We start from the raw sequence: 56,672 nt of genomic DNA, 5'->3' as shown, positions 1-56,672 counted from the left end.
GGCGACCAGCAGCGGCGCCGCTCCCGCGGGGGCGGCGGCCATGAGCCGGTCGAGGAGCCGCACGGGCCCCGACGATCCGACCACGCCCCACACGCCGTCCCGCAGCGACTCGGCGAAGGCCGCCGCGACCACCCGCGTGCCCCAGCCCTCGGGGGACGCGCATCGTGCCCCGCCCGCGCGCCACTCGGCGAGCCAGCCGGGGTCCGCCTCGTCGGGGGCCGTGGACCACAGCCACGACGGCGGCACGTCGCGCAGGACCGCCTGCGCGTGGGCCGGGGCCTCGCGCCAGCGCGCGCCGAACGCCGCCACGATCAGCGCCGGCGCCCGCGCGATGAGCGCCTGGACCGGACGGGTGAGGGTGGGGCGGCCGATCACGACCACCTGGTGGACGCGTGCCGCGAGATCGGCGCCCTGGGCGGACTCCAGCAGCCTCACGTAGTCGGGGATGCAGTGCGAGCCGGAGCGGGCGAGCGAGGTGGGCTCGGCCAGCAGCGGCCAGCCGTGCGCCTCGGCGACCTGCCGGGCGACGTCGCCCGCGCCGTCGCCGGCGATCACCACGCCGCGCGCGACGGGCGGCAGCGGCAGCGGCTCCTCGGCGGGCACGAGGATCGGGATCCCGCCCGTCGGGGTGTGCAGGCGCGGCGGGTCGAGCCAGACGCCGCCGTCCGCGCCCAGCGGCTCGCGGAACGCGATGTTCACATGCACCGGGCCGGGAGCGGCGGTCATGTCCTCGCGCGCGCGGTCGCCCGCGGCGGACGCGACGGCACGCTCGGCCAGCGCGGTGGCGCGGTCGCGCTGCTCGCCGATCTCGGACGCGGGCACGTCCGCCTCCCACCGCACGAACGCGCCGAAGATGCCCACCTGGTCGGTGGTCTGGTTCGCGCCGACGCCGCGCAGCTCGGCGGGACGGTCCGCGGTGAGCAGCAGCAGCGGCACGCCCGAGTGGTGGGCCTCCATGACCGCCGGCAGCAGGTTGCCGACCGCGGTGCCCGAGGTGGTGACGATCGCGACGGGCCGGGGGTCGCCCGCGGCGGCGCGGCCCCGCGCGATGCCGAGCGCGAGGAAGCCCGCGCTGCGCTCGTCGATGCGCACGTGCAGCCGCACGCGCGGCGCCCCGAGCGGCGGGCTCTCGGCGCCGGCCTCCGCGAGCGCGTGCGCGAGCGGTCCGGAGCGGGAGCCGGGGCTGAGCACGTAGTCCTCGACGCCGCGCTCCGCGAGGGCCGCGACGAGCGCGCGGGCGAAGGCGCCGGACGGATGCTCGCTCACGCGGTCACGTCCAGCGCGACCGGCCCGATGACGCCGCCGCGCGGCACGATCGTCTCGCGCACGGTGTCGTCCGCGAGCAGCTCCCCGGTGCCGAGCCCGCACGCGTACGGCAGCTCGGGGACGGCGCGCGCGAGCGCGACGCCGGCCGCAAGGCCCACCGAGGACTCCATCGCGCTCGACACCACGATGGGCACCTCGTAGCGGTCGACCACGTCGAGGCAGCGGCGCACGCCGCCCATGGGGGCGACCTTGAGGATGAGGATGTCGGCGGCGCCCGCGCGCATGACCTCGTCGGCGTCGCCGGGCAGGCGCACGGACTCGTCGGCGGCGACCAGCACGTCCTGGCGGCGGCGCACCTCGGCGAGCTCGGCCACGGTGCGGCAGGGCTGCTCGACGTACTCGAGGCCCGGCCCGCCGCCCGCTCGCGCAGCGGCGTCCAACTCGCGCAGCGCCTTCACCGCGGTGTCGACGTCCCACGCGCCGTTCGCGTCGACGCGCACCCGTCCGCCCGGGCCCAAGGCGACCGCGACGGCCTCGACGCGGCGCGCATCGTCCCTCAGGGACACCGTGCCGGCGACCTTGACCTTCGCGGTGGTGCACCCGCCCGCGGTCGCGAGCTGGGCGGCGCGGCCGGCGGGGAGCTCGGGGACGATGCTGTTGACGGGCACCGTGTCGCGCACCGGCGCGGGCCACTCGCCGCGCGCGGCCTCCATCGCGGCCTCCCACCAGCGGTTGGCGCGCTCGGGGGTGTAGTCGTCGAACGGGGAGTACTCGCCCCACGCGTCCCGCCCGTCGGGCCCGGTGCCGCGGATGAGGACGCCGTGGCGCTCCGTGACGCCGCGGAAGCGCGTCGACAGCGCGACGCGGAAGGGGCGGAACTCCATGACCTCAGCCTAGGGCTCGACTCCCAATGACATTTGTGACGCATGGGACGGGTGGGGTGCGGGTGCCGCAGGCACCGCGCCGCCGCCGCCCGTCACACCAGCCACACATGTCATTGCGAATCGTCCGCACTACGCTCGGGTGCCATGAGCGACATCCCGGCGCAGGTCTCCGACCTCATGGATCCCACCCAGTGGCGCGCGATCGAGGGCTTCCCCGACGCGGACATCACGTACCACCGCTGGGTGTCGCGGGACGAGGCCGGCGAGCGCGACCTCCCCGCCGTGCGCATCGCGTTCAACCGTCCCGAGGTGCGCAACGCCTTCCGCCCCCAGACCGTGGACCAGCTCTACCGCGCGCTCGACCACGCGCGCCAGACGGTCGACGTCGCCGCGATCATCATCACGGGCAACGGCCCCGCCGCCGACGGCGTGCACGCCTTCTGCTCGGGCGGCGACCAGCGCATCCGCGGCAAGGACGGCTACCTGTACGAGGGCACCGCGCAGGACGCCCCCGCGTACGGCGGCCGCCTCCACATCCTCGAGGTGCAGCGCCTCATGCGCCACTCCCCCAAGGTCGTCATCGCGGCGGTCAACGGCTGGGCGGCCGGCGGCGGCCACAGCCTGCACGTGGTCGCGGACCTGTCGATCGCGAGCCGCGAGCACGCGCGCTTCAAGCAGACCGACGCCAACGTCGGATCCTTCGACGCGGGCTACGGCAGCGCGCTGCTCGCGCGCCAGGTGGGCGACAAGCGGGCACGGGAGATCTTCTTCCTGGCACGCGAGTACTCGGCGGACGATGCGGAGCGCTGGGGCGGCGTCAACGAGGCGGTCCCGCACGCCGAGCTCGAGGCGCGGGCGCTCGACTACGCGCGCATCGTCGCGACCAAGTCGCCGCAGGCGATCCGGATGCTCAAGTTCGCCTTCAACCTCGCGGACGACGGCCTCGCGGGCCAGCAGGTGTTCGCGGGCGAGGCGACCCGGATGGCCTACATGACGGACGAGGCGCAGGAGGGCCGCGACGCGTTCCTCGAGCGCCGCGACCCGGACTGGACGCGCTTCCCGTACGCGTACTGAGCCTCGCGTCGCAGTCGACGCCCCCGGGTCAGGCCCAGGACACGCCGCCGACGCCGTGCGTCAGCACGTACATCGCCACCGCGCACCAGGGCAGGGCGCCGAGCCCGATGCCCGCCCATGCCAGCCGGACCGCCCGCGTCGCGCGCGCCACGGCCGCCGGTGCGTGCGGGCCGACCCGCGCGCCCTCCCGCACGGCACGCGCGCGCACCAGCACGGCGATGCCCGTCAGCGCAGGCAGGGCGACGAGCACGAGGAACATGTCCGCGGGCAGCCGCAGGTCGTCCGTGGCGGACGGCATGGACCCGAGGCCGAACGCGATACCCGGAAGCGCGAGCAGGAAGAGCAGGCCCGCGACGAGCGAGAGGATGCCCAGGGCGAACGCGACGTCGACCGCCCGCGGCACGCGCGACCGCCCCGGCCGCCGCTCCGCATCCGCACCGCCTCCAGGCATCCGGACCCCCTCCCGTTGCGGCACCGTACCACCGCGCCTACGAGGTGGTTCGCTCTCCCGCGAGGCTCAGGCCAGCCACTCGTCGACGAGCCGCGGCACGGCCTCCTCGATGGGCTCGCGCACCACGAGCGACGCGTCCCGGTCGTAGCCCGTGGGGGACGCGTTGACGATCACGAGGGACGCGCCGGCCGCGACGGCGGTGCCCGCGAGCGCGGCCACGGGGTAGACCTGCAGCGTGGTGCCGACCGCCACGAACGTGTCGCACGAGCGCGCCGCCCGGTCCGCGCGCTCGAGGTCCCGCGCGCGCAGCGCCTCGCCGAAGTAGACGACGTCGGGCTTGAGGAGGCCGCCGCAGTACGGGCAGCGGGGGTCGGGGGTCTCGGGGAGCACCTCGAGCACCTCGCGCGTCGCGAGGGAGAGGCCGCATCCCAGGCACGTCGTGGTGGCGAGGCGGCCGTGCATCTCGACCACCGCATCGTCCGGGGTGCCGGCGGCCTGGTGGAGGCCGTCGATGTTCTGCGTGAGGATCGTGTCGCACGCGCCGGCCGCGACCAGGCGGGCGAGGGCACGATGCGCGGGCGAGGGCCGCGCCGACCACGCGCCGTGCGCGGCCCAGTCCCGCCAGCCCTCGATGCGCGCGTCGCGGTCGCCGACGAACACGTCGATCTCGAGCAGCCGCGCGCGCTCGGGATGACGCGTCCACACGCCGTCCGGCCCGCGGAAGTCGGGGATGCCCGCGCCGGTCGAGACGCCGGCGCCCGTGAGGACGGTGATCATCCCTCCATCATGCGCGCGCCCACGGCACGGCGTGCATCATCCCTGTTCGCCTGCCGCTAGCCTCGCGCTGTGACCCACGCCCCGCGCCGGACGGCCCACCTCCTCGTCAGCGCCACGGTCGCGCTGGCCCTCACCCTCACCACCGCGGCCGCGTCAACGGCGTCCACCGCGTCGATCGCGGCCTCCACGGGCGAAGCGGTCGACGGCCGCGTCCTCGACGTGATCGCCGAGACCCCCGGCGAGAGCACCCCGGCGCACGTCCTGGTCGAGGACGACGGCACGGTGACCCCCGTCACGGGCGACGCGCTCGACGGCATCGACACGGGCGCGACCGTGAGCACCACCGTCGAGGACGGCCAGGTGCGCGCGGCCACCGTCCTCGAGCCGACCGCCGCGACCGCGACCGTCGCGGCGCACCGCGCGTACGTGGTGACCGTCGCGGACCCCGCCGCCACCGGCGCCGTGCCGCTCGCGACCGCCAGGGCCGATGCGCTCGCCGCCGCGGACTACTGGGTCCGGGAGGCACGCGGCGCGATCGGCACGTTCACGGTCGCCGGCTCCGCGACCATGACCGTCACCGACACGTGCGCCACCGTCGACGCGTACTCGCTGTGGACCCAGGCGGCGGCGCTGTTCCCGAACGTCTCGTTCGACGCGGGCACCAACCACCTCCTCGTGTACACGCCGACGAGCTGCACGTGGGACTACGCGGGCATCGCGACGGTGGGCGCGGGCATGAGCGGCGGCTACGTGCACATCCCGGAGCCCTTGCTGTCGGCGACCGTGCACGAGCTCGGTCACAACCTCGGGCTGGGCCACGCGGACCTCATCTGGGGCGACCCGTTCGCCACGAGCAGCGGCTTCGCCGAGTACTACGCGGCGTACGGGCCCATGGCGGCGAGCATCGGCTCGCTCGCGCCGGCGACCCTGCCCGCGCAGTCGCGCCGGTTCCTCGACCTGCCCGGCTACGCCGACGGCACCCAGGCCATCACGGTGACGCGCGGCTCCGGCGCCGCGAAGGTCATCACGCTGGCGGACAGCGCGTCCGGCACGGGCGTGACGGCCGCCACCTTCGGCGAGACGCGCGACGGGGAGCGGTTCACCTACACCCTCGAGTACCGCGCCGGCACCGGCGAGGACGCCACGGCGTTCTTCGCGCTGACGGGCGACCTCGCGCCGAACGGCGTGACCGCTCGCTACGAGCCCGGCGTCACCGTGACGTGGGGCCCCGACTCGTCGGAGCTGTACCAGTTCGCGCAGAAGCGCGCGGGCGGCGTGCTGGACACGTCGTTCCAGGCCGGCGAGCAGTTCGTCGACCCGACCGGGCTGTTCACGCTCGACGTGGTGTCCATCGCGGACGGCGTCGCCACCGTCAAGGTGACCGCGGGAACCACCGCGGCGGCGTCCTCCACCGCGATGTCGGCGCCCGCCGTGTACGCGGGCTCGTGGGCCGTGGCCCACGCCACCGTGACGTCGTCCCACGCGGTCGGCGGCGGCACCGTGACGTTCTACGTCGACGGCGCGAAGCGCGGCACGTACGGGCTGAGCGGCGGCAGCGTCGACGCGCCGCTGTCGAAGAGCCTCGCGGTGGGCACCCACCAGGTGCGCGCCGTGTACTCGGGCGCCGCGGGTGTGAGCGGCTCCTCGGCGACGCGGACGCTCACCGTCAAGGCGAAGGTCGCCACCACCACCAAGGCGACGGCCACGAAGGTCGCCTACGGCACGCACGGGAAGGTCACCGTCACGGTCGTCGGCTCCCCCACGCCCACCGGCAAGGTGACGGTGACCGCGGGGACCTGGAAGGGCACCGCGACGCTCGCGTCGGGCAAGGCCACGATCGCCACGCCGGCGACGTGGGCGCCGGGCACCCGCACGCTCACGGTCGCCTACGGGGGATCCGCCAAGGCGAAGGCGTCCGCGACCACGGTCCGCGCGACCGTGATCAAGGCCACCCCGACCCTGAGCTCCTCCGCGACGACCGCGGTCCGGCGCGGCGCGAAGGCCACGCTGGTGGTCACCGTCGCGAGCCCGGTCGCCGCAGAGTCGGGCGCCGTGCGCCTGTACGTGGGCACGACGGCGGTCTCGGGCAAGGTCACGCTGACGCGCTCGGGCTCCGTCTACACGGCCAAGGTGACCACGAGCGCGCTGCCCCAGGGCCGCATCGCGATCCGGTACTACGGCAACACGTACCTCAAGGAGCGCCGCTCGGACACCCGGTACGTCGCGCGATAGGCGGCGCGCCCGGGCCGGCGCTCTCGCACCCCGCGCCGGGACGCCCGCCCACGGCAGGCGCCCGCCCGCGGGCTACTTGATGGTGATCGACGTCGTGTTCGCGATGCCGCGGTTCGGGATGAGCTCGAACCACGTCTTGCCCGGGGCCAGCGCCACCGGGTCGCCGTCGACGGTGGTGAGCTCGAAGGGCTTGAACTGGCCCTTCTTGCTCCACGTGATCTTCACCATCTTGTCGCCCGACACCACGAACCCGTTGCCGGACTTCCCGGCCACGAGCGTCTCGGGCACCGACGACGTCGCCGAGCCGCTGGTGTACTGCACGGTCACCCACAGCATCACGACGTTGGACGCCGACAGCTGCGTGCCGTCCGTCGTGACGTGCGGCGCGCCGGCCTCGTAGCGCTTCCACACGCCCGCGGACTTGTCCCACCGCCACTGCGGCTGCGAGAAGCGCGACATGTCGATGTCGATGGACGAGGCGCCCTTGCCCTCGACCTGCGCGGTCGCGAGGCTCGCCGGGTAGGCGATGTCCCACTGCTGCTCGGGCGCCTTCGCGTCGGTCTGCTCGGCGAACTGCGCGAGGTAGCCGTGGAGGTTGTGCGGCGCGACCTTGTCCGCGGTGCGGTAGAAGCCGTAGTCGCCCACGTCCTGCGTGATGATGTCCTGGCCGGACGCCACCGTCGCGTCGATGAAGCGGTTCTGCGCGCCGGAGAAGATCAGCGGGCCGCCGAACGAGCCCATGATGTTGCGGTCCATGGGGCGCATCGAGCGGATCGGGCCCACCGACGTCGGGTAGCTCGACTGGAACACGGCGATGAAGCGCGAGATGCCCGCCTCGACGTACTCCTCGAACACCACGTCGGCCTTGTCGAGGTTCTCCTGGGGGCGCGCGTCGGCCGTGTTCTCGATCTTGATCGCGAGCGCGGCGCGGGCCAGCCCCTTCTTCGTCGCGTCGGTGGCGTCGAGCCCGGTCAGCGGCCAGGTCACCGCGGGCCGCGGGTCCGCGGGCGCGGGCGGCAGCGACACGGCGGACACCGCCGGGGACGACTCGGGCGTCACGGTGGTGCGGGGACCGCTCTCGGTGCTCGGGGAGCACGCCGCGAGCAGGGTCACCGCCGCGGCGGCCACGAGGGCGCCGGCCTTGTGCATCGCTGTCATGCCGACGAGTGTAGGGGGCACCCTAGGCTGGTCCGCGTGACCTACGCGCGCCTCGCCGACCATCCGCTCGCCGCCGTGGACGATGCGCTGGCCGGGCGGGCGCGCGGCGTCGCCGCCGCGACGTCCGGGTCGACGGGCGCCCCGCGCGAGGTGCTCGTCCCCACGGCGGCGATCCGCGCGTCGGCGGACCTCACCGCGCGGCGCCTAGGCGGCGAGGCCGCATGGCTGCTCGCGATCCCGGCCACGCGCATCGGCGGCGCGATGGTCGTGGCGCGCGCGCGGATCGCAGGCGCCGCGCTGGTCGAGATGCCCGGCGGCCCGTTCACCGCCGCCGCCTTCGCCGAGGCCACCGCGCGCATGCCCGCCGGCCGCCGCCACGTCTCGCTCGTCCCCACGCAGGTGCGCCGCCTGCTCGACGACCCCGCGGGCCGCGACGCGCTCGCCTCCTACGACGCGGTGCTCGTCGGCGGCGCCCCCCTGCCGCGCGGCGAGGAGCCCGCGAACCTGGTGCGCACGTACGGCATGAGCGAGACCTCCGGCGGCTGCGTGTACGACGGCGCCCCGCTCGACGGCGTGCGCGTCCGCCTCCGCGACGACGGCCGCATCCTGCTGTCCGGCCCGACCCTCGCGGACGGCTACGCCGACGGCGACGACTCCGCCTTCCTCGTGGACGAGGACACCCGCTGGTTCGTCACGAGCGACCTCGGCGAGCTGCGCGACGGCCGCCTCGCCGTGCTCGGCCGCGCCGACCACGTCATCAACACCGGCGGCGTCAAGGTCCACCCGCAGGCCATCGAGCTCGCGCTCGAGCGCGCCGGCGCGACCGCCGCCGCGGTGGTCGGCGTGCCCGACCCCGAGTGGGGCCAGGCCGTCGTCGCGGTGGTCGAGGGCACGGTGGACGATGCGTCGCTCGCCGCCGCGCTCGAACGTCTCGCCCCGTACGAGCGGCCCAAGCGCATCGTCCACGCGCCCGTGCCCCGCACCGCGGGTGGGAAGATTGACCGGCCGGCCGCCCGGGTGCTGGCGAGCGAGGAGGACCGATGACCACGACCGCCGACTGGATCGCCGGAGCGCGACCCCGCACCCTGTGGACCGGCGCGGTGCCGGTCATCGTGGGCTCGGCGGCGGCGATCGCGGAGGACGGCTTCCGCCTGGGCCCCGCGCTGCTCGCGGCGGGCGTCGCGATCGCGCTGCAGGTCGGGTCGAACTACGCGAACGACTACTCGGACGGCATCCGCGGCACCGACATCGACCGCATCGGCCCCGAGCGCCTGGTCGCGTCGGGCAAGGCGCTGCCGCGCTCCGTCAAGCTCGCCGCGTACCTGTCGTTCGCCGTGGGCGCCGTGCTCGGCCTCGCGCTGGTCGCGTGGGTCGGCATGTGGTGGCTGCTCGCGGTGGGCGCCGTCGCGATCGTCGCGGCGTGGACGTACACCGGGACCTCGCGCCCCTACGGGTACGCCGGCTGGGGCGAGGTGAGCGTGTTCGCGTTCTTCGGCCCGATCGCGCTGCTGGGCACGATGGTCACGCAGGCCGGGCACGTGACGTGGTGGGCGGCGGTGGCGTCGGTGGGCGTGGGGCTCTACGCGGTCGCGCTGCTGCTGGTCAACAACATCCGCGACCTCGAGACGGACGCGCTCGCGGGCAAGCGCACCCTCGCGGTCAAGGTGGGCGAGCTGCGCGCGCGCCAGCTGTTCGCGGGCGCGGTGACGCTGCCGATCGTGTGCTCGGTGCTGATCTCGTTCGCGCACCCGTGGGTGCTGATCTCGACCGTGGTCGCGCTGCCGTCCGTCATCATCGCGTTCGGGATGCGCATGGGCGCGTCCGGCCGGAACTTCGGGGTGATGTTCCAGGGGATCAGCGGCGTGGGCCTCGCGTACGGCCTGCTGCTCGCCGTGGGGCTCGCGCTGTAGCTAGCGCGACCCGTGCGGGCGGCGCTCGTCGTCCGCCGCCTCCGCCGCATCGTCCACGGCGCCGATCTCGGCGTCCTCCTCGGCGTCGGCCTCGCGCAGGCCCTTCTCGGACCGCGAGATCCACCCGTCCATCTGCTCGCCCGCACGCAGCCGCATGCCGGGCAGGAGCAGGTACGACACGAGCCACGCGACCACGAATGCCGCGAAGAACACCATGATGTCCTGCCAGCCCACCGCCCACAGGATCCCGAGGACGGCGAGGAAGATGCCCGTGCGGGCACCCCAGTAGGACAGAACGCTCATGCGTCAACGGTACCCGGCGTACGCTTGGACGATGGGCCGCGTCCTTCCCTTCCTGCTGTACCTGGGGCTCGTCACGTACGCGCTGTCGGACGCGATGCAGCGCCCCGAGAGGGACCCGTACGGGCTGCCGAAGTGGCTGTGGGCGGCGATCATCGTGCTGCTGCCGTACGTGGGTGCGCTCGCGTGGATCGTGCTGAGCCGCACCCGGCCGGACCCCGCCCCCGAGCAGCGTGGGCGACCCGTGGCGCCGGACGACGATCCCGAGTACCTCGCGTGGCTGCGCGAGCAGGCGCGGCGTCGGAAGGGCACCGGCGAGGGTCGGTAGCCGGGCCCCGGGTCAGCGGCGCGGCGGCGCCGTGGTCGCGCGCGCGATGAGCTGCGTCGGCAGGACCACGTGGCGGTCCGTGACCTCCTCGCCGCTCATGAGGCGCGTGAGCATCTCCGTGGCGGCGATGCCGAGCCGGCGCATCGGCTGGCGCACGGTGGTCAGCGGCGGGTCCATGCGCGAGGCCTCGAGCACGTCGTCGAAGCCCACCACCGACAGGTCGCGCGGCACATCGAGCCCGAGCTCGCGGGCGACGTCGACGATCGCGATCGCCGAGACGTCGTTCGCCGCGAACACGGCGGTCGGACGCTGCGGCTGGCTCAGCAGCGAGCGCGCCCGGTCGCGCGCCGTCTCCTGGTCGTAGAAGCCCACGCGGATGAGGTTCGGGTCGACCGCGATACCGGCCTCCGACAGCGCCTTGCGGTAGCCGGCGTCGCGGGCGCGCGACGAGCGCAGGTCGGGGCGGCCCGCCACGAAGCCGATGCGGGTGTGCCCGAGCTCGATGAGGTAGCGCACCGCGGTGACGGCCCCGCCGAGGCTGTCGCTCTCGACGGTGGGGATGTCGACCGGACCCAGGTGGGGGTCGATCGCGACGATGGGCACGTCGGCGACAGGGACGAGCACGGACGGCGTCACGAGGATCGCGCCGTCGATGAGGCTGCCGCTGAGCCGCCGCAGCGACTTCACCTCCCAGCCGACGCGCTCGGCGCCGTACGCGCCCGAGTAGGCCAGGAGGTCGTAGTGCGCCTCCGCCACGGCGGCGCCGACGCCCTTGAGGATCTCGGCGCTGAACGGCTCGAACTCGGCGACGAGCACCCCGACGACGCCCGTGCGCATGCCGCGCATGCGGCTCGCCACGAGGCTCGACTCGTAGCCCATCTCCTCGACGACGGCCATCACCCGGTCGACCGTCTCCTGGGCGATGCCGTAGCGGCCGTTCACCGCCTTCGAGACGGTCGAGATCGAGACACCGGCAGCCTCGGCGATGTCACGGATGGTCGGACGTTGGCCCATGCTCCGTAGATTACGGGATGAAAAAGGTTTTCGAAAACATTTGACACCCCTTCCGGGGCGTACTGATACTCGACCTCGCCAACCCGTCCGCGGGGCGGCGTGACACAGGCCGGGGCCGACGGAGGCCCCGACGGCCGCACCGCTACGGCGACCCAACGGAGGGCCGCCGCTCAATGAAGAGAGACAGGTGTCATCAGATGAAGTCCACCCGAATGCGCGCAGGCGCACTTCTGGCGGCCGTGGGCGCGCTCGCGCTGACGGCGTGCAGCTCGGACGGCAGCTCCGACGGCTCGAGCTCGGGCGCCGACGGCGGCCCGGTCACCCTCACCCTGTGGCAGAACTCCACCACGGGTGACGGCATGCAGTACTGGCAGGACATGGCGACGGCGTTCCACGAGAAGTACCCGAACGTCACCGTCGAGGTGCAGTCCATCCAGAACGAGGACATGGACGGCAAGCTCCAGACCGCCCTCAACTCGGGCGACGCCCCCGACATCTTCATGGCCCGCGGCGGCGGCAAGCTCGCCGACGTCGTCAAGGCCAACCAGGTCATGGACCTCACCGACAAGATCAGCGACGCCACCAAGTCCGCGCTCGGCGGCGGCATGAGCGCCTTCACGATCGACGGCAAGGTCTACGGCGTCCCCACCGCGATCCTGCCCGAGGGCTTCTTCTACAGCCAGGACATGTTCGACGCGGCGGGCATCTCCGACACCCCGACCACGCTCGACGAGCTCAACACCGACGTCACCAAGCTCAAGGACTCCGGCGTCGACGCGATCGCCGTGGGCGCCAAGGACGCGTGGCCGGCGGCGCACTGGTACTACAACTTCGCGCTCCGCGAGTGCTCGCAGGACGCGATCAACCAGGCCGCGAGCACGCGCTCGTTCGATGACGACTGCTGGCTGCGGGCCGGCGACGACCTCCAGACCTTCGCCAAGACGGACCCGTTCAACAAGGGCTTCCTCACCACCTCGGCCCAGCAGGGCGCGGGCTCCTCGGCGGGCCTCGTCGCCAACCACCAGGCCGCGATGGAGCTCATGGGCGCGTGGGACCCGGGCGTCATCGCCTCGCTCACGCCCGACGAGAAGGCGCTGCCCGACCTCGCGTGGTTCCCGTTCCCGGCGATCGACGGCGGTGACGGCGAGGCCGGCGCCATGATGTCCGGCGCCGACGGCTACTCCTGCTACGTGGACGCCCCCGCGGAGTGCGTGGACTTCCTCGACTTCATCTCGGAGAAGGCCAACCAGGAGGCCTACGCCAAGGCCTTCCAGACCATCCCCGCGAGCAGCGAGGCGCAGGGCGCGGTCACCGACCCGGCCCTCACCAAGCTCCTCGAGGCCTACAACGAGGCGCCGTACGTGGTGCTCTGGCTCGACACGATGTACGGCCAGAACGTCGGCAACGCCCTCAACGTCGCGGTCGTCGACATGCTCGCCGGCAACGGCACCCCGCAGGACATCGTCGACGCCGTCAACGAAGCGGCCCTCAAGGGCTGATCGGCGGACACGTCATGGCTCCTCTGAACGGCAGCGCCACCCAGGCGCCCGCCACCACCACGGAGCCCGCGACGGGCGGGGACGGTGCGCACGCATCGTCCCCGCTCCCGCGCGGGACCTCCCGCCGCCGCTGGGGCATGCGCGCCGAGATCGCGCTGCTCGCGGGACCGGCCCTCCTCATCTTCCTCGCGTTCGTCATCTTCCCGGTGATCATCGCGGCCTACTACGGCTTCTTCAGCTGGAGCGGCTACGGCCCCGCCACCGACTTCGTGGGCCTGCGCAACTACCAGGTGATCCTCCAGGACGACGCGTTCCAGGCCGCGCTCAAGCACAACGTCATCATCGTGGTGCTGTCGCTGGTCATCCAGGGCCCCATCGCCATGGGCCTCGCGCTGCTGCTCAACCGCAAGATGCGGTTCCAGTCGGGGCTGCGCATCCTCATCTTCGCGCCGTACGTGATCTCCGAGGTCGTCGTCGGCACCGGGTGGGCGCTCATCCTGTCCTCCAACGGCGCGCTCAACGGCCTGCTCGACAAGGTCGGGCTCGGCAGCCTCGCGCAGGACTGGCTGTCCGACCCGTCGATCGCCATCTGGACCCTGATGGCGGTCATCACCTGGAAGTACATCGGCTTCGCGGTGATCCTGTTCCTCGCCGGCCTCCAGGGCATCCCCGAGGAGATCACCGAGGCCGCGGCCATCGACGGCGCCTCCTACTGGCAGATCCAGCGCCGCATCACGCTGCCGCTCATGGGCCCGACGCTGCGCATCTGGGCGTTCCTGTCGATCATCGGCTCGCTCCAGCTGTTCGACCTCGTCTACATCATCTGGGGCCAATACGTCGCGGAGACCGCGGGCACCTCGACGATGGCGACCTACATGGTCTCGTCGGGCCGCAACGCCGGCAGCTACGGCTACGGCAACGCCGTCGCCGTCGTGATCTTCCTCATCTCGCTCGCAGTCGCCCTGCTCTACCAGCGGTTCGTGCTCCGGCGCGACACCGAGGGCGCCGTCACCGGAGGGACCCGCTGATGTCCGCCACGACCCTCGCCCCGCGCACCTCCTCGGCCAAGGCCCCGCGCGGCGGCGGCCACGAGAAGCGCGCCAACCTCGGCATCTACTTCGTCGCGCTGCTGCTCGTCACCGTGATCGTCGCGCCCATCGCGTACATCATCATCGGCGGCTTCCGCTCGAACGCCGAGATCACCCAGGATCCGGCGGGTCTGCCCACCGACTGGCGCATCGAGAACTACTCCAACGTGCTCGGCTCGACCACGTTCTGGCGCGAGGTGGCCAACTCCACCATCGCGGCGGCGGTGACCACCATCCTCGTGGTCGTGCTGGGCGTGATGGCGGCCTACGTGCTCGCGCGCTACTCGTTCAAGGGCAAGGGAGTCCTGTACTCGGTGTTCGCCGCGGGCCTCATGTTCCCCATGACGGTCGCGATCACGCCGCTGTACATCCTGGTGCGCAGCCTCGGCCTGATGAACTCGCTCGCCGGCGTGATCGTGCCGCAGGTCGCGTTCCAGCTGTCGATCACGATCATCATCCTGGTGCCGTTCCTCCGCTCGCTGCCCCGCGAGCTCGAGGAGGCGGCGTCGATGGACGGCTGCAGCAGGCTCGGCTTCTTCTGGCGCATGGTGATCCCGCTGTCCAAGCCCGGCGTCATCACGGTCGGCATCCTCGCCTTCATCGCGAGCTGGAACAGCTACATGCTGCCCCTGTTCATCCTCAACAAGGAGGAGTCCTACACGCTGCCGCTCGGCGTGCAGGCCTTCGCCTCGCAGTACTCGGTCGACACCGCGAAGGTCCTTGCCTTCACGTCCCTGTCGATGATCCCCGCCCTCGTGTTCTTCAGCCTCTTCGAGCGTCGCATCGTCGGCGGTCTCACCGGTGCGGTGAAGGGCTGACGCACGCCGTCCCGGCCCCGGCGGCCATCGACCACGCACGACCCAAGGAATCGAGACCATGCACAGCAGCACCACCGACCGTCCCGCGGTGTCCGACCGCGTGAGGCGGCTCCACGAGCGGATGACGCTCGAGGAGAAGATCGCCCAGATCGTCGGCTTCTGGGTGGACCAGGGAGACGAGATCGTCGCGCCGATGGCCGGCGAGATGAAGGCCTCCGGCCGCTACGACGAGGCCGTCGCGCTCGGCATCGGCCACCTCACCCGCGTGTACGGCACGCGCCCGGTCGACCCGGTCGCGCGCGCCGAGTGGCTGTGGGCCGAGCAGCGCCGGCTCCAGACGGAGACGCGGCTGGGCATCCCCGCGCTGGTCCACGAGGAGTGCCTGACGGGCCTCGCGGCCTGGAAGGCGGCGACGTATCCGACGCCGCTCGCGTGGGGCGCGTCGTTCGACCCGGAGCTCGTCGAGGAGATGGCGGCCGCGATCGGCGGGTCGATGCGCGAGCTCGGCATCCACCAGGGCCTCGCGCCCGTGCTCGACGTCATCCGCGACCCCCGCTGGGGGCGCGTCGACGAGTGCATCGCGGAGGACCCGTACGTGGTCGGCGTGATCGGCACGTCGTACGTGCGCGGCCTCCAGTCCGCGGGCGTGCACGCGACGCTCAAGCACTTCGTGGGCTACTCGGGCTCGCAGGCGGGACGCAACCACGCCCCGGTCCACGCCGGCCGGCGCGAGCTGCAGGACGTGTTCCTGCCGCCGTTCGAGATGGCGGTCATCGACGGCGCCGTGCGCTCCGTCATGAACTCCTACGCCGAGATCGACGGCGTGCCCGTCGCGTCCGACCCCGAGCTCCTCACCGGGGTGCTCCGGGAGCGCTGGGGCTTCGACGGCGTCGTGGTCGCCGACTACTTCGCGGTCGCGTTCCTCGAGACGATGCACCGGGTCGCCGTGGACAAGGCGGCCGCCGCGCGCCTCGCGCTGTCTGCGGGCGTCGACGTCGAGCTGCCCTCCGGCGACGCCTATCTGGCGCTCGCCGGGGACACGGATGCCGAGGCGCTCGTCGACCGCGCCGTGCTGCGCCTGCTCGCGCAGAAGGAGGAGCTGGGCCTGCTCGACGCGGACTTCTCCGCGCCGCCCACGAGCATCGACCTCGACTCCCCCGCGCATCGTGCCCTCGCCCGCACCCTCGCCGAGCGCTCGGTGGTCCTCCTGTCGAACGACGGCACGCTGCCGTTCGCGGGCCCCGCGCGGCCCCGCCGCATCGCGGTGATCGGCCCCAACGCGGACTCGCGCTCGGCGATGATGGGCTGCTACTCGTTCGCCAACCACGTCCTCGCGCACCACCCGGGGACGCCGATGGGCTTCGAGGTGCCCACGCTGCTCGACTCGCTGCGCGACGCGCTGCCCGACGCGGAGATCTCGTACGTCCAGGGCTGCGACGTCGAGGGCACGGACGCGTCGGGCCTCGACGCGGCCGTCGCGGCGGCGCGGGAGGCCGATGCGGTGGTCGTCGCGGTCGGCGACCGCGCGGGGCTCTTCGGGCGCGGCACCGTCGGCGAGGGCAACGACGCGGAGAGCCTCGACCTGCCCGGCGTGCAGCGCCGGCTGGTCGAGCAGGTCGTCGCGACCGGCACGCCGGCCGTGATGGTCGCCCTCACGGGGCGCCCGTACGCGCTCGACTGGGCGCTCGACGGCGCGGCGACCCCGCGCGCGGTGCTCCAGGCCTTCTTCCCCGGCGAGGAGGGCGGCCGCGCGATCGCCGCGATCATCGCCGGCGAGACGGGTCCGTCGGGCCGCCTGCCGGTGTCGATGCCGCGCTCCGCCGGGGCGCAGCCGTTCTCGTATCTGCACCCCCCGCTGGGCGGGCCCTCCGAGGTGACGTCCACGGACAGCACCCCGGTGCGCCCGTTCGGGTTCGGCCTCGCGTACACCGCGTTCGAGCACACGGGCCTCACGGTCGCACCCGAGGCCTCCACCGCGGGCGCGTTCGAGGTCACGGTGACGGTCCGCAACGTCGGCGGCCGTGCAGGCGCGGACGTGGTCCAGCTCTACGCGCACACGCCGTCCCGCTCGGTCACCCGCCCCGTCGCGCAGCTCGTCGGCTTCGCGCGGGTCGCGCTCGAGCCCGGCGAGTCCGCCACCGTGACGTTCGACGTGCCGGCCGGCCGTCTCGCGTTCTCGGACCGCACGTACACGCGCGTCGTGGAGCCCGGCCCGGTCGAGCTGTGGGTCGGCGGCTCGTGCGCCGACCGCGCGACCGAGGCCCACCTGCGCCTCATCGGCGACACGCACGCGGTGACCACGGCCGACCCGCGCGTGGTCGCCACGACCGTGACCCGGGGAGCCGCCGCGACGCTCTGACCCCTGGGATGCGCCGCGCGAGCGACGCGCACGCAAGAATGCACGCATGACCGAGACGCCCGCCGGCCCCGCCACGATGTCAGATGTGGCGCGGCTGGCGGGCGTCTCCGTGATGACGGTGTCCAACGTGGTCAACGGCCGGGCGGGCCGCGTGAGCGACGACACCCGGGCCCGCGTGCTCGCCGCCATCGAGTCGCTGGCCTACCGGGTCAACGTGCCCGCACGCCAGCTCCGGCAGGGGCGCAGCGGCACCATCGCCCTCGCGGTGCCGGACTTCACGTCGCCCTACTACGGCGAGCTCGCGGCGCGGCTCGCGGACCGGCTCGCGGGCCACGGCCTGCGGCTCGTGGTCGAGCGCACCCTCGGCGCCGTCACCGAGGAGCTCGCCGTGCTCGAGCGCTCGCGCCTCGACGCGTACGACGGCCTGCTCCTCGCGCTCGCCGGCGGCAGCGCGCGCGACCTCGAGGCGCTCGACCCCGCGCGCCCCATGGTGCTGCTGGGCGAGCGTGCCTCGTCCCCGCGGCTCGACCACGTCGCGATGGACAACGTCGGCGGCGCGCGCCTGGCGACGGGCCTGCTGCTCGACCGCGGCGCCACCCGGGTGGCGGTGATCGGCGGCTCGCTCGCCGACGAGCCCTCCATGTCCTCCCTGCGCACGCGCGGCTGGCTCGAGGCGCACCGCGAGCGCGGGCTCGAGCCCGACCCGGCGCTCGTCGTGGGCGGCGGCGTCGGCCTGGAGGCGGGGCACGATGCGGTGGCCCGGCTGAGCGCCGCGGGCGTCGCCTTCGACGCGGTGCTGGGGCTGACGGACTCAGCCGCGATCGGCGCCCTGGCGGCGCTGGCCGAGGGTGGCCGGCGCGTCCCGGCGGACGTGCAGGTGGTCGGCTGGGACGCCACCGAGGCCGCGCGCTTCGCCGTGCCGGCCCTCACCACCGTCGATCCGCGCAACGACGCGATGGCGGACGAGGCGGTGCGGCTGCTCCTGCGCCGCCTGTCCGGCGAGACGGGGCCGGCGGAGCACGTCGCGCCTCCCGCCGTGCTCCTCGAGCGCGCGACCACGCGCTGAGTCAGCCCTCGCGCAGCTCGAGCTCGATCGTCGCGAACGCGTGCGGTCGCAGGGTGAGCCGCAGGAGGCCCCCCTCGAGGGCGACGTCGAGCGGGCGCGGCGCCACCCGGTCGGGCGCCTGAGCGTCGTTGAACGCCGCGGCCGAGTCCGCGGTGAGCACGCGCGCCCGCCGCACCGTCACCGCGCGCCCGCGCAGGTCGATCGCGAGGTCGAGCGGCGCATCGGCCGCCGTGTGCGTCACCGACACGAGCGCCGTGCCGCCGCGCACCGAGGCCGACATCGACACCGCGGGCACGCTGCTGTCGTCGACCGCGAGCGCGGGCGCATCGACCAGGTGGGTCGGGACGGCGGTCGCGTCCTGGTGTCCCTTGTTCATCTCGAACACGTGGTAGGTCGGGGTGAGGACCAGGCCGCCGTCGTCGTCGGTGAGGACCATCGCCTGGAGGACGTTCACCGTCTGCGCGATGTTCGCCATGGTGAGGCGGCGCGCGTGGCGGTGGAACACGTCGAGGTGGACGCCCGCGACGAGCGCGTCGCGCACCGTGTTCTGCTGGTACAGGAAGCCGGGGTTGGTGCCGGGCTCGACGCTCCACCACGTGCCCCACTCGTCGCACACGAGCCCGAGGCGGCCGTCCGGGTCGTAGGCGTCCATCACGGCGACGTGGCCGGCGATCACGCGCTCGACCGCGAACGCGTGCGCGAGCGTGCGGAGGTACTGCTCGTCGGTGAAGTCGGTCGCGGACACCGTGTTGATGCCCTCGCCGGAGTGCGTGTAGTAGTGGAACGAGACCGCCTGGAACACCGGCCGGTCGCTGCCGCCGCAGCCGAGGCACGCGACGGCCTCCATGAGGGCGCGGGTCCAGCGCAGGTCGTCGTCGGCGGCGCCCGCGGCGATCCGGTAGAGGCGGTTGTCGCCGTGGTCCTTGCAGTAGGTCGCGTAGCGGCGCGCCTCGTCCGCGTAGTGGCGCGCGGACATCGTCCCGCCGCAGCCCCACGCCTCGTTGCCCAGGCCCCAGAACGGCACGCGCCACGGCTCGGCGCGGCCGTTCTCGCGGCGCAGGCGGGCCATCGGGCTGTCGCCGTCGCGCGTGAGGTACTCGACCCACTCGCTCATCTCCCGCACGGTGCCGCTGCCGAGGTTGCCCGCGATGTACGGGTCGGCCTCGAGCAGCTCGCACAGCCGCATGAACTCGTGGGTGCCGAAGCTGTTGTCCTCGACCACGTCGCCCCAGTGGGTGTTCACCATGGTGGGGCGGTCCTCGCGCGGGCCGATGCCGTCGCGCCAGTGGTACTCGTCCGCGAAGCAGCCGCCGGGCCAGCGCAGGTTGGGCACCTCGAGCGCGCGCAGCGCGTCGACCACGTCCTGGCGGATGCCGTCGGTGTGGGGCAGCTCCGAGTCCTCGCCCACCCAGAAGCCCCCGTAGATGCACCGTCCGAGGTGCTCGGCGAAGTGCCCGTAGAGGTGGCGGCTGATGACGTCGCCGGTGACGTCGAGGTCGATGACGGCGCGGGCGGTGCGGCTCATGCTTCCCTGCTTCCTTGCGAGGTGGCGTTAGTTTAACGTTACACCTGTGGGCGGAGGGACGTCGCGCGAGCCCCGATCGGGAACTTTGATCCTCCCCGAGGAAAGCACCCCGCTTTCGTGGGCGGGATCTCAATCTTGCGCGGGAGCGCGGGCGCGGCCCGCTCAGCCCCGGTAGGCCTCCACCACCTGGGCGCCGACGGTCTCCACGTCGAACCGGAGCACGCCGGCGGCCTGCGCGGCATGGAGCTCGGCCCGCAGGTCCGCGTCGAGCACCAGCCGCTCGAGCGCGTCCGCGAACGCCTCGGTGTCGCGCGCGTCCACGCTGACCTCGGGCCGGGACCCGATCACCGACAGGTAGCCCGGGTTGGCCCCCGCGAGCACCACGCCCGCGCCCGAGGCCATCGCCTCGACCAGCACGATGCCGAAGCTCTCGCCGCCCGTCGCGGGGAACACCGCGATGTCGGCGGAGGCGTAGAACGCCGCCTTGTCCTCCTCGGCGACGAAGCCGGGCAGGGCGACCCGCTCGAGCCCGTTCGCCTCGACGGCGGCCTCGACCTCGCCCAGCAGCGGCCCGCGGCCCCCGAGGCGCACCTCGATGAGGTCCTGGACCTCGTCGGGCAGCTCCGCGAGCGCGCGCACCAGCTCCAGCACGCCCTTGCGCTCCACCAGCCGACCCAGGAACGCGACCACGAGCGGGCGGTCCACCCCGGGCACGGCCGCCTCGGAGCGCGCCTCCGCGGCCCCGGATCCCGCCGCCGCGAAGCCGGCCACGTCGACCGGGCACGGCACCACGCGCGCTGAGATCCCGAACGCGGACGCGGCGAACGACGCCGCGGGCGCCGACACCGCGAGGAACGCGTCGAACCGGCGGAGGTTGCGCCGCAGCACGCGCCCGAGGACATGCGTGCCCCACGACGACACGCGCCCGTCGGGCAGGATGTGGAACGTACCGACGATGCGCACGGCGTCGCCGAAGAGGGCCCGCGCCTCGTCGACCACGCGCGCCGCGAACAGCGGGGAGTGCGGGGTCTGGACGTGGATCACGTCGTAGCGCTCGCGCGCGAGCACCGCGCGGATCGCGCGGCGCGACGTCGGCAGCGGGATCCGCAGGCCGTTGCCGTTGAACGTCACGCCGACGTTCCGGGCGAGCGAGTGCACCGTGACGTCGGGTCGCGGGGACGCGGTGGAGCACAGCACGTGCACGTCGTGCCCGGCGCGCGTGAGGTAGCCCGCGAGGGTGAGGACGTACTGCTGGACCCCGTCGGGCCGGTCGATCGAGTCGTCGAGGACCAGCGCGATCTTCATCCGGTCAGGACCCCGCGTAGGTGTGCAGCCCCTGGAAGAACAGGTTGACCACGGTGAAGTTCATGATCAGCGCGACGTAGCCGGCGATCGCGAGCCACGCGGAGCGGCGCCCGGCCCAGCCCTGCGTGGTGCGGGCGTGGAGGTAGGCGGCGTAGAGGACCCAGATCACGAAGGACCAGACCTCCTTGGGGTCCCAACCCCAGTAGCGGCCCCACGCGTGCTCGGCCCAGATCGCGCCGGCCATCACGGTGAAGGTCCACAGCACGAAGCCGACCGCGTTCATGCGGAACGACAGCGCCTCGAGCTTCGCGGCGGTCGGGACCGCCTCGAGGAAGCGCGCGCGGTCGCCGGTCCAGCGCGTGCCCCGCGCCCGCGAGTCGCGCATGAGCTGCAGGACGGTCGCGATGAAGGACACGGTGAGGATGCCCGTCACGATGGTCGCGATCGAGACGTGGATGAGCAGCCAGTAGCTCTGCAGCGCCGGCGGCAGGGTGTCGACGTCCTTGTACAGGACCGTCAGCGCGAGCCCCAGCGCGATGGTCGCCATGCCGGTGACGCCCGCGCCCAGGAACGCGATGTCCTTGCGGCGCTGGATGACGAGGAACGCGACGACCGCGAAGAACGAGCCCGAGATCGTGTACTCGTACATGTTCGACCACGGCACGTGGCCGGCGTCGATGCCGCGCGCGAGCAGCCCCACGCCGTGCAGCAGCGCGCCCATGAGCGTGGTCGAGCGGGCGATGCCCGCCGCCTTCGCGGAGCGCTTGGGGGTGGACGATGCGACGGTCACCTCGGCGGCGAGGGGCGCGGCAGGCGCGGCGACGGGGGCGCCCGCGCCGACCGCCACGGCGTCGCGGTCGACGACGCGCGCGGCCTTGGCGGCCACCTTCTCGTCGGCGACGCGCGCGAGCCGGATCGCGTACGCGAACATCGCGATCGCGTACAGGACGGTCGCGCCGCCCAGGGCCATCACGCTCAGGTCGGTGACGTTCATTCCTCTTCCCTCTCCCCTGCGTCCTCGACGACGTCGCGGCCCACGGCCGCCGCCATCGCGCGCTCGAGAACGCCGCCGACCCCCGCATCGTGCGCGGGAGCGTGGGCGGCTCCGGTGACCACTGTAGTTCCGCCCTCGGCGCGGGCGACGATCCAGACCTTGCGGCGCGACGCGAACAGCGACGTCGCGAGGCCGGCGAGCGTGAGGATCGCCGCGGTGAGCAGCCACGGCAGCGACGGGTCGGAGCGGAGGTCGAACGCGCCGTAGCGCGGCAGCGCGTCGAAGCTCACGGAGCCGAGCCCGTCGGGCAGCTCGACGGCCTCGCCCAGCGCGAGGCGCAGCGTGACGGGCTGGCCGTCCGCGTCCTGCACGGGGCTGAGGTGCGTCTCGTCGAGCGTGTAGACGTTCTGGGGGACGCCCGCGTCGAGCCCGAGGTCGCCGGTGTAGGCGAGCATCTCGATCACCGGGTTGTCGGGGTTCGGGCTGACCGACCCGACCGCGAAGGGCCCCTCCGCGAAGCTCGGGTACAGGGTTGCCTTGAAGCCCATCTGCTCGCCCGTGCTCACGTCGGGCACCTTGATGACGCCGGTCGACGTGTACACGGCGTCCTTCGCGAGGAACACCACGGGTCCGGAGAACGCGACCTCGCCGGCCGCGTCCTTGACGGTGATGACCGGCGCGTAGCCGTTGCCCTGGAGGTAGACGTTGGCGCCGTCGGCGTCGAGCGGGTGGTTGACGGAGATGTCGGTCTGCACGGGCTCGGCGCCGGGATCCGTGAAGGTGACGTTGGCCTGGAAGTGCAGCGGGCGGCCCGTGTCGGAGAACTCCGCGTCGAGCGAGTCGAGGCGCAGCGTGAACGGGTCGAGGTTCGCGGGGTTGAAGAGCTTGCCCGACGAGTAGGTGTCGTAGGCGAGCACCGCGTTGGTGAAGGAGCGTCCCTCGACCACGATCGCCTGACCGCGGTAGGTGAAGAGAGTGCCGTACGCGACCGCGAGGAGCAGCAGCACGAGCGACGCGTGGAAGACCAGGTTGCCCAGCTCGCGGACGTGGCCCGTCTCGGCCGCGAGCGCGACCGAGCCGTCGTCGCGGCGGTCGACGCGCACGCGGTAGCCGGTGATCGCGCCGAGGATCCCCGCGCGGGGGCGGAGGGCCGTGCGCGCGGCCTCGACCGCATCGTCCACCGGGACGTCGGTGGCCTCGGGCCCGGCGCCGTCGTAGCGCTTGAGCGAGCGCGGGGTCGCGGCGACGGGGCGGCGCAGCTCGCGCCAGTGGTGGACCGCGCGCGGCGCGATGCAGCCGACCAGCGACGCGAACAGCAGGACGTAGATCGCGGTGAACCACGCGGAGCCGAACACGTCGAGGAAGCCCAGGCGGTCGAGCAGGGGGCCCCAGAACTCGTGCCGGGACATGAACTCGCGGGTGTTGGCGGCGTTCTGCGGCCACTGCGGCAGGACCGAGCCGGGGATGGACGCGAGCGCGAGCAGCAGCAGCAGGATGAGCGCGACACGCATCGACGTGACCTGGCGCCAGATCCACCGCAGCCAGCCGCGGAATCCCAGGCGAGGAGCCGCCGGGACCACGTAGTTGTCGAGCTTCATGCGCGCCATCAGACGGCCACCCAGAACGCGTCGATCCAGCCCTGCAGCTCCGCGGTGAGGCGGTCCCACATGCCCGTCACGAGCAGCACGCCGAGCACGATGAGCAGCGCGCCGCCGACGCGCATGAGCGCGAGACGGTGGCGGCGCAGCCAGCCGAGCACCCGACCGGAGCGCTCGAACAGCGCCGCGAGCAGGACGAACGGCAGGCCCAGGCCCACGCAGTAGGCGACGGCGAGCGCGATGCCGCGCCCCTGGGTCGCCTCCGACAGGCTGAGCGTGAACACCGCGGCGAGCGTCGGGCCGATGCACGGGGTCCACCCCAGGCCGAACGCGACGCCGAGCACGGGCGCGCCCGCGAGGCCCGCGGTCGGGCTCACGTGCATGCGCTTCTCCGCCTGGAGGAACGGCACCGCGCCCATGAACGCGAAGCCGAGCAGGATGATCACCACGCCCAGGAGGCGCGTGATGAGGGTGAGGTACGGCGCGAGCGTGGCGCCCAGCGACGAGGCGAGGAAGCCGAAGGTGACGAACACCGCGGAGAAGCCGAGCACGAACAGCAGCGCGCCGGCGACCAGCTTGGGCTTCGACGCCTTGCCGGTGCCGCCGGTGCCGGCCATGCCCGACACGTAGCCGAGGTAGCCGGGCACGAGCGGTACCACGCACGGGGAGGCGAAGCTCACGAGGCCCGCGACGACCGCGACGGGGATCGCCAGGAGCATGGAGCCCGACAGCGCGATCCCGGCGAAGGACGCGTCGGAGGCGAGGGGCGTCACCCGGCGGTCCCGGCGGACGGCTCGACGGACTCGGGCGCGCCGCCGGCCTCGGCGATGAGCGAGCGCAGCGTCGACGGGTCGGCGGTGCCGATGATGCGCGCGTGGAGGCGGCCCTCGGTGTCGACGACGAGGGTCGTGGGGACCGCGTTCATCGCGACGATGCCCTGCAGGGTCGCCGTCGCGGCGCCCTGCGAGTCGTCGATGCTCGGGTACTCCACGCCGAAGGTGCGGTCGAACGCGTCGACGGTCGGCGCATCGTCCCTGCCGTTGACGCCGATCACCTGGACGTCGTCGCGGGCGTCGAGCTCGACGATGCTGGGCGCCTCCGCGCGGCACGGCGGGCAGGACGCGTACCAGGTGTTGATGAGCACCACCTTGCCGCGGTAGTCGGCGATGTCGACCGTGTCGCCCGCGAAGTCGGTGCCCGCGAGCGCGACCTCGGCGCCGTCCTTGAAGATGGTGACGGTGCCGTCGCCGGAGACGTATCCGGGCGAGTCGGGGGCGTCGCCGGGCGCGCAGCCGGCGAGGGTGATGACGATCGCGACGATGACCGCGACCAGGATCGCGATCCGCGCGGCGGGCCTCACTTGGGGGCCTCGATGTGCGCCGCGGGCGCGCAGTAGCCGGCGAAGGTGAGGGCGTCGCCGTCGACGTCGAAGCTGGTGAGGGATGCGAGGGCGCACTCGCGCGAGCGCGGGTCGTGCACGTAGGAGCGTCCCTCGGCGGAGCAACGCGCGACCCAGATGGGCAGCTGGTGGCTGACGATCACGGTGGGCACGTCGGGGCTCGCCGCGGCGGCGTCCGCGATGGCGGCGCGCATGCGGGCCGCCTGCTCGACGTACGGCTCGCCCCACGAGGGGGTGCGGGGGTTGCGCACGCGCCAGAGGTTGCGCGGGCGCAGGAAGTCGACGGGCCGCGGGATCCTCTCGCCCTCGAAGATGTTGCCCGCCTCGATCACGCGGTCGTCGGTGGCGACGTCGAGGCCGTACGCGGCGGCGATGGGCGCGGCGGTCTGCTGCGCCCGCAGGAGCGGGGACGCGACCACGCGGCCGATCTGCTCGCCGGAGGCGACGAGGTGGTCGGCGACGGCCTGGGCCATGCGCTCGCCCGCGTCGGACAGGCGGAACTCCGGCAGCCGTCCGTAGAGCACCCCGTCGGGGTTGTGGACATGGCCGTGGCGAAGGACGTGCACGCGGGACATGGGTCCTATTGTCACCCGCCTACGAAAGTGCTTCGCGCAGCCTCTGGGGGTCGATGTGCCAGAAGCCCACGGTCTCGCCGTCGACGGTCGCGACGGGGATGTCGTCGCCGTAGCGCGCGCGGAGGTCGGCATCGCCGTCGATGTCGACGTCCGCCCAGGTCTCTCCCGCCTCGTCGCACACGCGCGCGACCACCGCGCGGGCATCGACGCACAGGTGGCAGCCGGCACGGGTGTAGAGGGTCACGCGGGGGGGCATGCGGTCAGGATAGGCGCGCCGTGATGCGCCGGGAGCCGCCGGGGGCGCACCGGGCCTCGGTAGAGTTGCACGGTGACCACCGATGCCGAGCGACCCGAGAAGCGCGTCGCAGCGTTCTTCGACGTCGACAACACGGTGATCCGCGGCGCCAGCTCCTTCCACTTCGCGCGCGCCCTGTGGCAGCGTGACTACTTCAACTGGCGCGACCTGGTGAAGCTGGTCTACGAGCAGGCCACCTACGTGATGTTCGGCGAGTCCAAGGACCAGATGGACCGCGTGCGCGAGCACGGGCTCGGGATCATCAAGGGCTGGTCGGTGGCCGAGATGGTCGCCGTGGCCGAGGAGGTCTACGACGAGGTCCTCGCGAGCCGCGTCTTCCCCGGCACCAAGGCGATCGTCGACGAGCACCTGGCCGCCGGCCACGAGGTGTGGCTGGTCACCGCGTCCCCCGCCGAGATCGGCCGCCTCATCGCGCGCCGCATCGGAGCGACCGGGGCGCTCGGGTCGATCGGCGAGCACCGCGACGGCCACTACACGGGCCGCCTCGTGGGCGAGTTCCTGCACGGCCCCCACAAGGCGTCCGCGGTGAACGCGCTCGCCGAGGAGCGCGGCATCGACCTCGCCGCGAGCTTCGCGTTCGGAGACTCGGTCAACGACGCGTGGATGCTCGAGGCGGTCGGGCACCCGTGCGCGATCAACCCTGACCCGAAGATGCGCCGGCTCGCCTCCCAGCACGGCTGGCCGGTGCGCGAGTTCCGCAAGCGACGCAAGAGCGGCCGCCGCGGGATCGTCAAGGCGTCCGTCACCGGCGCGGCATGGATGACCATCCAGGTGTCGCGCGGCGTCAAGGCCGGCTGCCGCCGGCTCGTCGGACGCAGGCCGCGCGGCCACGCCGAGGCCGCGCGCGAGCTGTAGCGCCGCATCGTCCGGCGCCCGCGCGCCGCGCCCCGCCCCGCCCCGCCCCGCCCCGACCGTGCTCCACACCGGATCTGCACTCGGGCGCCCTCTGCTCGGGCTTCACTGCCGGAGTTGCAGAGGGAGAACGTTCACATCACGGACGGCGTGTGGAACGCGGTCACGGACACAGACCGAGAACGCAGAACGCCCGCCCCACCTTGCGGTGGAACGGGCGTGCGAAGCGCGAGGCGCTTACTTCTTGTTGCGACGCTGGTGGCGCGTCTTGCGAAGCAGCTTGCGGTGCTTCTTCTTCGACATACGCTTGCGGCGCTTCTTGATGATGGAACCCACGGAACCTACCTCGTTCTTTGACACTAAGTGCGAGGCGTGCCGTAGCACGCCGGCGTCCAGGCCGCGCTGGACGCGACAGACAAGGACCTAGCCTACCGTGCCAGTGCCCTTGTCGTCATCTTCGGTGAGGTACCCTCCCGCGAGCGCGGCCTGCTCCATGAACTGCTCGACCGCCTGCTGGGGCACCCGGAAGGACCTTCCGAAGCGCACCGCGGGGAGCTCACCCGAGTGAACCCACCGGTAGACCGTCATTCGCGAGACGCGCACCATGTCGGCCACCTCCGCGACGGTGAGAAAGGTGGTGCGCGGTGATTCGGCCATGTCGTCTCGTCCCTCTCGAAGCGTCTGGCGCTTGTATCGGCCGGATGCACCTTCAACTGTAGGGGCAGATGTGACTGTTGTGAAGTGTGGGGAACCCCCGTTCCGTGGTGCGGGGGATAGGCTCGCGCGCAGGGCCTGAAGCAGGGCGAGAAGCAGGGCGGACCCGCCCCGAGGTGAGGAGACGGATGGCCAGCGTGCGCACGCTGCGCGACGCGTTCGACGAGTGGTTCGACCGGGTCGCCCTCGAGTCGCCGGCACGGCTCACCCTCGCGGCGTTCGCGGTCACCATCCTCGTCTTCACGGGCCTCCTGTCCCTGCCCGTTGCGACCAGCTCGGGCGTGCGCGTGCCGTTCGTCGACGCCCTGTTCACCGCGACCTCCGCGGTGTGCGTCACGGGCCTCGCAACGGTCGACACGGGCACGTACTGGTCGCCGTGGGGCCTCACGATCATCGGCGTCGCGATCAAGGTCGGCGGTCTCGGGATCATGACCCTCGCGTCGCTCGCGGGCCTGGCGGTGTCCCGCCGGCTGGGTCTCACCACGCGCATCCTGGCCGCGGGCGAGTCCCGCGCGAGCGGCCTGGGCGACCTGCGCTCGCTGCTCACCACCGTGGTCATCGTCTCGACCACGGTCGAGCTCACGATCGCCGCGATCCTGGTGCCGCGGTTCCTCACCCTCGACTACGGCTGGCCCAAGTCGCTCGGCTACTCGTTGTTCTACGGCGTCTCGTCGTTCAACAACGCCGGCTTCTCCCCTGACCCGCTGGGCCTCTACCCGTACGCGGGCGACCTGTGGATGCTCGTGCCGATCGGGCTCGGCGTCTTCATCGGCGCGCTCGGCTACCCGGTCTACCTCAACCTCATCAAGCGGTGGCGACACCCCTCGAAGTGGACGCTGCACACCAAGCTCACGCTCGCGACGCTCGTGGTGCTCCAGGTCATCTCGGTGACGTTCCTCATGGCGTTCGAGTGGACCAACCCCAACACGCTGGGCCACCACAGCGCCGCCTCCACCATCGGCAACATCTTCTTCCAGTCGATCAACCAGCGCTCGGGTGGGTTCTCGTCGTTCGACATCGGCGCGGCCCGCGAGCAGACGTGGCTGCTCGAGGACGTGCTCATGTTCATCGGCGGCGGCTCCGGCGGCACCGCGGGAGGCATCCGCGTCACCACGATCGCGGTGCTCGTGCTCGCCGCGTGGGCGGAGGCCCGCGGCCGCCGCGACATGGAGGCCTTCGGCAAGCGCATCGGCACCGAGGTGCTCCGCGTCGCGGTCTCCATCACCCTGCTCGGGCTCCTCGTCGTGCTCGTCGGTACGGGCGTCTTCATGGCCCAGACGAACATCCCGCTCGACAGATCTCTCTACGAGGTGGTGTCCGCGTACGCGACGTGCGGCCTGTCGACGGGCATCACCGGCGACCTCCCGTCCGATGCGAAGATGACGTTGATCATCACGATGTACCTGGGCCGCGTGGGCTCGCTCACGCTCGCCTCGGCCCTCATGCTCAACCGCCAGCGCCGGGTCATCCGGTACCCGTCAGAAAGGCCCCTCATTGGCTAGCAACGGCAACCCGGGCACGGGCGTCCTGGTCTTCGGGCTCGGCCGCTTCGGCTCGGCCATCGCGGACACCCTGGACAATATGGGCGTGGAGGTGCTCGGCGTCGAGCGCGACGCCGACGTGGTCGAGCGCTGGTCCAAGCGCATCCCGTGCGTCGAGGCGGACGGGGCCGACCCACGCGCGCTCGACCAGATCGGCGCCGCCGACTTCGCCGCCGCCGTCGTGGGCGTCGGCACCTCGCTCGAGGCCTCGGTGCTCATCACCGGCAACCTGGTCGACATCGGCATCCCCGAGATCTGGGCCAAGGCCACGTCGACCGAGCACAAGCGCATCCTCGAGCGCATCGGCGCGCACCACGTGGTGCTGCCCGAGGCGGAGGCAGGCGCGCGCATCGCCCACTCCGTCGGCGGCAACATGCTCGACTACATCGAGGTGGAGGACGGCTTCACCGTCGTGAAGATGCGCGCCCCCAAGGAGACGCACCACTTCACCCTCGACAAGCTGGACCTCCAGGCCACGTACGGCGTGCACGTCATCGGTGTGAAGAGCGCCGGCCGCGAGTTCGAGTACGCGACGCCGAACACCATCGTCGGACCCGAGGACCTGCTGGTGGTCGCGGGCGAGGGCGAGCTCCTCGAGCGGTTCGCCCAGCGCCCGTAGCCACCCGGGCCGGTTCGCTGGGCACGGTCCGCGCGGCGACACGCCGCGCGCGAGGGGACGATGCGGCACTCACCCCCGCGTGTCGCCGCCGGTTCCGTGCTGAGCGAATTGCCGGCCGAGCCGGACCGTGCGAGCGGAGACGGGTCAGCCGAACGTGCCGCGCGCGACGACCTCGCCGTTGAGCCCGGGGTCGCCGTCCCACGGCTCGCGGCTGATCTCGAGCATCGCACCGACGGCGGAGCCGACGCTCGCCGGGATCTCGACCTCGTAGTGCGACGACGTGAGCTGGCCCAGCGGCACCGGCTCGCCGACCGCGGGGATGAGCCACACCTCGAGGGCGCCGTCGGGGTACTCGGCGTACGGGCCGTCGAGGACGAGCACCTCGCCGCCGTCGCCCGCCGCGCGCAGGCTCGCGTGCCCGGTCTCGTCCGAGCCGCCGCGCGGGTCGACGAGCGTCGCGGTCGCGAGCGTCGGGCCGTCGGGCTGGATGAGCATCTGCCCCAGGACCACCGCGAGCCCCGCGAACACGCTCGCGGCGACGACCGCGACCGTCATGACGAGGGTGCGGCGGCGCTGCGCCCGCGCGGCGTCGGCACGCGCCTCCGCGCGCCAGTCGGGCTCGGCCTCGGGCGGCCCGGACTCGACGGCGGTGCGCACCTCGTCCCATAGGCCGGCGCGCGGCGCGACCACGGGCCCGGTCGCCGGGAGCCGGGTGACGGTGCCGACGAGGTCGTTGAGCGAGCGCCACGCCGCGCGGCATCCGTCGCACCCGGCGATGTGCTGCTGGCCGCCGTCCGCGACGCGGATGCCCAGCGCGCGGGACGCCAGGCCCTGGGCGGATGCGTGGCCCTCGGCGGGGACCGGGCCCGGCCACAGCGCCAGCAGGGCGTCCCGCAGGAGCGACTCGAGGTCGGGCTCGGACAGGCCGAGCGAGGTGGCGAGCTCCCACCGGGGGACGCCGTCGACGAGCGCGCGGGTGAGCGCGTCCCGGGAGGCGGGCTCGAGGCGGTCGAGCGCGGCGCGCACCAGGATGCGGTCGGCCTCGGCGAGCACGGCGCGCTCGTCGGTCACCGCATCGGCCCCCACGTCCGGGTCGTCGAGCGCCGTCAGCTTGGCGCGCACGCGCCTCTCGAGGTCGCCGGTGATCCGGTCCGCCGCATCGTGCAGCAGGTCGCGGGACGCGAGGGAGCCGCCGGCCGCGGCGGACGCGAAGACGCGGCGCACCACGTCCTCGGCCTCCTCGACGGAGCCGAGCGCGCGCAGCGCGAGCGTGTGGACCAGGGGCCCCGACTCGCGGTAGGCCTCCTCGACGCGCTCCTCGACCATGCTCACCCCCTCGCTCACCGGCAGTGTGTCACGCGCGTCAACCCCCTCCGGGCGCGCGCGGGGGCGCCGCACCCGCTGCGACGCCCTCACGGCCACGGAAGGAAGGGTCAGACGGTGGCGACCACCTCGACCGTGGAGCCCGGCGCCGCGTACGGCACCAGCGAGCCCTCGATGGCCTGGCCGTCGACCACGAGGGACGCGCCCTTGCCACCGGAGTTGGTCACCTTGATGACGTAGGTCGCGCCGCGGACCACGCGGCGGACGGTGAACTCCGACACCTCGGCGCCGATGCACGGGTCGACCACGAGGCCGTCGTAGTCAGGGCGCACGCCGAGCAGGTGCTGCGAGACGGTGACGAAGTTCCACGACGCGGTGCCGGTGAGCCACGAGTTCTTGGCCTCGCCGTGGCGGACGGCGTCCTTGCCGGCGATCATCTGCGCGTAGACGTAGGGCTCGAGGCGGTGGACCTCGGAGATCTCCTCGCGGTACGCGGGCGTGATGCGCTTGTAGTGGTCCCACGCCTGCTCGGCGCGGCCCACCACGGTCTCCGCGATGATCACCCACGGGTTGTTGTGGCAGAAGATGCCCGCGTTCTCCTTGTAGCCCGGCGGGTAGGACGTGACCTCGCCCAGCTCGACGTGGTACTCGGTGTAGGCCGGGTTCAGGAGGACGATGCCGTGGTCGGTTCCGAGGCGCTCCTCCACCGCGTCGAGCGCCTTCTCTGCGAGGCCCTCCTCAACGCCGATGCCGCCCATGATGCAGAAGCCCTGCGGCTCGATCCAGATCTGGCCCTCGGGGTTCTCGGCCGAGCCGACCTTGTTGCCGAAGTAGTCGTACGCGCGGAGGAACCACTCGCCGTCCCAGCCGTGCTCGATGACGGCGGCCTTCATCTCCTCGACGGCCTTCTCCGCCCGCTCGGCCTCCGCATCGTCCCCACGACGGCGCGCGAGCGCCGCGTAGTCGGGGCCGATCGCGGCGAACATGCCCGCGATGAAGATCGACTCGGCGACGCCGCCGGTGCGGTTGCCGGTGGTCTGGAAGGACTCGCCGGGCTCGGTGGAGAAGCAGTTGAGGTTGAGGCAGTCGTTCCAGTCGGCGCGGCCGATGAGCGGCAGGCCGTGCGGGCCGCGGTTGTTGAGCGGGTGGTCGAACGAGCGCTTGAGGTGCTCCATGAGGGAGGCGGCCTTGGTCTCGTCGTTGTCGAACGGGACCATCTCGTCGAGGATCGCGAAGTCGCCGGTCTCCTTGACGTAGGCGGCGACGCCGAGGATCAGCCACAGCGGGTCGTCGTTGAAGCCCGAGCCCAGCGTGTGGTTGCCGCGCTTGGTGAGCGGCTGGTACTGGTGGTACGCGCTGCCGTCCTCGAACTGCGTGGACGCGATGTCGATGATGCGCTCGCGGGCGCGCTCGGGGACGAGGTGCACGAAGCCGAGGAGGTCCTGCGACGAGTCGCGGAAGCCCATGCCGCGGCCCATGCCGGTCTCGAAGAAGCTCGCGGAACGGGACATGTTGTAGGTCACCATGCACTGGTACTGGTTCCAGATGTTGACCATGCGGTCGAGCTTCTCGTGGCCCGACTCGACGGTGTACGAGCCCAGCAGGCCGTCCCAATAGGCGTTGAGCTCGGCGAACGCGGCGAGCGTCTGCTCGTCGGTGGCGAACTTCGCAAGCAGCTCGCGCGCGCCGTCCTTGCGGATGACGCCGGGTGCCTCCCACTTGTCGTCGCGCGGGTTCTCGAGGTAGCCGAGCACGAAGGTGAAGGCCTTCGACTCGCCCGGCTCGAGGGTGACCTCGAGCTGGTGCGACGCGATGGGGTACCAGCCGGACGCCACCGAGTTGCCCGCCTTCCCGGCGTGCGGCACCGCGGCCTCGTCGAAGCCGTTGCCGAAGCCGAGGAACGTGTCGCGGTCGGTGTCGAAGCCCGAGATCTCCGCGTTCACGCCGTAGACCGCGTAGTGGTCGCGACGCTCGCGGTACTCGGTCTTGTGGTAGATCGCGCCGTCGACCACCTCGACCTCGCCGATGGAGAGGTTGCGCTGGTAGTTGGTCTGGTCGTCCTCGGCGTTCCACAGGTTGAACTCGAGGAAGCTGAACAGCGAGAAGGACTTGGGCGCGTCGGACGTGTTGGTCAGCTCGACGCGGTGGATCTCCGCGTTGACGTCGACCGGCACGAAGAGCAGGACGCTCGCCTCGAGGCCGTTCCGCGAGCCCGTGATGCGCGTGTAGCCCATGCCGTGGCGCGTCTCGAACGAGTCGAGCTCCGTCTTGTAGGGACGGAAGCCGGGGCTCCACACGTCGCCGCCGTCGTTGATCGAGAAGTAGCGGCCGCCGTCGTCCACCGGCACGTTGTTGTAGCGGTAGCGGGTCAGGCGGCGCAGCTTCGCGTCGCGGTAGAAGGAGTAGCCGCCGCCCGTGTGGGACACGAGGCCGAAGAAGTCCTGGGCGCCGAGGTAGTTGATCCACGGGTACGGCGTGTGGGGCGTCGTGATGACGTACTCGCGGGCCTCGTCGTCGAAGTGGCCGAACTGCATGGGAGGTGCCTTTCATCTGGCTGCATTGCCGTGAGAGCGCTCTCTCGGGCGTGTTGGCCCTACTGTAATCGAAACGATTCGGCGTGCGCGACGCCTGATGTCCCGGGTCCCAGCGAGGATCGATGCGGGCGTCCGGGCGCGCGCACGGCGTCGGGTCCGCCGGGTTCTCGCCCTGGGAGGTGCCGGCTGCCCGAGGGCGGGACAGTTCGGGCACGGGGCGCCTCCTACGGCACGACTCGGGCCCGAGGGCACTAGGTTGGGCACCATGCTTCTCTCGGACCGCGACATCCGCGCTGAGATCACGGCGGGCAGGGTCGCCCTCGACCCCTGGGACCCCGAGATGATCCAGCCCTCCTCGATCGACGTGCGCCTCGACCGCTTCTTCCGCGTGTTCGACAACCACAAGTACGCGGCGATCGACCCGGCGGCGGAGCAGCCCGAGCTCACGCGGCTCGTCGACATCAAGGACGGGCCGTTCGTGCTCCACCCGGGCGAGTTCGTGCTCGGCGCGACCTACGAGTCCGTCACGCTGCCCGACGACATCGCGGCGCGCCTCGAGGGCAAGTCCTCGCTGGGCCGCCTGGGCCTCCTCACGCACTCGACCGCGGGATTCATCGACCCCGGCTTCGAGGGCAACGTCACACTCGAGCTGTCCAACACGGCGACGCTGCCGATCAACCTGTGGCCCGGCATGAAGATCGGCCAGCTGTGCTTCTTCCGGCTGTCCTCGCCGGCCGAGCACCCGTACGGCTCCGAGCGCTACGGCTCGCGCTACCGCGGTCAGCGCGGCCCGACCGCCTCGCTCAGCTGGAAGAACTTCCACCGCATCGACGTGTGAGAGATCGCGGCCCCGGCCGCCTCACACCCGCCTGACCCGGGGCCCTCCAGACACGGCCATCGCGGCACGCGCGCGTGAGGCTTCGTCTCCCGGACGTGCCGCGCATCGTCTGGGGGTTGTCCGGTGGCACCGCCGCGCCGTCTCGCACGCATGTCCGCCGTGGTCGGCGCGACGCTCGTCGCCGTCACCGCCGGAGCTCACGGTCACCGCCACCGCGCATCGTGCGGGGTACGCGGCGCGCGCCGTGACCGTCGGCTGCCGCATGGTGGTCCGCTAGGGACCGAACGCCCCGATGGGGATCACCAGGATGCCGTCCGGCCTTGCGTAGCCGTAGCCGGAGGCCGTCAGGACGCCGAGGAAGGCAGGCGGGCCGGTCCTCGAGGTGTCGACCTTGGCTGCGAAGCGCAGCAGGCCGGCAGCGGCGGCGTCGATCGCGCGCTCGCCGCCGAGCTTGACCTCGAGCGCGCCCCATCGCCCGTCACGGAGCTGCACGATCAGGTCCACCTCGAGCCCATCGCTGTCCCGGTAGTGATGGACCGTCCCGCCGAGCGGCGTCGCGTAGACCCTGCAATCACGGACGGCGAGCGACTCGAAGAGAAGCCCCAGGTAGTTCGGATCCGCCAGGAGCCGAGCCGGTCCCGCCCCCAGAGCCGCGGCCGCGAGCGACGGGTCGGCGAAGTGGGTGCGCGACGCGGAGCGCAGCGTCGCACGCGACCTCAGATGCGTGCTCCACGGCGGCAGCTCCTCGACCACCATGAGCCGCTCGAGAGCGTCCAGATAGCCGTAGACGGTGCTGCGGGCAAGCGTGCCCTGCTCCGTCTCGACCTGGGACGCGAGCCGCGCCAGCTTCTGCTCCATCGCGGTGTTCCGGGCGAGCGCGCGCAGGAGCCGCGTCACCAGCACCGGGTCGCGGCGTGAGCCGTCGAGGCGTGCGACGTCAACCTCGGCGATGCCGCGCAAGTAGTCGATGTTGGCCTGCGCTGCGGCCTCGGCACCGAGGTCGAGGTTGAACGGCCATCCGCCGCGCACCACCAACTCCGCCACCTCGGCAACGCTCAGGCCGGCTGATGTCGAGGGACGCTCGCCCGCGAACAGCGCGGCGAGAGAGATCTCGCCGCCGGAGTGCCCGCTCTCGACCAGGCTCATGGTGCGCAACGTCAGCCGCGCGAAGCGGCCGGCACCGGAGTGTCGCCGCACGTCGTCCGTCGGAACCGAGGAACCGGTCAGCACGAACTGTCCCGGGGCGCCACGTCGATCGACCTCGGCGCGAACGTGATTCCAGACGCGGGTGGCCTCGAGCTGCCACTCGTCCACCAGCTGTGGCGCGCCACCGTCGAGCACGATCGACGGATCGATTCGCAGCGCCTCAAGTGCAGCGGGATCCCGGTCAAGGTAGACCTGGCTGACCGTCGCGCGGGCCGCCGTCGAGGTCTTCCCACTCGCCTTGGGCCCTTCGAGGAGCACGGCTCCCGCTGACCGCAAGCGCTGCGCGAGGACGTTGTCGATGATCCGCGGTCGATAGTCGCGGCCCGCCATGTCCTGCTGATCCATCAGGCAAGACTACAGTGCACAGACAAATCACACTACAGTTTGAGAACCGACGAGACGACACTCCGAGACCTGTCACCACAGAGGCCCCAGCGCGCTATCCTGGCCAGACACGACAGGGGAGCGCCTCCGCCGGGACACCGGGGAACCAGGGCGCTGAGAGTGCGGAACGCCGCAGACCCTCGAACCTGATCCGGCTCGCACCGGCGTAGGGAGTCGAGTCTCGTCCCCTCCTATTCCGGGAGGAAAACCCATGCGCGTCATGCGCACCGCGGCCGCGACGGCCGCCTTCGCCAGCCTGACCCTCGCGCTCGCGGCCTGCTCGCAGGCCTCCGAGCCCGGTGCATCGTCCAGCGCGAGCTCCTCCGCGGCACCCGCCGAGGCGGGCGGCACCGTCCGCCTCGTCACGCACGACAGCTGGGCGGTCCCGGACGACGTACTGGCCGCCTTCGAGGCCGAGTCCGGCCTCACGGTCGAGCTGGTCCAGCCGGGCGACGCCGGCACGCTCACCAACCAGCTGGTGCTGACCAAGGACGCGCCGCTGGGCGACGTGGTCTACGGCATCGACAACACGTTCGCCTCGCGCGCCGTCGACGCCGGCGTGCTCGCGCCGTACACGTCCGCGGCCCCGGCCGCGGCGGACGCCGCCCAGTACGCGATCCCGGGCGCCGTGGACCTCCTCACGCCCGTCGACTACTCCGACGTGTGCCTCAACTACGACCTCGCGGCGTTCCCCGACGGCGCCCCCACGCTCGACGACCTCACGAAGCCCGAGTTCAAGGGCAAGGTCTCGGTGACCAACCCCGCGACCTCCTCCCCCGGCCTCGCGTTCATGCTCGCCACCATCGACGCGAAGGGGCAGGATGGCTGGCTCGACTGGTGGAAGGCCATGCGCGCCAACGACGTCCGCGTCACCGCGTCGTGGTCCGACAGCTACTACACGGACTTCTCCGCGCCGAACTACGGCGGCTCGTACCCGATCGTGCTGAGCTACGCCTCCTCCCCGCCGTACGAGGTCATCGACGGCGAGCCCACCACGGCCGCGATGCTCGACACGTGCTTCCGCCAGGTGGAGTACACGGGCGTGCTCGCGGGCGCCGCGAACCCCACGGGCGCGCAGGAGGTCGTCGACTGGCTGCTGTCCGACGCGTTCCAGGCGACCCTTCCGGAGAACATGTACGTCTACCCCGTGTCGACGTCGGTCGAGGTCCCCGCGGACTGGAAGAAGTACGCGCCGCTCGCGACGGACCCGTACACGATGGACCCCGCCGAGATCGACGCCCACCGCGACGAGTGGATCGCCGACTGGACCGCCACGGTCCTCGACTGAGCGTCACCCCGTGAAGCCCTGGCCCGCGAGCGCCCGCCTCTGGTGGGCGCTCGCGGGCGTGCCCGTGCTCTTCCTCGGGCTGTTCTTCCTGTGGCCGGCCGGCACCGTGATCGTGCGCGGCCTGCTGGGCGACGACGGGTTCGGCGGGGGCGACCTCGCGGGCGCGCTCGAGGTGCTGACCCGGTCGCGCACGCTCCACGCCATCGGCACGACCGTGGTGCTGGCGGTGCTGGGCACGCTCGGGTCGCTGCTGCTCGGGATCCCCACCGCGTGGGCGCTCTCGCGCTTCTCGTGGCGCGGCGCGCGGACCGTGCGCGCCCTCGTCACCGTGCCGTTCGTGCTGCCGACCATCGTGGTCGCGGCCGCGTTCTCGGCCCTGTTCTCGCGCTCGGGCCTGCTCGGCGGCCTCGGGCTCGACCAGTCGATGGCGGCCATCGTGCTGGCGCTCGTGTTCTTCAACATCTCCGTGGTCGTGCGCATCGTCGGCGGCGCGTGGGAGTCCCTGTCCCCGCGCATGGACGATGCGGCGCGCACCCTGGGCGCCTCGCCCGCCCGGGCCCTCGCCCGGGTGACGCTGCCCGCGCTGCGCCCGGCCATCGCATCGGCGTCCGCGGTGGTGCTGCTGTTCTGCTCGACCTCGTTCGCGCTCGTGCTGGTGCTCGGCGGGTCCCGCATCCGGACCGTCGAGACCGAGATCTACCTGCAGGTCAACCAGTTCCTCGACCTGCGCGCGGCGGCCGTGCTCGCGCTCGTGCAGGTGGTGTTCGTCGGCATCGCGCTGTGGGTGAGCGCGCGGGCGCGGGCGCCCCGCCCCCCGGCCGCCGTCGAGCCCGCGCGGGCGCCGCGGGGCCGCGAGCGCGCCGGGATCGCCCTCGCCCTCGGGCCCACGCTGCTGCTGCTCGCGCTGCCGGCGCTCGCGCTGGTCGAGCGCTCCCTGCGGACCGTCGACGGCTACGGCCTCGACCACTACCGCGACCTGTTCGGGGATCCCCCGGCCCGGTCGACCCTGTCCGCACCCGTGTGGCACGCGGCGGTGACGTCGCTGCTCACCGCGGCCGTGGCGACCGCGATGGCCGCCGTGGTCGGGCTCGTGACCGCTGTGCTGGTGTCGCGTCGCGCGCGACGGGCCTCCGCGCTCGAGTCGCTGGTGATGCTGCCGCTGGGCGTGTCCGCGGTGGTGGTGGGCCTGGGCGTGCTGCTCACGCTCAATCGGTCCGTGCTCGGCGTGGACCTCCGCGGCTCCTGGTGGCTGGTGCCCGTGGCGCAGGCGGTGGTCGCGCTGCCGCTCATGGTGCGCGCGCTCGTGCCGGCCGCCCGGGCGATCGACCCGCGCCTGCGCGCGGCCGCCGCGACCCTCGGGGCGTCGCCGTGGCGGGTGCTGTGGCGCGTGGACGCGCCGCTGCTGCGGTCGGCGACCGCCGCGTCGCTCGCGTTCGCGTTCGCGATCGCGATGGGCGAGTTCGGCGCCACCGCCTTCGTGGCGCGCCCCGACCGGCCCACGCTGCCCACCGCGATCGCGCGCCTGCTGTCCCGCCCCGGCATCGACAATGTGGGCATGGCCTTCGCCGCGTCCGTCCTGCTCGCCGCCCTCACGGCGGCCGTCATGCTCGCCTCCGAGCGCCTGCGCACCACCGTCGGGGCGGAGATATGAGCGGGCTGTCGGTGCACGATGCGCGGGTGACCTACCCGGGCCGCCCGCCCGTCGATGCCGTGCGTGGGGTGTCGTTCGACGTCGGCCCCGGCGAGACGGTCGCGCTGCTCGGGCCGTCGGGATGCGGCAAGTCGTCGCTGCTGTCCGCCGTCGTGGGCGTCACGCCGCTGGCCGGTGGCTCCATCTCGTGGGACGGCGCGAACCTCGCGCGGGTGCCGGTCCACCGCCGCGGCTTCGGGCTGGTGTTCCAGGACGGCCAGCTGTTCCCGCACCTCACCGTGGGCGCGAACATCGCCTTCGGGCTCGAGATGGCGGGGGTCTCGCGGCCGGCGCGCGAGGCGCGGGTCGAGGAGCTGCTGACCGTCGTGGGGCTGTCCGGGCTCGACGCCCGCGCGGTCACCGAGCTCAGCGGCGGCCAGCGCCAGCGCGTCGCGCTCGCCCGCTCGCTCGCCCCGCGCCCGCGCCTGCTCGCGCTCGACGAGCCGCTGTCCTCCCTCGACGCCGACCTGCGCGCGCGCCTCGCGGTCGAGGTGCGCGACATCCTGCGCGCCTCGGGCACCACGGGGCTGCTCGTCACGCACGACCCGGCCGAGGCCGAGGTCATGGCGGACCGGGTGCTGCGCATGGAGGACGGGCTGCTCGTCTGAGCCTGGCCGTCGTGCCGCCCCTGACCCTGACCCTGACCCCCAGGCCCTCCTCCACACAGGATCTGCAGTTGGCGGCGCCCTGGTCGGGCTTCACCACGCGAAGTGCATCGCGGGAGCGGTCACAGCAGCGGCGGTGTGTGGAACGAGGTCATGGCGACGCGGGACAATCGTTGCCATGTCCCTCTCCGAGCTCGATCACCCCGCCTTCCACGCCCTGTCCGGCGCGCATCGTCCCCTCGCGATCCGCCAGGGCGAGGCCGCCCGCTACCTGCCGACCGTCGCCGTCTTCGCCGCGGTCCCGCCGGCGCCGACCTCGACGGACTGGGACGACCTCGCCGCGATCGCGGGCCAGGACGAGCTGATCCTCTTCGGCACGCCGCAGGACCTCCCGGCGGGCTGGAACGAGCTCGGCCGCTTCGACGTGGTCCAGATGATGGCGCCCGAGGGCTTCGGGCGGATCCACGACGACGTGGTCCGCCTCACCGCGGACGACGCCGCCGAGATGGTCGCGCTGGTCGAGGAGGCGCGCCCCGGTCCGTTCTTCTCCGAGACCCACCGGATCGGCGCCTACTACGGCATCAAGGAGGACGGACGCCTGGTCGCGATGGCCGGCGAGCGCCTCACCACGCCGTCGTGGACCGAGATCAGCGCCGTGTGCACGCGCGACTCGCACCGCGGCCGCGGCCTCGCGACGCGCCTCATGGAGGTCGTCGGGCACGGCATCGGCGAGGCGGGGCGACGCGCGTTCCTCCACACCGGCGCGGGCAACACGACGGCGCTGCGCCTGTACGAGCACCTCGGCTTCGAGCGCCGCGACTGCGACAACGTGGTGCAGCGGGTCAAGGTCGCCGGCTGACGGGCAGCCGACCCGTGATCCACCCCAACCGCCGTATGGATCGACGCTCGCGCACCATCCACCTTGGTCCGCGTGATGCCGCGGCGATCGATGCGCCGGTTCGGAACGGGGCTCAGCAGTCGCAGGCGATCCGGCTCCCGGCCACGGGCAGCGGCGACGTGAGCGGGTCCACGGGGTAGGTGACGTCGACCGTCTCCCCGTCGGGCCCGACCGCGTCGACCGGGAGTCCCTCGCGCGCCCAGTACTCGAAGCCGCCGATCATCTCCTTCACCTCGTAGCCCAGCTCCGAGATGATCAGCCCGGCGCGGGTCGCGCCGTTGCAGCCGGGACCCCAGCAGTAGACGACGAAGCGCGAGCCCACGGGGTACTCCGCGGGGATGCGCATCGGCATGTCGGGCTTGGGGATGTGGACGGCGCCGCGCGCGTGGCCCTGGTCCCACGCCTCCTGGGAGCGCGTGTCGACCAACACGAGCCCCGGCTCCCCCGCCTCGAGCGCGGCGTGCGCATCCGACACGTCGGTCTCGAAGGCGAGCCGCGCGGCGAAGTGGGCGCGGGCGGCGGCGAGGTGCGCGGCCAGGTCGGGGGCGGTGTCCATGCGGCAAGCCTAGGGACCGGCCAGTCGACTGCCAATGACAAATGTGGCGCGTGGGACTCGCGCGGCCGGCGCGCTCCGCGCGCCCCGCGCGCCCGTCCCACCTGCCACATTTGTCATTGGGAATCGTCAAACCTGGGAAGTTGAGCAGAGTCCGCTCAACTTTGCACCGCCCGGCTTGACAGCCCCCATCGACCGACATAAGTTGAGTGATGGTCGCTCAAGTCCTGAGCGAGACAGTTGACCGCGGCGCAGGCCGCGACTGGAGGAAGAAGCAGACATGGCACGTGCAGTAGGTATCGACCTCGGCACCACCAACTCCGTGGTGTCGGTCCTCGAGGGTGGCGAGCCCACCGTCATCGCGAACGCCGAGGGCGCCCGCACCACCCCGTCGGTGGTCGCGTTCTCGAAGACCGGCGAGGTCCTCGTCGGCGAGATCGCCAAGCGTCAGGCCGTCACCAACGTCGACCGCACCATCGCGTCGGTCAAGCGCCACATGGGCACGGACTGGTCGAAGGAGATCGACGACAAGAAGTACACGCCGCAGGAGATCTCGGCGCGCATCCTCGGCAAGCTCAAGCGCGACGCCGAGGAGTACCTGGGCGAGAAGGTGACCGACGCGGTCATCACCGTCCCGGCCTACTTCAACGACCACGAGCGTCAGTCGACCAAGGAGGCCGGCGAGATCGCGGGCCTCAACGTCCTGCGCATCGTCAACGAGCCCACCGCCGCGGCCCTCGCGTACGGCCTCGACAAGGGCAAGGAGGACGAGCACATCCTCGTCTTCGACCTCGGCGGCGGCACGTTCGACGTGTCCCTCCTCGAGGTCGGCAAGGACGACGACGACTTCTCGACCATCCAGGTCAAGGCCACCGCGGGCGACAACCGCCTCGGCGGCGACGACTGGGACCAGCGCATCGTCGACCACCTCATCAAGGAGGTCAAGAACACCGAGGGCGTGGACCTGTCCAAGGACCGCTCCGCCGTCCAGCGCCTCCGCGAGGCCGCCGAGCAGGCCAAGAAGGAGCTGAGCTCCGCGCAGCAGACCACCATCTCGCTGCAGTACCTCTCGATCGGCGAGAACGGCCCCGTCCACCTCGACACCAAGCTCACCCGCGCGCAGTTCCAGCAGATGACCTCGGACCTGCTCGACCGCACCAAGGCGCCGTTCCACCAGGTGATCAAGGATGCCGGCATCAAGCTGTCGGACATCGACCACGTGCTGCTCGTCGGCGGCTCGACCCGCATGCCGGCCGTCGCCGACGTGGTGCGCGAGCTCACCGGCGGCAAGGAGCCCAACAAGGGCGTCAACCCGGACGAGGTCGTCGCCGTGGGCGCCGCGCTGCAGGCGGGCGTCATCCGCGGCGAGCGCAAGGACGTCCTGCTCATCGACGTCACGCCGCTGAGCCTGGGCATCGAGACCAAGGGCGGTGTCATGACCACCCTGATCGAGCGCAACACCGCGATCCCGACCAAGTCGTCGGAGGTCTTCTCCACCGCCGAGGACAACCAGCCCTCCGTGCTGATCCAGGTCTACCAGGGCGAGCGTCAGTTCGCGCGCGACAACAAGCTGCTCGGCACCTTCGAGCTCTCGGGCATCGCGCCGGCCCCGCGCGGCGTGCCGCAGATCGAGGTCACCTTCGACATCGACGCGAACGGCATCGTCCACGTCCACGCGAAGGACCGCGGCACGGGCAAGGAGCAGTCCATCACCGTGTCCGGCGGCTCGGCCCTGTCCAAGGACGACATCGAGCGCATGGTCAAGGACGCCGAGGAGCACGCGGAGGAGGACAAGAAGCGCCGCGAGGCCGCCGAGGTCCGCAACAACGCCGAGACCTTCGCCTACTCGACCGAGAAGATCCTGTCCGAGAACGAGGACAAGGTCCCCGCCGAGGTGGCCGAGGACGTCAAGTCCGCGATCGCCGACGTCAAGACCGCCCTCGAGGGCGACGACACCGACGAGGTCAAGGCCAAGCACGAGGTGCTGGTCGAGAAGGCCCAGAAGATCGGCGAGGCCGTCTACGCGTCGCAGCAGGCCGAGGCCGCCGCGGGCGAGGGCGCCTCGGAGCAGGCCGCGTCGGACGACGACGTGGTCGACGCCGAGATCGTCGACGACGAGGACACCAAGTAACGAGGCACGACGGCGGGCGGCGGCGCAGGATCCACGAGGATCGCGCGGCCGCCCGCCCTCGGCGCTTCACGGGAAGGCAGCCATGACCGAGAACCAGAACGAGACCCCTGACGAGCCGCAGGACGATGCGCTGGCCCAGGCCGAGCGGATCCTGAACGAGAGCGCGGCGGACCTCGCGGCCGACGAGGCCGGCGCCGATGACGCGCTGGGCCAGGCCGAGCTCAAGGCCGCGGAGCACCTCGCGGACCTCCAGCGCCTCCAGGCCGAGTACGTCAACTATCGCAAGCGTGTCGACCGCGACCGCGAGCTGATCGGCACCAACGCGACCGCCAAGGCCGTCGAGGCGCTCATCCCCACGCTCGACGACATCGCAGCCGCGCGCGAGCACGGCGACCTCGCCGAGGGCCCCTTCGCGGCCATCGCGGCGAAGCTCGAGGCGGCGCTCGCCGGCCTGGGCTGGTCGTCCTACGGCGCCGCGGGCGACGTGTTCGACCCGCAGCTGCACGAGGCGCTCATGTCGCAGCCGAGCACCGAGGTGACCGAGCCGACCGTCCAGCACGTCGCCCAGCCCGGCCACAAGGTCGGCGAGCGCGTGCTGCGCCCGGCCCGCGTCATCGTCGCGCAGCCCGAGTAGGACGGAGGGAGGCGTCATGGCAAGCCAGGACTGGTTCAACAAGGACTTCTACAAGGCGCTCGGCGTCTCCAAGGACGCCTCGCAGGACGACATCAAGAAGGCGTACCGCCGCCTCGCCCGCGACCTGCACCCGGACCGCAACCCCGACGATGCGTCGGCGGAGCAGCGGTTCAAGGACGTGGGCGAGGCGTACGCCGTCCTCTCCAGCGAGGACGACCGCCGCCAGTACGACCAGATCCGCGCGATGGGCGGCGGCGCCCGCTTCCAGGCGGGCGGCCCCGGCGGGGCCGGCAACTTCGAGGACATGCTCGGCGGCATGTTCGGCGGGGGCGGCGGCAACGTGCGCTTCCAGACCGGCGGCGGCGGATTCGAGGACATCCTCGGCGGGCTCTTCGGCGGCGGCGGCTTCAACCGCGGCCCGCAGAAGGGCGGCGACATCGCCGCCGCGACCGAGGTGTCGTTCCGCGACGCCGCGTCCGGCGCGACCGTCACGCTGGGCATGGACGGCGGCCGCATCTCGACGCGCCTGCCCGTCGGCGTGAAGGACGGCCAGCGCATCCGCGTGCCCGGCAAGGGACGCCCCGGCTCGAACGGCGGCCCCGCGGGCGACCTCATGCTCACCATCCACGTGCAGCCGCATCCGGTCTTCACCACGGACGGGCTCAACCTGCGCATGCGCCTGCCGGTCCGCTTCGACGAGGCCGCGCTCGGCGCACAGGTCGAGGTGCCGACCCTCGGGGGCGAACGCGTGAAGGTCAAGGTGCCCTCGGGCACCCAATCCGGCACGACTCTGCGGGTCAAGGGCAAGGGCCTCACCTCGAAGAAGGGCACCGGCGACCTGCTGGTGACCGTCGAGGTGGCCGTGCCGCACAAGCTGTCGCGCGACGCGAAGAAGGCGCTCGAGGCGCTGTCCGAGACCCTCGGCGGCGACGACCCGCGCGCCGACCTGTACCGCGACGCCTCGCGGTAGGCCTCACAACAGGGACGATGCACGCCCGCTAGCGTGGGCGCGAAGGAGGTGGACCGTGGAGCAGCCCGACGTCGACGAGCCCGTGTTCCTCATCTCCGCGGCCGCGGAGCTCGCAGGCATGCACGCCCAGACGCTGCGCCAGTACGACCGCCTCGGCCTCGTGGTGCCGCGCCGCCGCCCGGGCGGCGGCCGCCGCTACTCGCTGCGCGACGTCGCCACGCTGCGCGAGATCCAGCGCATGAGCCAGGAGGAGGGCATCAATCTCGCCGGCATCAAGCGCATCCTCCACCTCGCGCACGAGGTGCGCCGCCTCGAGACCGAGGTCGAGCGCCTGCGCCCGCGCGCGGACACCGGCTCGCGCATCTTCACCACCGGCCCGACGGGCAACGTGGTGATCGTCGAGCGCGGCCGTCGCGCGCGCCGCGACGAGGGCCGCGCCGTCGTGGTGTGGACGGGCGTCGGCGACTAGCGCATCGTCCGCGGGCCCGGCCTCGCCGCCGTCAGCGGGAGGCGAGCAGCGTCGCGCGCGCGATCTCGGCGTCGAGCGGCACGGCCAGGTCGAGCCGCTCGAAGTCGGCCGTCTCGGGCGTCGCGTACGCGCGACGCATCAGCTCGATCGTGACGTGGCCGTGCACGCAGGACCACATGCGCATCGCCGACTCGTTCCACACGGCCGGGTCCGCGTCCGCGCTGTCGAGCGCGGCGGCGACGCGGGCACGATGCGCGTAGAACGTGTCCCACGTGCGCTCGCGGGTCGCGTCGGACGGCTCGTAGCCGGCGATGCCGGGCATGAACATCGTCTGGAACTGCGTGGCCTGCCCCATCGCCCAGGCGCGGTACGCCTCGGCGACGGCGACGAGGCCGTCGCGGCCCCCGCCCGCGAGCGTCCAGGCGGCGGCGAGCTCCTGGTCGAGCGCGTCGAAGCCCTGCTCGACGACGGCGTCGATGAGGCCCGACTTGCCGTTGAAGTGCGTGTACACGCCCATCGTCGAGCAGCCCGCCGCCTTCGCCACGGCCCGCACGGTGAGCCCGTTGGCGCCCTGCGTCGCGACGATGCTGAGAGCGCTCTCAAGGAGGCGGGTACGGAGGTCCGGGACGGGGTTCTCAAGCATGGCTTAATGATAGGTGAATCACGAACTTTTGCCGTGCGTTATCGGCGTGGATCCGCCGCCGGATCCCCGGGGAGTACCGCGGGGGGCCGGCACCGCCCTCAGCTCGGTGCCGACCCCCCGCCTCCCCCCTCAGCGGTGAAGCGAATCGACCAGCTCGACCGCGTAGTCGTGGCCGTCCGGAAGGGACTCGATCCACACCCGCGGCGGCTGCCGCATGAGGTTGCCGACGCGCATCTGCACGGCGCGTCGGGAGATCTGGTCGCGGAGCTCGGCGACGCCGCGACCCATGTCGGGGCCGCGCTCGACGAGCACCGCATACAGGCCGTCCGACAGGCGCGCCATCGGGTGCCCCTTGCCGTACGCGTCGCGCAGCGACTGGCCGATGGCGGCGTTGCGCGCCATCCGGTGCCACGGGTCGGTGTTCGCCGCGGCCACGTCGACGAGCACGAGCGCGTGCGACGACGAGACGACGCTGCCCGCGCGCTCCGCCGTGCCGTACAGCTCGCCCAGGCGGGCGACGAGGTAGTCGTTGGTGCCGAGTCCCGACTCGGGGTCGCTCATCACGGGGACGACGCGGTTGGCCGCGTCCCCCTCGGTCCACCCCTCGCACAGGGCCCGGATCGAGCGGATCGGGGCGGACTCGAAGCCGGCGGCGCGGAACAGCACCGCCATGTCGTCGATGGCCTCGGTGATGCCGACGCCGGCGAGCGCGCGGGCCTCGCCCAGGCGGTAGGCGGCGGGCGCGGTGTCGAGGCGGCCCTCGAGCGCCTCCGCGAGCGCCTCCGCGGCGGGGGTGAACCAGTCGCCCGGTCGGCGCCACACGGTGCCGAGGCTCGCGGCCTCCCACCGGCGCAGCAGCGGCAGCGCAGGGGCCGCGCCCGGGATGTTCACCTCGCTCGTCATGCCCCATGAGAGGGAGGGCGCACGGCGTTATGACGCGGTTCCGCGAAGATTTTTCGGACGAACCCCGCCGAAGGGTGTGACGTTGGCCTCATCCGCCTTGCCCCGTTCCTTCCCCACCAGGAACAATGCCCCTACTTGTCCGGCTACGGGAGTGACCACGGAATGTCGCAGGAGGCGTTGTCGCTCTGGACGGAGACGTCCAGCGACCCTGAGCTGATCGCCGGTGTGCGCGCCGGCGACCCGGCCGCCTTCGGCGTGCTCTACGAGCGCCACTCGGACGCCGCCCGCAAGGTCGCGCAGCAGTACACCAACAGCGCCGCCGACGCGGAGGACGTGGTCTCCGAGTCCTTCTCGCGCATCCTGCGCGCGCTGCAGCAGGGCGACGGCCCCGACCTCGCGTTCCGCGCCTACCTGTTCACCATCGTGCGCCGCACCGGGCTCGACGTGATCGAGAAGGCGAACCGCGCGCGGCCCCGCGACGACATGTCGCCGTACGAGTCGGCGCTCGGGTACCAGGGCGGCTCCGACGAGCCCGCGCTCGACACGTTCGAGCAGTCGATGGTCGCCGACGCCTTCCGCTCGCTGCCCGAGCGCTGGCGTGCCGTGCTCTGGTACACCGAGGTCGAGAAGAAGAGCCCCAAGGACATCGCGCCCCTGCTGGGCCTGTCGGCCAACGGCGTCGCGGCGCTCGCCTACCGCGCGCGCGAGGCCCTCCGCCAGGCGTACCTCCAGCAGCACCTGAGCGCCGCCGACACCGTCAACTGCCTCGAGGCGAACGCCCAGCTCGGCTCGTACGTGCGCGGCGGGTTGAGCAAGCGCGAGCACACGCGCGTCGACGAGCACGTCCGCTCGTGCGAGAAGTGCGCGGCGCTCGTCGCCGAGCTCGAGGACGTCAACCGCGGCCTGCGGGCCGTCATCGCCCCCCTGTTCCTCGGCCTCCTGGGCGTCAAGGCGCTCGAGGGCGGGCTGCCGGTCGGCGGCGCGCTCGGCGAGGGTGCCGTCGCGGCGTCCGGAGCGGCCGGGGGTGCCGCGGGCGCCGGCGGCGCGGCCGGAGGCGGCCTCGGCGGGACGATCGCGGGCGGCATCGCGGCGGTGGCCAACGGGCTCGCGGCGATCGCGCTGCCCGTCGCGGCGACGCTCGGCGTCGTGTCGCTCGTCATGACCGGCGCGAGCGTGGTCGGCATCATCGGCCAGGGCTCGCACGGCGGCTCGGGCGCGGAGTCCGCGACCGGCATCGAGGCCCCGGCGGGCCAGGACGCCACGCCCGGGTCCGGGGACGATGCGGCGAGCCCCTCCCCGTCGACGGGCGCCTCCGTCGCTCCTTCCGTGGCGCCCTCGGTCGCGCCTTCCGCCGACACGTCGGCGGGCGACGGCGCGTCGACCGGGTCCTCCGGCGCGGCGGTGAACGGCACCGCGCCGGCGGCCGTCCAGGGTGCCCTCGCCGGCACCGGATCGACCGGCGGCACCGGATCGACCGGCGGCGATGGATCCACGGCTGGCTCGGGGTCGACCGGCGGGTCGACTGGTGGCGGTTCCACGGGTGGCGGCACCGGCGGTGGCTCCACGGGTGGCGGCACCGGCGGTGGCTCCACGGGCGGAGGCACCGACGGTGGCTCCACGGGCGGAGGCACCGACGGTGGCTCCACAGGCGGAGGCACCGACGGCGGCTCCACAGGCGGAGGCACCGGTGGGACCGACACCGGTGGGACCGACACCGGTGGGACCGACACCGGTGGGACCGACAACGGCGGAACCGACAACGGCGGAACCGACAACGGCGGAACCGACAACGGCGGAACCGACAACGGCGGAACCGACAACGGCGGAACCGACAACGGCGGGACCGACAACGGTGGGACCGACAACGGTGGGACCGACAACGGCGGGACCGACAACGGCGGAACCGACAACGGCGGGACCGACAACGGCGGGACCGACAACGGCGGCAGCACGGGCACGATCGCGCTGTCGATCGGCGCGGCGCCCCTCGACTACCTGACGATCGCGCGCACGTCCCCCTCGGTGACCATGACCCTCGCCAACGACGGCGACGCGGCGGCCGACGACCTGGCCGCGAGCATCGTCCTCCCTGCGGGGCTGGCGTTCGCCGCCCCGAGCGGCGGCGCGGGCGCCACCTTCGCGAGCCGTGCCGACGAGGTCGGCGCGTACCTCGCCTTCGCCGCCACGTCGACGATCCAGGTGGGCGCGTGGACCTGCGAGCTGTCGGCGGACCGCTCCGAGGCCGGCTGCCACCTCGACTCGCTGGGCTCCGGCGAGTCCGTCGCGGTCACGCTCGACCTCGCGGCGCTCACCTCCGTGCAGGACCTCGGTGACGACGCGTGGACCGAGTTCAGCGCATCGTCCGGCGACGACTCGGTGTCCTACCGGGTCCGCACGGGCCTGTCCGACTCCGCGCCCGCGCTCGACCACGTCGCGCAGTGGACCGGGCACGTCGCCGCCACCGTCGTGGGCGCGCCGCTGCTCGGCTGCGACCTGGCGGTGCGCGACTGCCAGCAGGTGATGGACTTCCGCGGGTCGGACGCGAACCCGCGTTACGACAACGAGACGCAGACGATGCGCCCGCTCAACCTCGCGGGCGGCGCGTCGAGCTCGTCGGAGACCGTGCTGTCGACGGACCTGCTGCCGGCGGGCGCGACGGTCGTCTCGGCGACCCTGACGTGGTCGGCCGACAAGGGCGTGTTCGACACGTGGACGCGCGACGACCTCACGGGGGCACGCCTGCGCGTCCCCGGCGGCACGTACGAGGACATCACGGCCACGCGTGTCGCCTCCAGCTGGGGCGACGGCGACCTGTACTACCAGGCGACGGCGGACATCACCGCGCAGGTGAGGGCCGCGGGCAACGGCGGCTACGCGCTCGCCGACGTCGCGCTCCCCCGCGACTACGCGGCCCTGCTCCCGAACTACTACGCGGGCTTCGCGATCACCGTGGTGTACTCGATGCCCGAGCTGCCGCAGGCGACGGTCGCGGTGCTCGGCGGCAGCCAGTGGATGTGGGCCACCACCGTGGGCGTGCCGTTCGTGACCGCGGGCTCGGCCGACGTGGATCTCGCGATGGTCGCGTTCGAGGGCGACCGGGGCAAGCCCGACAACCGCGTCGCGATCGACGGCGACACCCTCAACCCGTGGGGGTGGTCGGGGTCCCGCGCGGTCGGGGGGAACTCCGGCAACGCCGCAGACTCGACGGCGTTCGGCTCGCCGTTCGCGAACTCGCTCGGCACGGATGCGAAGCCGTTCAAGACCAAGACGGTCGGCGCGGGCCTCCACCGCATCGAGGTGTACTCGGGCCTGAGCGACCGTTACCTGCTGAGCTCGCTCGTCGCGACCGTCACCCCGCGCGGCTGACGCGGGACGCGCGGCGAGGGCCGCGCATCGTCCCGTGCGAGCTCAGCGTGCCGGGACGGCGCTCCAGTCCAGGTCGAGCTGGCGCGCCGTCCGCACGGCCAGGTCGTGCGACCCGACACGGGCGACCAGGTGCAGCGCGAGGTGGATGCCCGAGGTGAGGCCGCCGCTCGTGAGGACGTCGCCGCCGTCCACCCAGCGGACGTCCCCGACCACGCCGCCCACCTCGCCGCACTGGGCGAGGTCGGTGAGGTCCTCCCAGTGCGTGGTGGCGGTGGCCCCGTCGAGCAGCCCCGCGCGCGCGAGGAGGAACGCACCCGTGCAGACGGATGCGGTCATGGCGGCACCCGAGGCGAGGCGTTCGATCGTGGCGACGAGCGCGACGTCCCCGACCGCGCAGGCGACGTCGATGGTGCCGGGCACGATGAGGAGGTCGGTGTCCGCGATCGTGTCGGAGTCCACGAGCCTCGTGAGCGTCATGCCGCCGAACGCCGCCACGTCCGCGCCTCCCGGGGTGGCGAGCGTGACCTCGAACGCGGGCGCGAGGCCCTCGCGCTGGAGCAGCCGGTTCGCGGTGAGCAGCACCTCGTAGGGGCCGCCGGCGTCGATGAGGTCGAAGTCGTCGTACAGCAGGATCAGCGCGCGGGTGGCCATGTCCTCACGCTATCGAGGACGATGCGCCGCCGGGCCGTGGCGCGCGTCGCCGGGTCGCGTGTCGCTCAGGCGACGACGGTCGACTGCACGCGCGGGCGCACCACGAGCCAGAAGATCGCGTTGGCGGCGACGAGACAGCCGACCATCACGACCGCCATCGAGACCACGGACACGCCCATCGCGCCGACCAGCGGCGACACGAGGCCCGCGATGCCGAAGTTGAGCGCGCCCAGCAGCGAGGCGGCGGTGCCGGCCTCGGCGCCGTGGTTGGCGAGAGCGGTGATCTGGACCGTGGGCATGATGATGCCGATCGACGCGACCACGAAGAACAGAGGGATGAGCACCCCGACGAGCCCGAGGCCCATGGCGTCGCCGACGATCAGCAGCAGCGCGCCGGTGAGCATGATGATGAGGCCCGCGGTGGTGACCGCCCGCGGCGGCAGGATCCGCATGAGTCGCGCCGAGGTCTGGTTCGCGATCACGATGCCGATCGAGTTGGTGCCGAACACGATGCCGTAGGTCTGGGGGCTGAGCCCGAAGACGTCCTGGAGCAGGAACGACGAGGCCGACAGGTACGAGAACAGCGCCGCGAAGGTGAGGGCGCCGACGAGCGCGATGCCGACGAACGAGGCGTCGCCGAGCAGGTGGCGGTACCGGGCACGGGTGGCGCTGAGCGACGCGCGGCCGCGGCGCTCGACCGGCATGGTCTCGCGGATGACGCCCGACACGGTGAGCGCGACGGCGACGCCGTAGCACGCGAGCACCACGAACAGCCCGCGCCAGTCGAGGACGTTGAGCAGCTGCGAGCCGATCACGGGCGCGATGACGGGCGCGAGCCCGCTGACGAGCGCCATGCGGGCGAGCATGCGGATGAGCGCCTGGCCGGCGAAGAGGTCGCGGACCATGGCCATCGCGACGACCGCGCCGCCCGCGGCGCCGATGCCCTGGAGCACGCGGCCCGCCATGACCCAGCCGACGGTGGGCGCGAACACGACCGCTACGGACGCGGCGATGTGAAGCAGCGTCGCGAAGATGAGCGGGCGCTTGCGGCCGAGCGAGTCGCTCAACGGGCCGACCACGAGCTGACCGAGCGCGAAGCCGATGGTGGTCGCGGTCAGCGTCAGCTGGATCGCGGCGTCCGAGGCCTGCAGGTCGGCGGCCACCGTCGGGAAGGCCGGCAGGTACATGTCCACCGTGAACGGACCCAGCGCCACGAGCGCGCCGAGCACCAGCACGTACAGCAGCTTCTGTCGGCGGGACATCGCGAGCCCGGGGCTCGCAGCGATGACCGGCTTGGTGTCGACGGGGGCGCTCACGTGGTGACCTTCGTTCTGTGCGGGTGCGCCCATGCGGCGCCGAGGGGGTGGGGTGGGGTCTCACACGGCGAGACGCCCGGCGCAGAGCGATTGCTCTGCGCCGGGCGTCTCGTCTAGGTGTGCTGCCAGTCTACCTGCTGCTGGACAGGTGTCTACTGGAGCTTGGTGGCCTGTGCGTTGACCTCGTACGACGTGTTGGTGGCCTCGAAGAAGTTCACCAGCTGGAGCGTGTCGTTGGCCGTCGCCATCCACTTCGCGGGGTTCGACACGTTGTAGTGCGCGTCGAAGCCGAGCTCCTCGAGACGACGGTCCGCGAGGTACTTGACGTACGTGTTCACGTAGTCGGCGTTGAGGCCGAGGATGCCCTTGGGCAGGAGGTCGCGGTTGTACGCCTCCTCCATCTCGACGGCGTCGAGGATCATCTGACGGATCTCCTCGGCGAACTCCGGGTCCTGCAGGTCCTCGTTCTCCTCGAGCACCGTGAGGATGAGGTTGATGCCGAACTGCAGGTGCAGCGACTCATCGCGGATGATCCAGTCCATGAGCGAGCCGAAGTTGCGCAGCAGGTTCCGCTGGCGGAACGACAGCGCGACCATGAAGCCCGAGTAGAACCAGATGCCCTCGAGGATGATGTTGTACGCGACGAGGTTGCGGATGAAGTCCTTCTTGCCCTCAGTCGTCGTGATGTCGAGGGTCTCCTCCGTCATCCGCTTGATGAACTTGACCTCGAAGGCCTCCTTGGCGGCCATCGACGGCACGGTGACGTGCGACTCGTAGGCGGCCTCGCGGTCGATCGGGAACGTCTCGAGGACGTACTCGAAGGACATGCAGTGGTTGGCCTCCTCCCACATCTGCTTCGCCAGGTAGAGGTGACCCTCGGGGGCGTTGATGTAGGGGTAGACGCCGAACGCGAGCGCCTTGTTGACGAGCAGCTCGTTGGGGTTGAAGTACGACATCAGGTGCGTGATGGCGTGCTTCTCCTCGTCGGTCATCTTCTTGAAGTCCGCGAGGTCCTCACCGAGCTGGATCTCGTTGGGGAACCAGGTGTTGGCGACGGCCTGGTTGTACAGGTCGTAGGCCCAGGGGTACGTGATCGGCTTGAGCAGGAGTCCGTCCTGCACGCCGCTTCCGAGAATGCCCATCGTTGTGAAGTCTCCTCTTCCTTACGCGCTTACTGGCACGACTCGCACTGGAGCCGCTCCATGGGGTCCACGGGGCAGGCGACGCCGCCGACCATCTCCGTGTCCCCGTCGATGCCCTCCACCACATTGAGCAGCGAGGCGCCGAGCGGCGCAACCGCCGCGGGGTCGAAGCCCGCGGAAGCAGGGGCGTCGGTGGTCTCCGGGAGCGAGGTCGGGGGGACCTCGGGCTGCTGGGCGGGCGCGGCGGCGAAGGCCTGGGCCGCGACCGAGGCGAAGATCTCCGCCGGGGCGGCGATCGCGCCGGTGGCCGGGGCGGCCTCGACCGTCTCGATCGGTGTCGTCACCGCGGCCGGCTCGGCCTTCTTGACGGCCGCGAAGCCGCGGGTGACAGGCTTGGCCTCGACCACCTCGGCCGGGGCCTCCTCGACCGTCTCGACGACCGCATCGGCCACGGGGGCCTTCGAGGCGCCGAAGCCCTTGCGGGCGCCGAAGCCCTTGCGGGCCGGGCCGGACGACCCGCCGGCGGCGGGACGGCCCGCGGCGTTGCCGGTCGAGTTGATCTTCTCGGTCTTGTTGACGCGCACCGTCGACTGCTCGGCGGTGTGACGCGGCTTCATGTGGAGGTAGTACGTCGTCTTGACGCCCTTCTCCCACGCCTTCGCGTACAGCGCCATCATGTTCTCGACGTCGCGGTCCTCGAGGTAGATGTTGCGGCTGATGGCCTGGTCGATCCACTTCTGGGCGCGCGCCGCCACCTCGATGAAGGCGTAGGGCGAGAGCTGGAAGGAGGTCTTGTAGACGTCCTTGAGGTGCTGCGGGACCTCGTCGATCTGGGACAGGTCGCCCTGCACCTCGAGGAGGCGGTCACGGACGTCCTCCCACAGGCCCAGCTCCTGGAGGTCCTTCACCAGGTTGCGGTTGACCTCGAGGAACTTGCCCGACGAGGTGGCGCGGGAGAAGATCTGCGAGAACTGCGGGTCGAAGCCGGGCGTGACGCCGGCGACGAGGCCGATGGACGCGGTCGGGGCCACGGCCATGAGGGTCGCGTTGCGGATGCCGCCCGCGACCTTCTCGCGGAGCGTGTCCCAGTCCTGACGGGTGGTGCGGTCGACGTCGATCTTGACGCCGCGGTCCGCCTCGGTCTCGGCGATGGTGTCGAACGGCACCTTGCCCTGCGACCAGCCGGAGCCGTCGAAGTTGGAGTACGAGCCGCGCTCACGGGCAAGGTCGGCCGAGGCGTCGATCGCGTGGAAGGACACGAACTCGACGATCTCGTCGATCAGGTCGTACGACTCCTCCGACTCGTAGGCCATGCCGAGGCGCTCGGTGATGTCCGTGAAGCCCATGACGCCGAGGCCGATCGCGCGGTTCTCGCGGTTGGCGTGCTCCGACTCGGGCACCGACGACAGGGTGATGTCGACGAGGTTGTCGAGCTGGCGCACCGCGAGGCGCACCGAGTCCTTCATGCGGTCCCAGTCGATCTTGCCGTCGACGAGGTGCGCCGGCAGGTTGACCGAGGCCAGGTTGCAGACGGCGATGTTCTCGCGGTCCTGCGGGAGGCAGATCTCGGTGCAGAGGTTCGACAGGTGGATCGTGCCCGTGTTGGTGTTGAGGGCACGGTTGTTGATCGTGTCCTTCCAGGTCAGCCACGGGTGCGAGGTGGTCTGGAGCATCACGAGGATCGACTTGTACTGCTCGCGGGCCTTCATCTTCTTGAAGGTGCGCATGCGGCCGGCCTCGGCCGCGGCGACGTACTCGGCGTAGCGCGCCGAGAACGCGGAGCCCGTGAGCTCGACGAGGTCGGGGGTCTCGGCCGGGTCGAACAGGTACCAGTCGGCGTCGGCCGCGACGCGCTTCATGAACTCGTCCGAGATCCACACGGCGGTGTTGGCGGTGCGGGTGCGGCGGTACGGGTCACCGGAGTTCTGGCGCAGGTCGAGGAACTGCGCGAAGTCCATGTGCCAGTTCTCCATGTAGAAGCACAGCGCACCGAACTTCTTGCCACCGCGGGACACGGCGCGCAGCGTCGAGTCGATGGTGTGCATGAAGGGGATCGGACCGGTCGACGTGGTGTTGTTCGAGCGGATGGGCGAGCCCTCGGAGCGCAGCTTGGTCACGGACAGGCCGATGCCGCCGGTGCCCTTGGTCAGCCACATGACGTCGCGCACCGACTTGGCGATGTGCTCGATGTCGTCCTCCATCTGCATGACGAAGCAGTTGGAGAGCTGGGGGTAGGAGGTGCCCGCGTTGACGAGGGTCGAGCCGGCCGGGAGGTAGTCGAGCTTCGAGATCTTGTCGTAGAACTCGAGCGCCATCTCCGTGGGGTTGGCCTCGTTGAGCGCGAGGCCCATCGACACGCGCATCCAGAAGTACTGGGGGACCTCGAGGGCCTTCCCGTGGCGGTCGGTGATCATGTAGCGGTTGCGCATGGTCACGGTGCCGATGTACTTCATCAGGTCGTCGCGAGTGTGGTCGATCGCCGCGGCGAGCGCGTCGAGGTCGAACAGGTCGGTGAGGCGCGTGTCGAGCAGGCCCTCCTCGACGGCGTCGCGGATGTAGCCCGGGAAGCGCGCCTGGTGCAGCAGCGCGAGCTCGAGCTCGGTGTCGTACGAGCCGAGGACGCGCTTGTAGATGACCTTGCGCAGGAGGCGCGAGGCGACCACGTCGAACTGCGGGTCATCCTTGACGTTCTGGACGGCCACGCCGATGGCGGCCTCGTCGAGCTGCTCGGTGGTGATGCCGTCGAACAGGGTGATCGCGAGCTCGGTCGCGATCTGCGTGGTCATCGAGATCTGGTCCGGCAGGCCGTCGGCCGCGCGCTCGATCGCCTTGTTGATGCGGTCGGCGTTGTACGGCTCGCGGGTCCCGTCGCGCTTGGTGACATGGATGCCGCTGGCCACGACGGGCAGCGCGGCGGTGCCTCCGGTCTCGGCGGCCGCGGTGTTCTCGGTGATCGTCACGATTCTCCCCTCCAAGGTGCCTCGGACGACGCCCGTCGGGCGGTCCGAACCAGTGAAAAACTACGTGCCCCGCTGGCGGCGAGTTCCGGGGAAAACTGCCGGCGTCGTCAGGTCGAGGCGCCCCACGAATCTAACCTGAATTACACCCGTGTGCAACTAGATATGGGGGCCAAAACTGAAAACTGCCCCTACATCTAGTGGTTCTGTGGAGAACCCTGTGTAAACCCTGTGGACACCTCGGCGTGTCGTGTGGACGAGTGCGCCCTGCCTGTTGAAGACTCTGCGACCCGCCTTCCGTGACCACCCTTCGAGGGTCTCACCGGGGTCTGACATCGCCTCCGGGCGGGCGCCTGGGCGCGCGTGTGCCCGACCTTGCCCCACACGCCCACCTCGATGTGAACGTTCGCCCGATGCACTTCCCGGCGCATACCGGGACGACGGGGTCGCGGAATGCATTCCGCGTGTGGATCACGGTCGGGGGCGCGACGCCAGGCCGGACGCCAGGG

49 protein-coding genes, 2 pseudogenes and 1 riboswitch (1 of these 52 cut by a window edge) are annotated in these 56,672 nt (G+C 72.2%); of the genes and pseudogenes, 23 read left to right on the top strand and 28 right to left on the bottom strand.

Annotated features, from left to right (window positions below; translation table 11 throughout):
• Both menD and AOM04_RS04190 read right to left on the bottom strand, forming a co-directional pair.
• Positions 1–1,266, bottom strand: partial view of a 2-succinyl-5-enolpyruvyl-6-hydroxy-3-cyclohexene-1-carboxylic-acid synthase gene (gene menD / locus AOM04_RS04195; RefSeq protein ID WP_062462826.1) — the 5' portion only. 387 nt of this gene lie to the left of the window's left edge; 1,266 of the gene's 1,653 nt are visible here — the first part of the coding sequence; its start codon is at positions 1,264–1,266; its stop codon lies beyond the left edge, outside the window.
• Complete coding sequence (locus tag AOM04_RS04190; protein ID WP_082104371.1) at positions 1,263–2,150, bottom strand: o-succinylbenzoate synthase; 888 nt, start codon at positions 2,148–2,150, stop codon at positions 1,263–1,265. Before AOM04_RS04190 ends, menD begins: the two co-directional genes overlap by 4 nt.
• A 144-nt stretch (positions 2,151–2,294) precedes the next feature.
• On the opposite strand from AOM04_RS04190, the gene AOM04_RS04185 reads away from it, so the two are divergent.
• The gene (locus AOM04_RS04185; RefSeq protein ID WP_062462823.1) at positions 2,295–3,224 is read left to right on the top strand and encodes a 1,4-dihydroxy-2-naphthoyl-CoA synthase; all 930 of its coding nucleotides are present in this window, start codon (positions 2,295–2,297) and stop codon (positions 3,222–3,224) included.
• 28 nt (positions 3,225–3,252) lie between these two features.
• On the opposite strand, the gene AOM04_RS04180 is transcribed toward AOM04_RS04185, so the two are convergent.
• Entirely contained in the window at positions 3,253–3,675 is a 423-nt protein-coding gene (locus tag AOM04_RS04180) for a hypothetical protein (protein ID WP_156160605.1), read from the bottom strand.
• Between the two features lie 66 nt (positions 3,676–3,741).
• Complete coding sequence (locus tag AOM04_RS04175) at positions 3,742–4,452, bottom strand: SIR2 family NAD-dependent protein deacylase (RefSeq protein WP_062462817.1); 711 nt, start codon at positions 4,450–4,452, stop codon at positions 3,742–3,744.
• Between the two features lie 69 nt (positions 4,453–4,521).
• On the opposite strand from AOM04_RS04175, the gene AOM04_RS04170 reads away from it, so the two are divergent.
• Positions 4,522–6,684, top strand: coding sequence for an Ig-like domain repeat protein (locus AOM04_RS04170; RefSeq protein ID WP_062462814.1), 2,163 nt, complete (start codon positions 4,522–4,524; stop codon positions 6,682–6,684).
• Between the two features lie 72 nt (positions 6,685–6,756).
• Here the strand turns inward: AOM04_RS04170 and AOM04_RS04165 are convergent, their stop codons facing one another.
• Entirely contained in the window at positions 6,757–7,842 is a 1,086-nt protein-coding gene (locus tag AOM04_RS04165) for a DUF3048 domain-containing protein (RefSeq protein ID WP_169816410.1), read from the bottom strand.
• 36 nt (positions 7,843–7,878) lie between these two features.
• Here AOM04_RS04165 and AOM04_RS04160 point away from each other — a divergent pair, with 36 nt between their 5' ends.
• Positions 7,879–8,886, top strand: coding sequence for an AMP-binding protein (locus AOM04_RS04160; protein ID WP_062462809.1), 1,008 nt, complete (start codon positions 7,879–7,881; stop codon positions 8,884–8,886).
• Positions 8,883–9,752: a 1,4-dihydroxy-2-naphthoate polyprenyltransferase gene (locus AOM04_RS04155; RefSeq protein WP_062462806.1), complete on the top strand. Its 870-nt coding sequence runs from the start codon at positions 8,883–8,885 to the stop codon at positions 9,750–9,752. Before AOM04_RS04160 ends, AOM04_RS04155 begins: the two co-directional genes overlap by 4 nt.
• Here the strand turns inward: AOM04_RS04155 and AOM04_RS04150 are convergent, their stop codons facing one another.
• Complete coding sequence (locus tag AOM04_RS04150; RefSeq protein ID WP_062462804.1) at positions 9,753–10,055, bottom strand: DUF4229 domain-containing protein; 303 nt, start codon at positions 10,053–10,055, stop codon at positions 9,753–9,755.
• 31 nt (positions 10,056–10,086) lie between these two features.
• On the opposite strand from AOM04_RS04150, the gene AOM04_RS04145 reads away from it, so the two are divergent.
• Complete coding sequence (locus AOM04_RS04145; protein ID WP_062462801.1) at positions 10,087–10,380, top strand: PLD nuclease N-terminal domain-containing protein; 294 nt, start codon at positions 10,087–10,089, stop codon at positions 10,378–10,380.
• Positions 10,381–10,392: 12 nt separating this feature from the next.
• Here the strand turns inward: AOM04_RS04145 and AOM04_RS04140 are convergent, their stop codons facing one another.
• The gene (locus AOM04_RS04140) at positions 10,393–11,394 is read right to left on the bottom strand and encodes a LacI family DNA-binding transcriptional regulator (protein WP_062462798.1); all 1,002 of its coding nucleotides are present in this window, start codon (positions 11,392–11,394) and stop codon (positions 10,393–10,395) included.
• 197 nt (positions 11,395–11,591) lie between these two features.
• Between AOM04_RS04140 and AOM04_RS04135 the strand changes: the two genes are divergently transcribed.
• From AOM04_RS04135 to AOM04_RS04115, 5 genes are read left to right on the top strand one after another with little or no spacing between them, the layout of a single operon-like run.
• Complete coding sequence (locus AOM04_RS04135; RefSeq protein WP_062462795.1) at positions 11,592–12,893, top strand: extracellular solute-binding protein; 1,302 nt, start codon at positions 11,592–11,594, stop codon at positions 12,891–12,893.
• 14 nt (positions 12,894–12,907) lie between these two features.
• Positions 12,908–13,921, top strand: coding sequence for a carbohydrate ABC transporter permease (locus AOM04_RS04130; RefSeq protein ID WP_062462793.1), 1,014 nt, complete (start codon positions 12,908–12,910; stop codon positions 13,919–13,921).
• A complete protein-coding gene (locus tag AOM04_RS04125; protein WP_062462790.1) occupies positions 13,921–14,799 on the top strand; it encodes a carbohydrate ABC transporter permease in 879 nt (292 codons plus the stop codon). Before AOM04_RS04130 ends, AOM04_RS04125 begins: the two co-directional genes overlap by 1 nt.
• A 58-nt stretch (positions 14,800–14,857) precedes the next feature.
• A complete protein-coding gene (locus tag AOM04_RS04120) occupies positions 14,858–17,158 on the top strand; it encodes a beta-xylosidase/alpha-l-arabinosidase (protein ID WP_062462787.1) in 2,301 nt (766 codons plus the stop codon).
• Positions 17,159–17,204: 46 nt separating this feature from the next.
• Positions 17,205–18,224 carry a LacI family DNA-binding transcriptional regulator gene (locus tag AOM04_RS04115; RefSeq protein ID WP_062462784.1) on the top strand — a complete coding sequence of 340 codons (1,020 nt, stop codon included), beginning with the start codon at positions 17,205–17,207 and terminating at the stop codon, positions 18,222–18,224.
• A 1-nt stretch (position 18,225) separates the two neighbouring features.
• On the opposite strand, the gene AOM04_RS04110 is transcribed toward AOM04_RS04115, so the two are convergent.
• From AOM04_RS04110 to AOM04_RS04075, 8 genes are all read right to left on the bottom strand, one after another.
• Positions 18,226–19,749: an alpha-N-arabinofuranosidase gene (locus tag AOM04_RS04110; RefSeq protein WP_062462781.1), complete on the bottom strand. Its 1,524-nt coding sequence runs from the start codon at positions 19,747–19,749 to the stop codon at positions 18,226–18,228.
• A gap of 162 nt (positions 19,750–19,911) precedes the next feature.
• Positions 19,912–21,054 carry a glycosyltransferase family 4 protein gene (locus tag AOM04_RS04105; protein WP_062462777.1) on the bottom strand — a complete coding sequence of 381 codons (1,143 nt, stop codon included), beginning with the start codon at positions 21,052–21,054 and terminating at the stop codon, positions 19,912–19,914.
• A gap of 4 nt (positions 21,055–21,058) precedes the next feature.
• Positions 21,059–22,048 (bottom strand): c-type cytochrome biogenesis protein CcsB, encoded by a 990-nt coding sequence (ccsB, locus tag AOM04_RS04100; RefSeq protein ID WP_062462774.1) that lies wholly within the window; start codon positions 22,046–22,048, stop codon positions 21,059–21,061.
• Positions 22,045–23,655 (bottom strand): cytochrome c biogenesis protein ResB, encoded by a 1,611-nt coding sequence (resB, locus tag AOM04_RS04095; RefSeq protein ID WP_062462771.1) that lies wholly within the window; start codon positions 23,653–23,655, stop codon positions 22,045–22,047. The genes ccsB and resB overlap by 4 nt, the downstream gene beginning before the upstream one ends.
• Positions 23,655–24,419, bottom strand: coding sequence for a cytochrome c biogenesis CcdA family protein (locus AOM04_RS04090; protein WP_369401314.1), 765 nt, complete (start codon positions 24,417–24,419; stop codon positions 23,655–23,657). The genes resB and AOM04_RS04090 overlap by 1 nt, the downstream gene beginning before the upstream one ends.
• Entirely contained in the window at positions 24,416–25,006 is a 591-nt protein-coding gene (locus tag AOM04_RS04085) for a TlpA family protein disulfide reductase (protein ID WP_228373609.1), read from the bottom strand. The genes AOM04_RS04090 and AOM04_RS04085 overlap by 4 nt, the downstream gene beginning before the upstream one ends.
• On the bottom strand, positions 25,003–25,620 hold the full coding sequence (locus tag AOM04_RS04080) for a histidine phosphatase family protein (protein ID WP_082104369.1): 618 nt from the start codon (positions 25,618–25,620) through the stop codon (positions 25,003–25,005). The genes AOM04_RS04085 and AOM04_RS04080 overlap by 4 nt, the downstream gene beginning before the upstream one ends.
• Before the next feature lie 19 nt (positions 25,621–25,639).
• Complete coding sequence (locus AOM04_RS04075) at positions 25,640–25,876, bottom strand: glutaredoxin family protein (protein WP_062462768.1); 237 nt, start codon at positions 25,874–25,876, stop codon at positions 25,640–25,642.
• 72 nt (positions 25,877–25,948) lie between these two features.
• Here AOM04_RS04075 and AOM04_RS04070 point away from each other — a divergent pair, with 72 nt between their 5' ends.
• Complete coding sequence (locus tag AOM04_RS04070) at positions 25,949–26,791, top strand: HAD family hydrolase (protein ID WP_062462765.1); 843 nt, start codon at positions 25,949–25,951, stop codon at positions 26,789–26,791.
• 234 nt (positions 26,792–27,025) lie between these two features.
• Here the strand turns inward: AOM04_RS04070 and AOM04_RS14250 are convergent, their stop codons facing one another.
• Positions 27,026–27,124, bottom strand: a complete 99-nt coding sequence (locus tag AOM04_RS14250; protein WP_074789180.1) for a 30S ribosomal protein bS22 — start codon at positions 27,122–27,124, stop codon at positions 27,026–27,028.
• Between the two features lie 87 nt (positions 27,125–27,211).
• Positions 27,212–27,445 (bottom strand): helix-turn-helix domain-containing protein, encoded by a 234-nt coding sequence (locus AOM04_RS04065; RefSeq protein ID WP_062462761.1) that lies wholly within the window; start codon positions 27,443–27,445, stop codon positions 27,212–27,214.
• Positions 27,446–27,630: 185 nt separating this feature from the next.
• On the opposite strand from AOM04_RS04065, the gene AOM04_RS04060 reads away from it, so the two are divergent.
• Positions 27,631–29,004 (top strand): TrkH family potassium uptake protein, encoded by a 1,374-nt coding sequence (locus AOM04_RS04060; protein WP_062462757.1) that lies wholly within the window; start codon positions 27,631–27,633, stop codon positions 29,002–29,004.
• Positions 28,997–29,662, top strand: a complete 666-nt coding sequence (locus tag AOM04_RS04055; RefSeq protein WP_062462754.1) for a potassium channel family protein — start codon at positions 28,997–28,999, stop codon at positions 29,660–29,662. Before AOM04_RS04060 ends, AOM04_RS04055 begins: the two co-directional genes overlap by 8 nt.
• A gap of 144 nt (positions 29,663–29,806) precedes the next feature.
• Here AOM04_RS04055 and AOM04_RS04050 read toward each other — a convergent pair whose 3' ends face one another.
• Together AOM04_RS04050 and AOM04_RS04045 are read right to left on the bottom strand one after the other, a co-directional pair.
• Complete coding sequence (locus tag AOM04_RS04050; RefSeq protein ID WP_156160604.1) at positions 29,807–31,006, bottom strand: anti-sigma factor domain-containing protein; 1,200 nt, start codon at positions 31,004–31,006, stop codon at positions 29,807–29,809.
• Between the two features lie 89 nt (positions 31,007–31,095).
• Positions 31,096–33,519: a glycoside hydrolase family 94 protein gene (locus AOM04_RS04045; RefSeq protein WP_062462747.1), complete on the bottom strand. Its 2,424-nt coding sequence runs from the start codon at positions 33,517–33,519 to the stop codon at positions 31,096–31,098.
• 265 nt (positions 33,520–33,784) lie between these two features.
• Between AOM04_RS04045 and dcd the strand changes: the two genes are divergently transcribed.
• The gene (gene dcd, locus AOM04_RS04040; RefSeq protein WP_062462744.1) at positions 33,785–34,357 is read left to right on the top strand and encodes a dCTP deaminase; all 573 of its coding nucleotides are present in this window, start codon (positions 33,785–33,787) and stop codon (positions 34,355–34,357) included.
• A 273-nt stretch (positions 34,358–34,630) separates the two neighbouring features.
• Here the strand turns inward: dcd and AOM04_RS04035 are convergent, their stop codons facing one another.
• Entirely contained in the window at positions 34,631–35,908 is a 1,278-nt protein-coding gene (locus tag AOM04_RS04035) for an ATP-binding protein (RefSeq protein WP_228373608.1), read from the bottom strand.
• A 104-nt stretch (positions 35,909–36,012) separates the two neighbouring features.
• Positions 36,013–36,137: riboswitch (TPP riboswitch) on the top strand.
• A 21-nt stretch (positions 36,138–36,158) separates the two neighbouring features.
• Here AOM04_RS04035 and AOM04_RS04030 point away from each other — a divergent pair.
• From AOM04_RS04030 to AOM04_RS04015, 4 genes are all read left to right on the top strand, one after another.
• Positions 36,159–37,235 (top strand): thiamine ABC transporter substrate-binding protein, encoded by a 1,077-nt coding sequence (locus tag AOM04_RS04030; protein ID WP_062462742.1) that lies wholly within the window; start codon positions 36,159–36,161, stop codon positions 37,233–37,235.
• Between the two features lie 10 nt (positions 37,236–37,245).
• Positions 37,246–38,886: an ABC transporter permease gene (locus AOM04_RS04025; RefSeq protein WP_062462739.1), complete on the top strand. Its 1,641-nt coding sequence runs from the start codon at positions 37,246–37,248 to the stop codon at positions 38,884–38,886.
• On the top strand, positions 38,883–39,533 hold the full coding sequence (locus AOM04_RS04020; RefSeq protein WP_062462736.1) for an ABC transporter ATP-binding protein: 651 nt from the start codon (positions 38,883–38,885) through the stop codon (positions 39,531–39,533). Before AOM04_RS04025 ends, AOM04_RS04020 begins: the two co-directional genes overlap by 4 nt.
• Positions 39,534–39,708: 175 nt before the next feature.
• Entirely contained in the window at positions 39,709–40,389 is a 681-nt protein-coding gene (locus AOM04_RS04015) for a GNAT family N-acetyltransferase (protein WP_062462734.1), read from the top strand.
• Positions 40,390–40,501: 112 nt separating this feature from the next.
• Here the strand turns inward: AOM04_RS04015 and AOM04_RS04010 are convergent, their stop codons facing one another.
• Entirely contained in the window at positions 40,502–40,984 is a 483-nt protein-coding gene (locus tag AOM04_RS04010; protein WP_062462731.1) for a rhodanese-like domain-containing protein, read from the bottom strand.
• 277 nt (positions 40,985–41,261) lie between these two features.
• Between AOM04_RS04010 and dnaK the strand changes: the two genes are divergently transcribed.
• From dnaK to AOM04_RS03990, 4 genes are all read left to right on the top strand, one after another.
• A complete protein-coding gene (dnaK, locus tag AOM04_RS04005) occupies positions 41,262–43,112 on the top strand; it encodes a molecular chaperone DnaK (protein WP_062462727.1) in 1,851 nt (616 codons plus the stop codon).
• A gap of 82 nt (positions 43,113–43,194) precedes the next feature.
• Positions 43,195–43,746: a nucleotide exchange factor GrpE gene (grpE, locus tag AOM04_RS04000; RefSeq protein ID WP_062462724.1), complete on the top strand. Its 552-nt coding sequence runs from the start codon at positions 43,195–43,197 to the stop codon at positions 43,744–43,746.
• Between the two features lie 16 nt (positions 43,747–43,762).
• On the top strand, positions 43,763–44,716 hold the full coding sequence (locus AOM04_RS03995; RefSeq protein WP_062462722.1) for a DnaJ C-terminal domain-containing protein: 954 nt from the start codon (positions 43,763–43,765) through the stop codon (positions 44,714–44,716).
• A 55-nt stretch (positions 44,717–44,771) separates the two neighbouring features.
• Complete coding sequence (locus AOM04_RS03990; RefSeq protein WP_062462719.1) at positions 44,772–45,185, top strand: heat shock protein transcriptional repressor HspR; 414 nt, start codon at positions 44,772–44,774, stop codon at positions 45,183–45,185.
• A gap of 31 nt (positions 45,186–45,216) precedes the next feature.
• Here the strand turns inward: AOM04_RS03990 and AOM04_RS03985 are convergent, their stop codons facing one another.
• Positions 45,217–45,828, bottom strand: a complete 612-nt coding sequence (locus AOM04_RS03985; RefSeq protein ID WP_062462715.1) for a TetR/AcrR family transcriptional regulator — start codon at positions 45,826–45,828, stop codon at positions 45,217–45,219.
• 129 nt (positions 45,829–45,957) lie between these two features.
• A complete protein-coding gene (locus tag AOM04_RS03980; protein ID WP_062462712.1) occupies positions 45,958–46,731 on the bottom strand; it encodes a hypothetical protein in 774 nt (257 codons plus the stop codon).
• 162 nt (positions 46,732–46,893) lie between these two features.
• Here AOM04_RS03980 and AOM04_RS15085 point away from each other — a divergent pair.
• Positions 46,894–47,586, top strand: a pseudogene (locus AOM04_RS15085) (RNA polymerase sigma factor); the annotation flags it as partial.
• A gap of 328 nt (positions 47,587–47,914) precedes the next feature.
• Here the strand turns inward: AOM04_RS15085 and AOM04_RS15080 are convergent.
• The 5 genes and pseudogenes from AOM04_RS15080 to AOM04_RS03955 form a co-directional block, all read right to left on the bottom strand.
• Positions 47,915–48,523, bottom strand: a pseudogene (locus tag AOM04_RS15080) (hypothetical protein); the annotation flags it as partial.
• Positions 48,524–50,139: 1,616 nt separating this feature from the next.
• The gene (locus tag AOM04_RS03970) at positions 50,140–50,748 is read right to left on the bottom strand and encodes a DJ-1/PfpI family protein (protein WP_062462706.1); all 609 of its coding nucleotides are present in this window, start codon (positions 50,746–50,748) and stop codon (positions 50,140–50,142) included.
• Positions 50,749–50,813: 65 nt separating this feature from the next.
• Positions 50,814–52,010 (bottom strand): multidrug effflux MFS transporter, encoded by a 1,197-nt coding sequence (locus AOM04_RS03965; protein ID WP_062463961.1) that lies wholly within the window; start codon positions 52,008–52,010, stop codon positions 50,814–50,816.
• Positions 52,011–52,216: 206 nt separating this feature from the next.
• The gene (locus AOM04_RS03960) at positions 52,217–53,206 is read right to left on the bottom strand and encodes a ribonucleotide-diphosphate reductase subunit beta (RefSeq protein ID WP_062462703.1); all 990 of its coding nucleotides are present in this window, start codon (positions 53,204–53,206) and stop codon (positions 52,217–52,219) included.
• Between the two features lie 29 nt (positions 53,207–53,235).
• Entirely contained in the window at positions 53,236–56,106 is a 2,871-nt protein-coding gene (locus AOM04_RS03955; protein WP_228373642.1) for a ribonucleoside-diphosphate reductase subunit alpha, read from the bottom strand.
• Positions 56,107–56,672: the final 566 nt, after the last annotated feature.

Source organism: Demequina soli, assembly GCF_000971195.1.
Taxonomy (GTDB): Bacteria; Actinomycetota; Actinomycetes; order Actinomycetales; family Demequinaceae; genus Demequina; species Demequina soli.
This window is presented reverse-complemented; position numbering and strand designations above follow the sequence as displayed.

Excerpts from the sequence above, each read along its gene's own strand:
- dcd (WP_062462744.1), top strand. The coding sequence starts at position 33,785 with ATGCTTCTCTCGGACCGCGACATCCGCGCTGAGATCACGGCGGGCAGG.
- AOM04_RS04190 (WP_082104371.1), bottom strand. The coding sequence starts at position 2,150 with ATGGAGTTCCGCCCCTTCCGCGTCGCGCTGTCGACGCGCTTCCGCGGC.
- AOM04_RS04080 (WP_082104369.1), bottom strand. The coding sequence starts at position 25,620 with ATGTCCCGCGTGCACGTCCTTCGCCACGGCCATGTCCACAACCCCGAC.
- AOM04_RS04165 (WP_169816410.1), bottom strand. The coding sequence starts at position 7,842 with ATGACAGCGATGCACAAGGCCGGCGCCCTCGTGGCCGCCGCGGCGGTG.
- AOM04_RS04135 (WP_062462795.1), top strand. The coding sequence starts at position 11,592 with ATGAAGTCCACCCGAATGCGCGCAGGCGCACTTCTGGCGGCCGTGGGC.
- AOM04_RS04175 (WP_062462817.1), bottom strand. The coding sequence starts at position 4,452 with ATGATCACCGTCCTCACGGGCGCCGGCGTCTCGACCGGCGCGGGCATC.
- AOM04_RS04015 (WP_062462734.1), top strand. The coding sequence starts at position 39,709 with ATGTCCCTCTCCGAGCTCGATCACCCCGCCTTCCACGCCCTGTCCGGC.
- AOM04_RS04180 (WP_156160605.1), bottom strand. The coding sequence starts at position 3,675 with ATGCCTGGAGGCGGTGCGGATGCGGAGCGGCGGCCGGGGCGGTCGCGC.
- AOM04_RS04010 (WP_062462731.1), bottom strand. The coding sequence starts at position 40,984 with ATGGACACCGCCCCCGACCTGGCCGCGCACCTCGCCGCCGCCCGCGCC.
- AOM04_RS04125 (WP_062462790.1), top strand. The coding sequence starts at position 13,921 with ATGTCCGCCACGACCCTCGCCCCGCGCACCTCCTCGGCCAAGGCCCCG.
- AOM04_RS04145 (WP_062462801.1), top strand. The coding sequence starts at position 10,087 with ATGGGCCGCGTCCTTCCCTTCCTGCTGTACCTGGGGCTCGTCACGTAC.
- AOM04_RS03965 (WP_062463961.1), bottom strand. The coding sequence starts at position 52,010 with ATGTCCCGCCGACAGAAGCTGCTGTACGTGCTGGTGCTCGGCGCGCTC.
- AOM04_RS04020 (WP_062462736.1), top strand. The coding sequence starts at position 38,883 with ATGAGCGGGCTGTCGGTGCACGATGCGCGGGTGACCTACCCGGGCCGC.
- AOM04_RS04115 (WP_062462784.1), top strand. The coding sequence starts at position 17,205 with ATGACCGAGACGCCCGCCGGCCCCGCCACGATGTCAGATGTGGCGCGG.
- AOM04_RS03995 (WP_062462722.1), top strand. The coding sequence starts at position 43,763 with ATGGCAAGCCAGGACTGGTTCAACAAGGACTTCTACAAGGCGCTCGGC.
- AOM04_RS04075 (WP_062462768.1), bottom strand. The coding sequence starts at position 25,876 with ATGCCCCCCCGCGTGACCCTCTACACCCGTGCCGGCTGCCACCTGTGC.
- AOM04_RS04130 (WP_062462793.1), top strand. The coding sequence starts at position 12,908 with ATGGCTCCTCTGAACGGCAGCGCCACCCAGGCGCCCGCCACCACCACG.
- AOM04_RS03985 (WP_062462715.1), bottom strand. The coding sequence starts at position 45,828 with ATGCTTGAGAACCCCGTCCCGGACCTCCGTACCCGCCTCCTTGAGAGC.
- AOM04_RS04065 (WP_062462761.1), bottom strand. The coding sequence starts at position 27,445 with ATGGCCGAATCACCGCGCACCACCTTTCTCACCGTCGCGGAGGTGGCC.
- AOM04_RS04140 (WP_062462798.1), bottom strand. The coding sequence starts at position 11,394 with ATGGGCCAACGTCCGACCATCCGTGACATCGCCGAGGCTGCCGGTGTC.
- AOM04_RS04150 (WP_062462804.1), bottom strand. The coding sequence starts at position 10,055 with ATGAGCGTTCTGTCCTACTGGGGTGCCCGCACGGGCATCTTCCTCGCC.
- AOM04_RS03960 (WP_062462703.1), bottom strand. The coding sequence starts at position 53,206 with ATGGGCATTCTCGGAAGCGGCGTGCAGGACGGACTCCTGCTCAAGCCG.
- resB (WP_062462771.1), bottom strand. The coding sequence starts at position 23,655 with ATGGCGCGCATGAAGCTCGACAACTACGTGGTCCCGGCGGCTCCTCGC.
- AOM04_RS04185 (WP_062462823.1), top strand. The coding sequence starts at position 2,295 with ATGAGCGACATCCCGGCGCAGGTCTCCGACCTCATGGATCCCACCCAG.
- AOM04_RS04155 (WP_062462806.1), top strand. The coding sequence starts at position 8,883 with ATGACCACGACCGCCGACTGGATCGCCGGAGCGCGACCCCGCACCCTG.
- AOM04_RS04045 (WP_062462747.1), bottom strand. The coding sequence starts at position 33,519 with ATGCAGTTCGGCCACTTCGACGACGAGGCCCGCGAGTACGTCATCACG.
- AOM04_RS04105 (WP_062462777.1), bottom strand. The coding sequence starts at position 21,054 with ATGAAGATCGCGCTGGTCCTCGACGACTCGATCGACCGGCCCGACGGG.
- AOM04_RS04030 (WP_062462742.1), top strand. The coding sequence starts at position 36,159 with ATGCGCGTCATGCGCACCGCGGCCGCGACGGCCGCCTTCGCCAGCCTG.
- grpE (WP_062462724.1), top strand. The coding sequence starts at position 43,195 with ATGACCGAGAACCAGAACGAGACCCCTGACGAGCCGCAGGACGATGCG.
- AOM04_RS03980 (WP_062462712.1), bottom strand. The coding sequence starts at position 46,731 with ATGACGAGCGAGGTGAACATCCCGGGCGCGGCCCCTGCGCTGCCGCTG.
- AOM04_RS04035 (WP_228373608.1), bottom strand. The coding sequence starts at position 35,908 with ATGGATCAGCAGGACATGGCGGGCCGCGACTATCGACCGCGGATCATC.
- AOM04_RS03970 (WP_062462706.1), bottom strand. The coding sequence starts at position 50,748 with ATGGCCACCCGCGCGCTGATCCTGCTGTACGACGACTTCGACCTCATC.
- ccsB (WP_062462774.1), bottom strand. The coding sequence starts at position 22,048 with ATGAACGTCACCGACCTGAGCGTGATGGCCCTGGGCGGCGCGACCGTC.
- AOM04_RS04060 (WP_062462757.1), top strand. The coding sequence starts at position 27,631 with ATGGCCAGCGTGCGCACGCTGCGCGACGCGTTCGACGAGTGGTTCGAC.
- dnaK (WP_062462727.1), top strand. The coding sequence starts at position 41,262 with ATGGCACGTGCAGTAGGTATCGACCTCGGCACCACCAACTCCGTGGTG.
- AOM04_RS04110 (WP_062462781.1), bottom strand. The coding sequence starts at position 19,749 with ATGAGCCGCACCGCCCGCGCCGTCATCGACCTCGACGTCACCGGCGAC.
- AOM04_RS04120 (WP_062462787.1), top strand. The coding sequence starts at position 14,858 with ATGCACAGCAGCACCACCGACCGTCCCGCGGTGTCCGACCGCGTGAGG.